Below are 55,793 nucleotides of genomic sequence, written 5' to 3'. Positions count from 1 at the left end.
TGGTGGTGCCGCACCCGCTGCTCACCGACGAGCACGACGCGCTCGCCGCCGGCCCGGTGGTGGTCGGCTGGGACGCCTCCGCCGGCGCCGAGGCGGCGCTCGACTCCACCCGGCGCCTCTTCCCCGAACGGGACGTCGTCCTGGTCGCCGTCGACGGCGACGAGGGGGAGACGCCCACCCCGGAGACGGCCGGCGGTTCGGTCACCGTCGTGCGGGTCAGCGCCGGACGCGGCGCCCAGGGACGCGCGGTGGCCGAGGCGCTCTCCGCCGTCGCCACCGAGCACAAGGCGAGCGCGGTGGTGGTCGGCTCGCGCGGACGGACGGCGATGCGCAAGATCCTGCTCGGCAGCGTCGCCATGGCCACCCTGCACCGTGCCCACCGGCCGGTGATGGTGGTGCCGCAGAGCCCGGTCCGCGAAGCGGAGTAACCCGGCGGCGCACGGGTGCCTCCCCGGCCGAGGGAGGCACCCGCTTCGTCACCGCTGCCCGCGGCGCGCCGGTCGGGCCCGCGATGGTTGAGGCAGCCGTCCCCGGAGGCGGGCGCTGGCACCCGTCGATGCGCGGCAACTATTCTCGGGTCACAAGCCAGTCGCCGTCTGACGGAGTGGTCGATGCGGAAGGGCCTGGTCGCGGACCGGCATGCGCAGGGGGACGGCCGCAGAGCCAACCTCGGCGCGCTGCTCCGGCGCGTCCACCTGACCGGCCCGGTCACCCGCGTCGAGCTGGCCGAGTGGATGGGCGTCAACCGCAGCACGGTCATGGCGCTCACCGCGGAACTGGCGTCGGCCGGTCTGGTCCGGGAGGTGGCGGCCGGCGGCAGCGGACGGGCGGGGCGACCCTCGCTTGTGGTCCGCCCGGCCTCGGACACCTTCTACGTGCTCGCCTTCGACATCGCCGTGGACCGGCTCGTGGCCGCCCGCGTCGGGCTCGGCGGCGTGGTGTCGGCCCGCCTGGAGGCGGAACGGCCACGGGCCGGGGCCGACCTCGACTCCGTCGTCTCGGTGCTCGCCGACTTCGGGCGGGCCCTGCACCACGCCGCGCCGGCCGGGTCGGTGTGCGTGGGCGTGGGCGCCTCGTACTGCGGCATGATCCGGCCGGGTGACGGGATGGTCCGCTTCGGACCGGACATGGGCTGGGTCGACCAGGCGTTCGGTGCCGAGCTGGCCCGGCGGCTCGACCTGGGCCTGCCGGTCCTGGTCGGCAACGAGGCGCACCTGGGCGCGCTGGCGGAGCACCAGCGGGGCGCCGGAGTCGGCGTGCAGAACGTCGTCTACCTGCACGGTGACGTGGGCGTCGGCGGCGGGATCATCGTCGGCGGTGAGCTGCTCGACGGCGACGGCGGGTACGCCTCCGAGGTCGGGCACATGCTCGTGAACCCGTACCAGGGGCGGCCCTGCGGCTGCGGCTCGCGCGGGTGCCTGGAGGCCGAGGTCGGCGAGCGGGCACTGCTCGACGCCGCCGGCCGCCCGGCGGGGGAGAAGGGGCGCGAGGCGGTACGGGCCGTGGTGGCCGCCGCCGCGCGGGGCGAGCCGGCGGCCCGGGACGCGGTGCGGCACATCGGTGACTGGCTGGGCATCGGCGTGGCGAACGTGATCAATCTGTTCAACCCCGGCGTGGTGATCTTCGGGGGCACGCTCAGCGAGGTCTTTCCGGTCTGCGCCGACCACGTCCGCAGCCGGATCGCCGCCAACGTGCTGCCCATCTCCCGCGACAAGGCCCGCCTGCGGGTGTCCGCGCTCGGCTACGACGCCACCTTGATCGGCGCCGCCGAACGGGGCTTCACCCCGTTGTTCGCCGACCCACTCGGCACCCTCACCCGCGCCTCGGTGCTTCGCTGATCTTGGAGTTGTGGCGCCTGGGATGTCGCTTTGGTGAGCCTTGTGAGGCGCCACAACTCCAAGATCGACGGCGGCACTCCGCGCGGGGCGGGTCAGGGGGTCAGGCGGTGGGTCAGCCAAGGGAGGAGAGCCTCGCCCTGTTGGCGCTGGAACGCTCGTACCGTGGGGATGCCGGGGGGTGGGGGCTGGCGGGCGCCGTCCAGGAAGAACCCCGTGAGGCCGGCCAGCACACCCGTCAGGTCGGTCGGGTCGACATTCGCGGTCAGCGGTCGGGCGGCGAGCAGCGCGTCCGGGTCGTGTCCGCCGTACACCTGGACGTTGACGACGGTGAACAGGGTGTCCAGCCAGGCCGGCCCGCGACAGGCCCACGGCCAGTCGACCACGGTGACCGATCCGTCCGGGCCGAGCAGCAGGTTGTCCGCGCGGACGTCGACGTGGCAGAGCGTGTCACCGGCGAGCGCGGCCAGGCCCCGGTCGGCGGCGGCGCACAGCTCGGGCAGGTGGGACCGGGCCCACGGGTCGAGGTCGGCCGGCGGGTCGGCGGCGAGGCGCCGCCAGCCGCCGAAGTCGTACGCGAGGTGTTCGGCGGCGGTGGTGGTTCCGGCGGCGGCGGGCGCCGGGGTGAGCGTCGCCGCCATCGTCTCCAGCGTGGACAGCACGGCGGCCAGCTCACCGGTACGCCACGGCGTGGCCGGGTGCCGGCCCTCGACGTCGGTGAAGACGAGCGCGATCCAGTGGCCGTCGTCGTAGCTGCCGAGCAGCCGGGGCGCGGGCGCGTCCGGGGGCAGGGCGGCGGCGATCCGGGCCTCGGCGCGGTGCAGGTGGGGACTGCGGTCGTTCTGCGCCGGGCTGACCGCCTTGACGAAGGCCCGGCCACCACCTGCGGTACGGACGCGGTCGGCGGTGCCGGGGGAGAAGCCGCCCGGCTGCGAGTGCGCCGCCACCACCCGGTCGCCGAGGACGCCCTCGACGCCGTCGCGTACGTCCCCGGGCAGTTCGTGCCAGTGCAGCCGAGTCTTCGTCACCGTTCCACGGTGCGTGCCGCCCGCCGTCCGGGGCAACCGGGTTACTCGTTGCGCGTGTAGTGCAGGACGACCACGCCGGCGTCGAACGGGCGCGCCGAGGTGAGCGTGAGCCGGCGCGGATCGAAGCCGCTGTCGACGAGCTTGATGCCGCTGCCGACGACCACCGGGTTGAGCTTGACCACCAGCTCGTCGATCTCGTCGAGGAGCTGACCGGCGAGCTGCCCGCCGCCGCAGAGCCAGATGTCGCGCCCGGGTTGTGTCTTCAGCTCACGGACGAAGGCCACCGGGTCACCGGCGACGACGTTCACGTCCGGGTAGTCGGCAGGGGGCAGGGAGCGGCTGAACACGTACTGCTCCAGGTGGGCGTACGGGCTTGTCACGCCGATCTTCAGGCCGGGCTCGTAGCTGCCCCGGCCCATCAGCACGGTGTCGAAGCGGCCGGCGGGCGGGGAGTCGATGCCGAGCTGGGCGTGGGCGAACGTGGGCAGCGTCTGGGGCCACTCGGCCACCAGGTGGGGCGCCAGGTCGGGCGTCAGCGGGAGGAAGTCGAACGACCCGTCGGGCGCGGCGATGAAGCCGTCGAGGGTGCTGGCGACGAAATACACGAGCTTGCGCAAACCGGCTCCGATGTCCGAGGTGATCCACGACGGCTGTCGTGGTTCAGTGGCGAATCTACAACACCTGTCGTGGTTGTTGCTACTGTGTTCGCGTGGCCAGGAACCCGGAACGCCGTACCCTGCTCGCCGACGCCGGTCTGCGGGTGCTCGCCGACGCCGGCGCGCGCGGGCTGACCCACCGGGCGGTCGACGCCGAGGCGGGCGTGCCCACCGGCACCACCTCGAACTACTTCCCGTCCCGCGCGGCGCTGCTGGCCGGCCTGGCCGAACGGATCTTCGACCGGATCGCGCCCGACCCGGCCGTGCTGGCCGACCTCGGCCGCCGTGCGCCGTCGCTCGCGCTGATGACCGACTACCTGCGCGACATCGTCGCGCGCACCACCCGCGAGCCGGGCCTCACCCGGGCGCTGTTCGAACTGCGGCTGGAGGCCGCCCGCCGCCCCGAGTTGCGGTCCGCGCTCGGCGGCGTGCTGCGCCGGGGGTACGCCGACGACGTCGCCCACCACCTCGCCGCCGGACTACCGGGCGGGGCGTACGAGGTGGCGCTGCTGCACTACGCCGTCGACGGGCTCCTGCTCGACCTGCTCACCACCTCGATCGACGCCGGGTTCGACACCGATCAGGTGGTCTCCGACCTCGTCTCCCGTCTGGTCGGCGACGCCACCCGTTGAGTCTCCTCGCCGTGCGTTAACCCGGGGCGGCCAGCGGGAACGCTGGCGCGGACGCCCCTGGGAAGGAGCAACGGATGAGGGAACGCACCGGACTGACCATCGGCGTGCTCGGCTCCTACGGCGGTCGCAACCTCGGCGACGAGGCGATCCTCACGGGTCTCCTGGACGATCTGCGCCGACACGAGCCGAACGCCCGGATCATCGTCTTCTCCCGCAACCCCGCGCACACCGCGCTGGCCCACCCCGAGGTCGAGGCGGTGCCGTGGGAGGGCGTCAGCCGCGTCGACTCGTCCCCGGTGCTCAACCAGCTCGACCTGCTCATCCTCGGCGGCGGCGGGATCCTCTACGACAAGGAGGCCCGGCGCTACCTGCGGGTGGTCCGGGTCGCCCAGGAACGCGGGCTGCCGCTGCTCACGTACGCGGTGGGTGTCGGCCCGCTCAGCGACACGCTCGACAGCGGCATGGTGCGCGAGACGCTCGCGCAGGCGGTCGAGGTGACCGTCCGGGACCAGGAGTCGCGGATGGTGCTGGAGGAGGCCGGTCTGATCAATCCCATCACCGTCACCGCCGACCCGGCGTTCCTGCTGGAACCGGAGGAGTTCCCCGAGCAGTGGCTGCGTGAGGAGGGCGTGCCGGCCAACTCCCGGCTGGTCGGGCTGAGCGTGCGCGAGCCGGGCCGGGCGGCCGAACGGCTCGACGTGGACGGCTACCACCGCCTGCTCGCCCAGATCGGTGACTTCCTGGTGCACCGGATCGACGCGCACGTGCTGTTCGTGCCGATGGAACGCGACGACATCCGGCACTCGCACGGCGTGCTGTCGCACATGACCGCCGCCGACCGGGGCCGGATCCTGCACGGCGACTACCGTCCGGCGCAGATCCTCGGGTTGATGCGCCACTTCGACCTCGCGGTCGGCATGCGCCTGCACTTCCTGATCTTCGCGGCCATGATGGGCACGCCGTTCCTGCCGCTGCCGTACGCCGGAAAGGTCTTCGACCTGGCCCAGCGGCTCGGCGTGCCGGCGCTGCGCGGCGTGGAACGGGAGGTCGAGGGCCCGCTGCTGGCCGAGGTGGACCGGCTGTGGGACGAGCGGGCGGCGCGGGCCGACGAGACCGCGCGCCGGGTGGCGGAGGTCTGCGAGCAGGCGCGGGGCACCTCGCAGGTGACCCGCAGCGTGCTGGACAGCATCCGGGCCCGGTCCCTGACCCCGGCGGTGTGAGCCGGGTCGTCAGACCGCCGGGCCACGCCAGGCGTAGACCCACTCCCGGCCCGGCTGGTCGTCCGACTCCAGCTCGTAGATCTGTGCCTCCGCGAGCCCGTTGGACCCGAGGTGGTGGTGGGTCAGCGGGGGACGGCCGTTGCTGTCCAGCTCGACGGTGACGGTCTCGCCGTCGGCCGCGCCGCCCACCAGGGGGATCTGCACCGTGGAAGCCATGCGCCCATCCTGCCCCGGCCGGCCCGCCCGCGCAGGGGATCACGCGGGGCAGCGAACCGGGCACCGTGCGTACTAGGGTCCGGGGATGGCGCACCCGACGATCGATCCGACTCTCGGTCCGGTCCTCGCCCGTACGGGCGGCGAACGGGCGATCCTCGACGCGTTCCTCGACTTCCACCGGAGCACCGTGCTGCGCAAGGTTCGCGGCCTGACCGACGCCGACGCCAGCCGGCGTCTGGTGCCCTCGCTGACCACCCTGGCCGGGCTGCTCAAGCACCTGACGGTGGTCGAGGGGAACTGGTTCCGCCGCCTGTTCGCCCCGGAGCCGGGCGACGTCTACCTCACCTCCCAGGCCGACGCCGACGCCAGCTTCGCGCTGCGCCCCGGCGACACGGTCGAGACGCTCGCCGCCGCGTACGAGGCGGCCTGCGACGAATCCCGGCGGGTCGCCGCGCGGTTCGACCTCGACCACGTGGTGCCGCACCCGCAACTCGGCGAGGTGTCGCTGCGCTGGGTGCTGGTGCACCTGATCGAGGAGACCGCCCGGCATGCCGGGCACGCGGACATCCTGCGCGAGCTGACCGACGGCGAGACCGGCGCGATCTGACGCCTCAGGCCCGGGGCAGCAGCCCGTCCGGATACTCCATCCCGTCGTGCGTACAGGCCGCGGCGGCCACCCGGGCGGCGTACCGGGCCGCGTCGAGCACGTCCGCGCCGCGCAGCCGGGCGGCGATCACCCCGGCCGCGAACGCGTCCCCGGCGCCGTTGGTGTCCACCACCGGCCCCGGCGGGGTGGCGGCTGGCACGTGCGCCGGCGGCGCGCCGGGGGTGTGCAGCGTCGCGCCGGCCGCGCCGCCGGTGACCAGCACCGTGCGCGGCGCCAGCTCGGCCGCCTCCTTCGCGGCCCGCTCGCCGAGCCGGGTGTCGCTGACGAAGACCAGGTCCGCGATCCGGGCGAACGGACGGTGGTAGTCGTTGTCGCCGTCCCAGTCGTGCAGGTCGGTGGAGACCGACGTGGCGGCGCGCAGCACCGGCAGCGAGTCCCGGGCCCAATCCATGATCGACAGGTGGACGTGGGTCGCCTCGGCCACGAGCGCGGCCAGCTCCGCGTCGGCGAACGGCGCCGGCCCCGACCACGGGCGCGGGTCGTGCAGCGACATCCGCCGCCCGGCCGGGTCGACCAGGTTCACCGAGCGGCGGGTGCCGGCCGGCGCGTCCGCGAGCGTGGTCCGCACCGAGGTACGCGCCAGCGCCGCCCGCACCACGTCACCTGCCGGGTCGGCGCCCAGCACGTCGACGAGCGCCACTCGCAGGCCGAGCGCGTGCGCGGCCAGCGCCACCCCGGCGCCGGTGTTGCCGATCCGCATGTCGATCGGCGGCACCAGCAGCGAGTCGGCGACGGGCGGCGGCAGCGCGGGCACCTGGACGCGGACGTCCACACCGAGCCCGCCGAGCACGAGAAGGTCGACCATGGCGCCGACGATAGCGACGCCCGGCGGCCTATCCTGACTCCCCGGGCGCCGTCTTCCGGCCCCGGCGTCGGCGAGGGGGAGCAGTGCTGGTCATCCACGGGCTGTGGCTGCCCGGTAGCGGGCTCGCCCTGTGGGCCGAGGACAGCACGCGCCCGGCGCGCGGGCCCCGCCGGCCCGGCCGCGTCCCGCGCGAGCGCCCGCACCCGTTCGCCGCCGACCACGCCACGCTCGCCGCCGCGCTCGACGGCATGCCGGGCGAGCCGGTCTCCGTCCTGCTGGACCTGCCGACCCGCGCCGGCTCGCCGGTGGACTCGCCGGAACTGATCCGGGCCACCGTCGGGGAACCGGTCCGCGGCCCGGTCACCCGCGCCGGATGGCGGGTCCCGGCCCTGGGGTACGCCCCGGACGCCGCGTACGAGCTGCTGCGCGCGCCGACGCCGGGCTCGGTCGGGGCGAGCCTGCGTCACCTGTGCGAGCTGGCCGACTTCGCCACCGACCTGGTCGCACGCGGCCGGCTGCTGCCCGTCGCGCTCGACGCGTACCCCGGTGGTGGTGGACCCGACGGCGGGCCGGCCGCGACCGGCCGGCGTGCCTCGGCGCGGCGGTCACCGGCGGCCTCCGGCGCGAGGGCCGGGCGGCGGTTGCGGGCCGTCGGGGCGGACGACGTGGCGACCGGGTGGGCGCTCTGGCGGCCGCTGCTCACCGGCACCGACGCGGGCTGGGCGCGCGACCTGGCGACGGCGTTGCCACCGGCGGCCCGCGCCGCCCGGGAATGGCGGCCCGAGCCGTGGGGCCCGGCAGCGGCGTCGGTCGGTGCGGGCGAAGGCCCTGGCGGGGCCGCCGCCCCGGCGTCGGCGGATGTGCGGACGGACGCCGCCGGGCCCATGCCGGGCGGGCGCTCGCCGAGCGGGTCCGTCCGGGACAGCAGCCGGGCGGGCGAACCGGCGGGCGGCGCGTGGGCCGGGCGATCCGGCGACATCGGAGCCGGTGAGCTGGTCGCCGAGGCGCTGGACGCGCTGGCCGACGCCGCCGCCCGGGTGGCGCTGGCCGACACCCGGCTGCACCGGGGAATGCGCCCGGTCGGCGCGGTGCCGCGCTGGCTGGCCGCGCTGACCGGCCCGGAGCGCGCGTTCCCCGCCGAGCCGGACGCGCTGGCGACGCTGCGCGACGAACTGGACGCCTGGCAGCGCGACGCCGCGGGCGGCGCGGTACGGGCCACGTTCCGCCTGGTCGAGCCGGACGTCGACCCGGTCGCCGAGCTGGTCGAGGACGCCGTCTGGCGGGTCGAGTTCGGCCTGCACCCGGCCGACGAGCCGGGGCTCGTGGTGGACGCCGCGCACATCTGGCAGCGGCCCGCGCCGGCGCTGGCCGCCCGGGGCGTGGAGCCGCAGGAGACGCTCCTGGCCGAGCTGGGCCGGGCCAGCCGGCTGTGGCCCGAGGTGGACGCCGCGTTGCGTACCGCCGCGCCGGAAGGCATGGAACTGGACGCCGACGGCGCGCACCGGTTCCTGCGCGAGGGCGCGCCGGTGCTGCACGCGGCCGGGTTCGGGGTGCTGCTGCCGTCGTGGTGGCGACGTTCCTCGTCGCGGCTCGGCGCGCGGCTGCGGGCGCGCAGCCGGAGCGCGCCGGGAGCGGTGGCCACCAGCGCCGGGAAGCTGGGGCTGGACGCACTCGTCGACTACCGCTGGGAGCTGGCGCTCGGCGACCAGCCGCTGACCGCCGAGGAACTGGCGTCGCTGGCCGACCTGAAGTCGCCGCTGGTCCGGCTGCGCGGCCGGTGGGTCGAGCTGGACCCGCAGCGGCTGGAGGCCGGGCTGAAGCTGCTGCGCTCCTCCGGCGAGCTGACGGTGGCCGACCTGCTGCGGATGGGACTGTCCGGTGACGACAGTGCCGGTGAGCTGCCGGTGCTGGACGTGGTCGCCGACGGCGCGATCGGCGAACTGCTCGCCGGTGAGGCGGAACGGCGGCTCACCCCGGCCGACCCGCCGCCGGGTTTCACCGGGACGCTGCGGCCGTACCAGCGGCGCGGGCTGGCCTGGCTGGCGTTCCTCCAGTCGCTCGGGCTCGGCGGCATCCTCGCCGACGACATGGGGCTGGGCAAGACCGTCCAACTGCTCGCGCTGCTCGCCGGTGACCCGCCGGAGGCCGGGCCCACGCTGCTGGTCTGCCCGATGTCGCTCGTCGGCAACTGGCAGCGGGAGGCGGCGAAGTTCGCGCCCGGCCTGCGCGTACACGTGCACCACGGCGCCGAGCGCGCCCGGGGCGAGGGCTTCGCCACCGCGGTGGGCGAGGCGGACCTGGTGCTCACCACGTACTCGGTGGCCGCCCGGGACGCGTTCGAGCTGGCCGGTGTCGACTGGCACCGGGTGGTGGTGGACGAGGCGCAGGCGATCAAGAACGCCGCCACCCGGCAGGCCGAGGCGGTCCGCTCACTGCCCGCGCGGCACCGGGTCGCGGTCACCGGTACGCCGGTGGAGAACCGGCTCGCCGACCTCTGGTCGATCATGCAGTTCGCGAATCCGGGGCTGCTCGGCCCGGCGGCGGCGTTCCGCAAGCGCTTCGCCGAACCGATCGAGCGGCACGGCGACGCCGAGGTCGCCGAGCGGCTGCGCCGGATCACCGGCCCGTTCGTGCTGCGCCGCCTCAAGACCGACCCGACGATCATCACCGACCTGCCGGAGAAGCTGGAGATGGAGGTGGTCTGCAACCTCACCGCCGAGCAGGCCGCGCTCTACCAGGCCGTGGTCGACGACATGATGGCGAAGATCGAGTCCAGCGACGGCATCGAACGACGCGGGCTGGTGCTTGCCACCATGACCCGCCTCAAGCAGGTCTGCAACCACCCCGCCCAGCTGCTGCACGACGGCTCCGCGCTGGACGGCCGCTCCGGCAAGCTGGAACGCCTCGACGAGATCGTCGACGAGGTGCTCGCCGCGGAGGAGAAGGCGCTGCTGTTCACCCAGTACGCCGAGTTCGGCGGCATGCTGCGCGGGCACCTGTCGGCGCGTACCGGCCGGGAGGTGCTGCTGCTGCACGGCGGCGTCGGCAAGGCCGACCGGGACGCCATGGTGACCCGCTTCCAGTCGCCGCAGGGGCCGCCGCTGTTCGTGCTGTCGCTCAAGGCCGGCGGCACCGGTCTCACGCTGACCGCCGCCAACCACGTGGTGCACGTGGACCGGTGGTGGAACCCGGCCGTCGAGGACCAGGCCACCGACCGGGCGTTCCGCATCGGACAGCGCCGCCGCGTGCAGGTACGCAAGTTCGTCTGCGCCGGCACCGTCGAGGAGAAGGTGGCCGCGATGATCGCGGACAAGCGCAGCCTGGCCCGGTCCGTGGTGGGCAGCGGCGAGCAGTGGATCACCGAGCTGTCCACCGACACGCTGCGGGACCTGTTCACGTTGGAGTCCGGGGCGGTGGTCGAGTGAGCCCCCGCTTTGACGACTACCGGCCGCCGCTGCGGGTCGAGGGTGGCCTGCGGGCGCGCAGCACCAGAGGCGCGATCGGGCAGTCCTGGTGGTCCCGGCGGTTCGTGGAGGTGCTGGAGTCGTTCGCGCTCGGCTCCCGGCTCACCCGCGGCCGGGCGTACGCGCGCCGGGGGCAGGTGCTCCGGCTGGACGTGTCGCCCGGCAAGGTCACCGCCGAGGTGCAGGGCTCCCGGCCGCGCCCCTACCCGGTGCGGATCGGGCTGGCCGCGTACCCGGAGAAGGTGTGGCGGCGGCTGGAGTCGGAGCTGGCCGGGCAGGCGTTCTTCAGCGCCCGGCTGCTCGCCGGCGACCTGCCGGCCGAACTGGAGGAGCTGTTCGCCGAGGCGGGCGCGCCGCTGTTCCCGGCCGAGATCGACGAGCTGGACCAGAGCTGCGGCTGCCCCGACTTCGCGGTGCCGTGCAAACACCTGGCGGCCACGTTCTACCTGCTCGCCGAGGCGTTCGACGCCGACCCGTTCCACCTGCTGCACTGGCGTGGCCGGTCCCGCGCCGAACTGCTCGACCGGCTGCGTACGCTGCGCGGCGCCGTGGCGGACGGCGGTGTGCTCGGCGCGGGCGCGGCATCGGTCCCGGGCGCCGGACCGGACCCGGCGGCGACGACGGGTGTGCCGGTCGTCGGCGCGGCGCGGGCCCTGGCCGGGGTGCCGGCGGTCGAGCCGGACGAGGATCTGGACCGGTTCTGGCTGGCGCCGGTGGCGCTGCCGGACCGGCCGCCCACGCTCGCCACCGGCCCGGAGCTGCTGCTGCGCCAGCTCGGGTCGCCCGGTGCCGCGATCGGCGGGCCGGGGCTGGCCGAGCGGCTGCGCCGGGCGTACCGGGAGTTCGGCAGCACCGAGGGCGCGTCGCCCACGGAGTTCGGTCGCGCCGAAGGCGCGCGTTAAGAAGGGGCCCTTCCTCTACCGGAGGCGTTAAGAAGGGGCCCTTCCTTACGCCTACAGCAATCGGCGGCGGAAACGCCACATCACGGCGGCGTTGGCGACCAGCACCACCGCGCAGATCGCCCCGGCCAGCCGTCCGACCAGTACTGTCATCGCCGGTAGCGAGGCCCACAGCACGATCGTCAGCAGCATCATGTACCGGCCCCGGCGTCCCTTTATCCGGCTGTCCAACCGGGCGAAGAACCGAGGGTCGCTCTCCCGCAGACGGCGGGTGATCTGTTCGAACCTGCGCTGATCCTCTTGGCTGAGCATGGCGGTGCCTTCCCCTCACGGCTTCAGCGGTTCGGCGGCATACCCGGATCGGAGGGCGGTCACGCGCCGCCGCTGCTGCTGTTTCGCCGGACCGGACAGGCGGAACGAGGTTCTCAGCGCAGGCTTATCCGTACCTTAAGTTTCGGTGAGGCGGTGAACGCCCCCGGCGGCCTCGCCGGGCTGCGAAACCTCGCGTTCGGGCGGTGCGTGACCGGATCGGCCCTGCTCCGGACGTCGCCGCGCACTCGCCGCCCCGCCGGGTCCTCCGCGGCGGGCCTGAGCACCGTCTTAAGTGCGCTCGCGGGCGCATCCGGCGTGCCTTGAGCGGCCGGGACGGCCTGGCTACTTTCCCGTAGGCAACTTCTCCGGCAACCGTCGCCGCCCCTGCGCCACCCGACCCCCCGGGTGGCAGGCGTGCCGGCACTCGAAGAAAACGGGATAGGTACATGGCCGACCTGAACGTGCCACCGCGTCGACCCCGGGACGACCGCGGCTGGGACGGATACCAGCACCCCCATCCGGACGGGTACCGCGACCCGCACGCCGCGCCGTACGCCGGCGCTCACCCCGCCCCCGCGCCGGGCCCGCAGTGGGTCGGACCGGACGGCTTCGCCCCCGCCGCCGGTGGCTACCCGCCGCAGGGCGGCTTCCCCCAGCAGGGCGGCTACGCCCAGCCTGCCGGCGGGTACGGCCCGCCGCCCGGCCCGGGACTGCCCACGCTGGACGACGACGGCGACGAGCCGCCGAACCGGGGTCGCCGCCGCGCGCTGGCCACCCTCGGTGGGGCCGCGGTCGTCGCCGGTGGCGCCGCCTTCGCGCTGTCTCCGCAGGTACGCGGACTGTTCACCGGTGACGCAGCGGCCGGTGACGCCACCGGCACCGTCACCACCGACGGCAACGCGGCGCGGCCGAGCGGCCAGCAGCCCAGCACCGTGCGGACCTACACCGAGCAGAACGAGAGCTACATGGGCTCCCGGGCGGGCGAGGCGCTCAAGCGCAACGCGCCCACCGGCGGCCGGCTCTACGGCAGCCCGGCCGCCGCCGCCGAGGCGACCAAGGTGACCGTGAAGACGGTGCTCGCCAAGGATCCGATCCGGCACCTCGCCACCCGCACCACGTTCGGCGCGACCCCGAAGATGCTCGCCGACATCAAGCGGCTCGGCATCGACGACTGGCTGCGCCAGCAGCTCGAACCGGAGAAGATCGCCCCGACCAAGGCGGAGCTGAAGCTGGCCGAGCTGCAGTCACTCAAGCTCAGCCCGACGCAGCTGCGCGACCAGCGCGAGCAGCTCAACGAGAAGGGCGTCGACCCGGCCCGGGAGACGGTGGACGCCACCATCGCCCGGCAGATCTGGTCGGACCGGCAGCTGTTCGAGGTGATGGTCGACTTCTGGAACGACTTCCTGCACGTCGCCGCCGACTTCGACGGCGGGGAGAACTACCGCAACGCGTTCGACCGGGACGTCATCCGCAAGCACGCGCTCGGCAGCTACCCGGAGATGCTCGTCGCCGCGAACAAGCACCCGGCGCTGCTGCTCTACCTGAACCAGGTCGACTCGCGCAAGGACGCGGTCAACGAGAACCTGGCCCGGGAGAACCTGGAGCTGTACTCCGTCGGCGTCGACGGTGGCTACACCGAGAAGGACGTACGCCAGGCCGCGCTGCTGCAGACCGGACGCGGTGTCGCCGACGGCAAGTACAAGTTCTTCGCCGAGCGGCACTACCTCGGCAAGGTGAAGATCCTCGGGTTCAGCCACGCCAACAACTCCGACGATCCGGTGGCCGCCGACAAGGTCATCGACTCGTACATCCGTTACATCGCGACGCACCCGTCGACCGCCCGGTACGTGGCGCAGAACCTCGCCACCCGATTCGTCTCCGACACCCCGCCGAAGTCCGTGGTGGACCGGCTCGCCAAGGCGTACACCACGAACAAGGGGCAGATCCGCCCGGTGCTGGCGACGCTGTTCAGCTCCTCGGAGTTCTGGGCCGCGGTCGGCCAGAAGGTACGCCGCCCGATGGAGTACCTGGTCGCCACGTACCGGGCGCTCGGCGTCTCGCCGGACGCGGCCCCCGGCTACTCCGGCGACAATCGGCGGACCCCGTTCGCGCAGGGCCTGCGGCAGATCCAGGACAAGATGCGCGAACTCGGCCAGTACCCGATGGGCAAGCCCACCCCGGACGGCTACGCCGACGTCTACCTGGCCTGGACCTCGGCCGGCACGATGATCGACGGCTGGAACGAGGCGGGCGACCTGATCGCGGGCTACCGCAAGCAGTTCACCTTCGCCAAGCCGGAGAAGCTGGTGGCGAAGCCGCCGGCCACCGCCGGGGCGTACGTGGACGCGCTGGCCCAGCGGCTGGTGCACCAGAAGCTCAGCGCCAAGGAGAAGAAGCTCGTGCTCGCCGTGGCCGGGGTCGCCGAGAGCGCCAAGGTCGACGCCACCTTCAACGGGGCCATCGCCGCTGTCGCGCGGACGATCCTCGCGTCCCCCCAGCACCACCTCCGGTGAGGCATTCGATGGAGATGACCGTGAACCCGTACCCCCTGCACCCCGAATGCCCCGACCTGCGGCGGCTGGCCGACAACCCGGCCGAGGCGCTGCTGCGCGCGGAGGCGGACATCGTCGCGGCCGAGAGCGCGGCCGAGGCCGACCGGTACCGCCGGCTGGAGGAGATCGAGGAGGCGCAGCAGGACGGCCGGGGCGTCACCCGCCGTACCTTCGTCGCGGGCGCCGCGGCCACCGCGACCGCGCTGGCGACGGCCCAGTTCGTCACCACGTCGGCGTCGTTCGCCGCGACGAAGACCGGCACGCTGATCCACGTCTTCCTCTACGGCGGGCTGGACGGGCTGAGCCTGGTCGCCCCGGCGAGCGACCCGGTGCTCACCAAGGCCCGCCCGGACCTGCTGCTCGGCGAGGACTCGCTGGCGCTGGCCCGCGGCTTCAAGCTGACCAGCGCGTTCGCGCCGCTGGAGAAGTGGCTCAAGGCCGGTCAGCTCGGCTTCGTGCCGGCCGCGTCCGACCCGCGGCTGTCCCGCAGCCACTTCCAGGCCGCCGACGCCTGCAACCTGGGCGGCCTGCCCGGCGAGACCGGCGGCCGGGGCTGGCTGGACAGCCTGGTCGACGCGCTCGGCAAGGGCACCGCGTTCCGCAGCGTCGGCATCGGCAGCACGCTGCCGCGCTCGCTCGTCGGCGTGAACGGCGCGATCTCCCTCAACAGCGTCGGCGACCTGCGGCTCAACGGCGACGACAAGTTCCGCGCGGCCACCGAGAAGGCGATCCGCGGCCTGTTCACCGGCATCAACCACCCGGTGGAGGAAGCGGTCATCGAGGGCATGGGCGCGCTCGCCACCGCCCAGAAGCTCGCTGCCAAGCCGTACGCCGCCGCCGAGGGCGTCGAGTACCGGGGCGTCGGCAACTCGTTCAAGCAGCTCGCCCAGCTCATCAAGGGCGGCGCGAACGTGCGGGTGGCCACCGTCGGCATGGGCGGCTACGACACCCACGAGAACCAGGGCACCCGCGAGGGCGGCCAGCTCTGGCGGCGGCTCAACGAGCTGGCCGCCGCGATGGCCGCGTTCTTCACCGACCTGGGCGACCAGGCGGCGGACGTGACGATCATGGTGTCCAGCGAGTTCGGCCGCCGGGTCGCCTCGAACGGCGGCGGCACCGACCACGGCCACGGCGGCGTGGTCACCGTGCTGTCCGGCCGCAAGCTGGCCAGCTCGCTGCTCGGCACCTGGAACGGGCTGGACAAGTTGGACAGCGGCGACGTGCCGGAGTACAACAACATGTTCAACGTCTACGGATCGGTCGCGCAGGGCCGCTTCGGCCTGACAAACGCCGAGGTGGACAAGATCTTCCCCCGGCAGAAGTTCACCCCGGTCAAGATCTACGCGTGACGTACCAGGAAACCCGCGCCGCCGGCCGTCGTACCGGGCACTCCGCCCCGTACGGCGGCCGTCCGGCTGCTCCCGTACCCCCGGCTCGTCCGCGCCGCGGACCCGGCGCCCGGCGGGCGCTCGCCGCGCTCTTCTGGCTCGGTCTGGTCGCCGCGGTGGTGCCGTGGTGGCTGGACACCCCGGCCGGGTCGCTCACCGACACCGCCGACCTGCTCACCGCGGGCGGCCGGATCACCGGCCTGATCGCCGGCTACCTGCTGCTGGTCCAGGTGCTGATGATGAGCCGGCTCGGCGTGCTGGAACGCGCGCTCGGCGGCGAGCGGATCTCCCGGCTGCACCGGGACCTCGGCGCGACGCTGCTGGTGGCGGTGCTCACGCACATGTCGCTGCTGGTGGTCGGCTACTCCCGGCAGGAGCGCAACTCGGTGCTCGCCGAGGTCGGTGTGCTGCTGACCGACTACGAGGACATGATCACCGCGTTCGCCGCGGCCGGCGTGCTGGTCACCGTCGCGGTCACCGCGGTACGCGCGGTGCGCCGCCGCCTGCCGTACGAGCTGTGGCACCTGCTGCACGCGGCCAGCTACCTCACGCTGCTGCTCGGCTACGCGCACCAGTTCAGCAACGGCGCGCAGCTGCACCAGCCGGGCCTGGTGCGTACCGGCTGGATCGCCGGATACGTGCTGGTGGTGGCCGCGCTGGTGTGGGGCCGGGTGCTCGCGCTGCTGGCGTTCAACCTGCGGCACCGGCTGCGCGTCGCCGACGTCGTGGCGGAGAGCCAGGACACCGTGTCGGTCTACCTGACCGGGCAGCGGCTCAACCAGATCGACCTGCTCGGCGGGCAGTTCTTCCGCTGGCGGTTCCTCAACCCCGGCTGCTGGTGGCAGTCGCACCCGTTCTCCGTCTCCGCCGCCGGCAACGACAGGTGGCTGCGGATCACGGTGAAGGTCGTCGGCGGCTACACCGCCGAGCTGCGCGACCTGACGCCGGGCACCCGGGTCTGGGCGCAGGGCCCCTCCGGCACGTTCACGGCCGCGCACCGCACCCGGGAGCGGACGCTGCTCATCGCCGGCGGCAGCGGCATCGCCCCGCTGCGGGCCATGCTGGAGGAGCTGCCGCCCGGCGCGGCGCTGATCTACCGCGCGAGCACCCCGGCCGACGTGCTGCTGCACCAGGAGCTGGACTGGCTCGCGCAGGCCCGGCAGACCTCCGTCTGGTACGTCGTCGGCCGCCGTGACGACCCCGGCCCCCGCCAGGTGATGAACCCGGAGGGGCTGCGCCGCCTGGTGCCCGACCTGACCCGGCGCGACGTCTACCTGTGCGGCCCGGGCGGCCTGGTCGACGAGGCGGTCGCCGCGCTGCGCGCGGCCGGCGTGCCCCGCCGCCAGATCCACCTGACCGCGTTCGAGCTGTAGGAAAGGCACCACCATGCGTCGCGCGCTCCTCGCGATCACCGGACTGGCCGCCGGCACCACCGCGCTCGTGGTGCTCAAGGGCGCGCCGGGCAGTGGGCAGACCCTGCCGGACGCGCCGGTGGCGTTGGCTCCGGTCGCCCCGGGCGGCTCGGCCGCGCCCGAGCCGCCGTCGCCCACCGCCGCCGAGTCCGGCAGCGCCACGCCGTCGTCGCGCGCCTCGGCGAAGCCCACCCCGAAGGCGTCCGCCGACCGCAGCCCGGCCAGCCGGGGCGGCACCCGTACCAGCACCGCACCCGCCGCGCCGCGGACCACCACCAGCGCGCCGAAGGTCACCACCCGCACGGTGACCGGGCCGTCGGTCACCTACGAGTACGGCTCACTGCAGGTGCGGATCACGCTCAGCGGCAGCCGGGTCGTCGACGCGACGGCGATCGGACTGCCGCTGGGCGGGCAGTCCGGGCAGCGCAGCGACGACGTGCAGGCCCGCTACAGCGGCACGTCCGGTGAGGTGGTGGCCCGGCAGAGCGCCAACCTGAGCACCGTCTCCGGGGCCACGTACACCAGCACCGCGTACAAGCAGTCGTTGCAGGCCGCGCTGGACAAGGCGTGACGGTTCGTTCCGGCCTGCGCCGGGTCGAGCACGTCATGGGTACGGCGATCAGCCTGGACCTGGCCGACGACCTGCCCCCGGGGGCCCTGCACGAGCTGGCCGAGGACACGTTCGGCTGGCTGCGCGAGGTGGACGCGCGGTTCAGCACGTACCGGGACGACAGCGAGGTGTGCCGGATCGACCGGGGCGAGTTGCGGCCCGCCGACGCCTCCGCCGACCTGCGCGCCGTGCTGGCGGCCTGCGCCGACCTGTGGACCGCCACCGACGGGTTCTTCGACGTGTACGCGACCGGGCGGCTCGACCCGTCCGGCTACGTCAAGGGCTGGGCGGCGCAGGTCGCCTCGGACCGGCTGGTCGCCGCCGGCGCGCCGAACCACTGCGTGAACGCGGGCGGCGACGTGCGGGTACGCGGCCACGACGCGGCCGGACAGCCGTGGCGGATCGGGGTGCGGCACCCGTGGGACGCGGCGGCGACGTGTCTGGTGCTGACCGGCACCGACCTGGCGGTCGCCACCTCCGGCGTGTACGAGCGCGGGCACCACGTGCTCGACCCGCGTCGAGGCGTACCGGCGAAGGGCTTGCGCTCGGTGACGGTGGCCGGCCCGGACCTGGGTGTGGCCGACGCGTACGCGACAGCGGCGGTGGCCATGGGCCCCCAGGGCCTAGCCTGGCTCGACCGCCTATCGTCCCCCTGGCAGCACGCCGTGGTCACCGAGGACGCCCACCTGCACCACTCCCGCACCCTCCCCACCATCCCCACCCCAGCGCGGTGATCAAGGAGTTTGTGTCCGTTTAGCCCGCGCTGGAGGACACAAACTCCTTGATCAACGGCATCGGCGGGGGTGAGGGGTGAGGGGGGTCAGCGGAGGGGGCGGTGGAGGATGGCGGGACGGGAACCCGTCGGGCGGGGGCGGCCGGGGCGGACGCCCAGGGGACGGGTGAAGGCCCACGGGTGCACACGGCGGCGGGGCCGCGCCGGCTCGGTGCCGCCGGTGTGGCGGGCCGCGTCGTCCCTGGACATCCTCAAACCCCCGCTCCGGCGCGCACGCGCCCTCGCCAGGTTCAACGATTCCGGTGCCGGGGAGGTCGCTGTCGGCCACCCGTCCGGGGCGGACGGGTGGGTCAGCGGCCGCGCCGGGGCAACGGGAGGTGGCCGGGGAACAGGTCCGCGCCGAGCGTCACACCGGCCGCGCGTAACGCGGCGATCAGCGCGTTCTGCACCAGGTACGAGTCGGGCAGTTGCCAGCGGGCCTGCTCCGGGGCGACCGCCCAGCGCACCGTCCCCTCGGGCAGCCGGGTCGGCGGGGCCGGGATCCACGAGCCGGGCCCGTGCCGCACCACGTGGAAGCAGTGCTCCAGTTCCGGGCGCAGCGGGTCGCCGGGGCGGACCAGGAACATCCAGCGGCCGGTCGGGGTGACCAGCGCCGGGCCGCGTACGCCGGGCCCGGCGGGATGGGTGGCGACCGCGTCCAGCACCTGCCGGCCCAGGTGGGCGGCGACCTCGAGGACGTCGAACGCACGGCCGGTGGGCAGCAGGACGCCGTGCGGGCGGCTGCGCCACCAGGTGGCCACCCGGGCCGGGTCGGTGCTGGCGGCGTGCTCCCAGTCCTCCAGGGCGGGGTGGCAGCCCACCGTGGGGCAGCCGGCCCGGCCGCAGACGAAGCGGCTGTTGGCCAGGCAGGCGCCGGGCGTGACCGGCCAGCCGTGCAGCGCGTACCGCACCGCGACGCGGCGCAGGCGGACCCGTTCCAGCGGGGACAGATGAGCGACGCGCGGCCGGACATTCCTCCACATGTCTGACATCCCCTCTCGTCCCGCGAAACCGTCCACATGCCACACGTCGAAAGCCGTCACTGCCGAAACTCACGCTCGTTGTGGTGACTAACGGTCGGTGCAACTTGCACGAAAACTACGAGAACTGGCTGGTCGGTGGACGCACAACCTGTGCGATCGGGGCAAGCCTGGGGGACGTGGGGGGACCGGCCGGCGCCGTGAGGGGGAGGGAGCAGGGATGGACGAACTACCCATAGGCCGGCGGGTGGCGTACTGGCGGAGCCGGCGCAAGATGTCCCAGCAGGTCTTCGCCGACCGGCTCGGCAAGTCCAAGAGCTGGGTGGACAAGGTGGAGCGTGGCGTCCGCCGGCTGGACAAGTTCTCCGTCCTCTACGAGATCGCCGACATCCTCCAGATCGACGTGCAACTGCTGCACGGCAAGGACCCGGAGCGGCGCACCGACGCGCTCAACTGCATCGACCAGGTCGAGGTGGAGGAGATCCGCACCGCCCTGGAGCGGTACGACTCGATGAGCGCCTACTTCGACGCGGCACCCTTCCCGCCGCCGCTGGCCGACATGCGCAAGGCCGTCAACCACGCCTGGCTGACCTACCAGTACGGCCGGTACGGCATGCTCACCCGCGCGCTGCCGAAGCTGCTGCGCGACGCCCAGGCGGCGGACGCCGGCTACGCCGCCGACGAGCAGGTACGCGAGGCCGCCCACCTGCTCGGGCAGGTCTACCAGATCGCCTCCTCGGTGCTGCGCAAGCTCGGCGAGTGCGACCTCGCCTGGCTGGCCGCCGACCGGTCGATGGCGGTGGCCCAGCGGGCCGACGACCCGCTGCTGGCCGGGATCGCCACCACGAGGGTCTGCAACGCGCTCGTCGCGATGGGCCGTCCCCGCCCCGCGCTGGAGCTCAACGTGCGCATCGCCGGCCGGCTCGCGCCCGGCGGCGACAACGACGTCCGGCCCGAACGGCTCTCCGTCTACGGCATGCTGCTGCTGCAGGGCGCGATGGCGGCCGCCCGGATCGGCGACTCGGCGACGGTGGACGACCTGCTCGCCGGCGCCGACGAGGCGGCCAAGCTGCTCGGCGGCGACCACAACCACTACTGGACCTCCTTCGGCCCGACCAACCTGGAGCTGCACCGCGCCGCCGCGGCCGTCGAGCTGGGTGACGGCGGCCGGGCGGTGGAGACGCACCTGCGGCTGTCCGAGCCCGCGTTCAACGCGCTGCTGCCGGAGCGGCGCGCGCACCACCTGCTCGACCTGGCCCGGGGCTACTCGCAGATCGGCGACGTGGCGAGCGCGGGGGACATGTTGCTGCGCGGCGACCGGCTCGCGCCGTCCGAGATCCGGTGCCGGCCGATAGCGCACGAATTGATGTCCGAGATTCTCCGTCGCACACGTGGTGCGCCGCCTCAGCCGATCGCGGAGTTGGCTGAGCACATGGGAGTCGGAGTATGAGCGGTCCGGAGACCGCGAGCGAGCACCGGCGGGTGCTCTACGTCATCGCCTGCGGTTCGCCGCTGGCCCGTCACGTCGGCCGGCTGGTCGACCTCGCCCAGCGGGAGGAGTGGACGGTCTGCGTGGTCACCACGCCCGACGGCGCGAAGTTCGTCGACCGGGCGGCCCTGGCCCGGCAGACCGGCCACCCGGTCCGTACGCACTACAAGAACCCGGGTGACCTGGACGTGCTGCCACCGGCGGACGCCATGCTGGTGTGCCCGGCGACGGTCAACACGATCAACAAGTGGGCGGTCGGCATCACCGACACCCTCGCGCTCGGCCTGCTGGTCGAGGCGCAGGGGATGGGGGTGCCGATCGCTGCCGTCCCGTACACGAACGAGGCGATGGCCGGGCACCCGGCGTTCCGGGCCAGCCTCGACCGGCTGGCCGGGTGGGGCGTCCGGGTGGTCTTCGGCGACCACGTCGTACGCCTGCATCCGCCCGGCACGGGGGAGCGGCGCGCGGACGCCTTCCCCTGGGACGCCGGCCTGGCCGCCCTGCGCGGCGCGGACCGGCCGGTCGCCCCGGTCGGCTGACGGTGTGAGCGTGGCTCCCGGCGCGCCCGGGAGCCACGCCCGACGGCGGTCGGCGTGTAGCGGCCCGGACGCCGGTAAGCTGGCCGCCCGTGAGCACAACCGTCGCCGACGTGGTGGCCGCCCTGGACCGCCGTTACCCGCCCGCCTGGGCCGAGGAGTGGGACCGGGTCGGCCTGGTGGTGGGTGAGCCCGACCACCCGGTACACCGGATCGCCTGCGTGGTGGACGTGGTCCCGGAGACCGTGGACGAGGCCCTCGAAGCCGGCGCGGACATGATCGTCGCGCATCACCCGCTGCTGCTGCGGGGCGTCTCCTCGGTGGCCGCCACCACGTACAAGGGCCGGATCGTGCACCGGTTGATCAAGGCGGACGTCGCGCTGTACGTGGCGCACACGAACGCCGACGTGGCCGATCCCGGCGTGTCCGACGCGCTCGCCGCCCGGTTCGGGCTGACCGGGCTGCGCCCGTTGCACGCGCCCCGCCCCGGCTCGCCCGCCGCCGGGCCCGGCCGGGGCATCGGCCGCATCGGCGAGCTGCCCAGCCCGATGACGCTCGCCGAGCTGACCCGGCTGGCCGCCGCCGTGCTCCCGTTCACCGCCTGGGGAGTTCGCGCCGCCGGGGATCCCGGGCGTATGGTTCGTACCCTCGCCGTCAGCGGCGGCTCGGGGGACGGCTTCCTCGCCGAGGCGACCGCGGCCGGGGTGGACGCGTTCCTCACCGCGGACCTGCGTCACCACCCGGCCGGGGAACACCTCGCCGCGGGCGGCCCGGCGCTGCTGGACGCCGCCCACTGGGCGACGGAGCGACCCTGGCTGGACGACCTGGCCGCCCACCTGGCCGGCGCGCTGGGCGTCGAGACCGTGGTGTCCGACCTGGACACCGACCCGTGGACCGTGCACGCCGCCGCGCCCCGGCCGGACGACAAGGAGCCCCGACGTGAAGGCTGACCCGAAGGTGCAGCGCCGCCTGCTCGACCTCCAGGCGATCGACACCGCGCTGGCGCAGCTCGCGCACCGCCGCCGCAGCCTGCCGGAACGCGCCGAGCTGGAGGCCCTGGCGCGTGAGCTGTCCGCGCTGGAGGACGAGCGGGTCCGCGCCCAGGTGGCGGTCGACGACCTGGACCGGGACATCGCCCGGATCGAGAAGGACGTCGACCAGGTGCGGGCGCGCAAGAGCAAGGACGAGGCCCGGCTGGCCTCGGGCAGCGGCCCGGCCCGCGAGCTGGAGGCCCTCCAGCACGAGCTGGTCTCGCTGAACCGCCGGCAGAGCGACCTGGAGGACGCCGAGCTGGAGCTGATGGAGCAGCGGGAGACCGCGCAGGGCGTGCTCGACGGCATCGAGAGCCGGCTCGCCGAGGCCCGCGAGCGCCGCGCCGCGACCGAGCAGCGCCGCGACGAGGCCCTGGCCGAGATCGCCAAGGAGGAGGAGTTCAAGCGCACCGCCCGGCAGCCGCTCGCCGGTGACCTCCCGGCGGACCTGGTCGGCCTCTACGACAAGATCCGTGAGGACACCGGGCTGGGCGCCGCGCTGCTGACCGGGGGCCGCTGCGGCGGCTGCCGGCTGGACCTGTCCGGCGCCGACCTGGCTCGCATCCGCAAGGCCGACCCGGACGACGTGGTCCGCTGCGAGGACTGCCGGCGGATCATGGTCCGGACCAACGAGTCGGGGCTGTAGCCGCCGTGGCGGTGCGCGCGGTAGTGATCGAGGCCGACGGCGGCTCCCGGGGCAACCCCGGCCCGGCCGGTTACGGCGCCGTGGTCCGGGACCCGGAGACCGGCGAGGTGCTGGCCGAGCGGTCCGAGTCGATCGGCACCGCCACGAACAACGTGGCCGAGTACCGGGGCCTGATCGCCGGGCTGGAGGCCGCCGCCGAACTGGGCGCGGCCGAGGTCGAGGCGCGGATGGACTCCAAGCTGGTGGTCGAGCAGATGTGCGGCCGCTGGCAGATCAAGCACCCCGGGCTGCGCCCGCTCGCCGCCCAGGCCGCCGGGCTGGTCGGCCGGTTCACCGCCGTACGCTTCACCTGGATCCCCCGGGAGCGCAACCGGCACGCCGACGCGCTCGCCAACGCGGCCATGGACGCCGCCGCGTCCGGCGCCGCGCCGGAGGCGAAGGCCGAGGCGCGGGAGGCGGCGCTCGTCCGGGCCACCGGCACCGACCCGGCCACCACGCCCGCCTCCTGGGAGCCGCGCCCGACCGAGGAGGCCACCCGGCTGATCCTGGTCCGGCACGGCGAGACCGAGCGCACCGTGCGCAAGCACTACTCCGGCCGGGGCGACGTGCCGCTGACCGAGCGGGGCCGGGCCCAGGCCCGGGCCACCGCCGCCCGGGTGGCCGCGCTGGCGCCGTCCGTCGCGGCGGTGGTCAGTTCCCCGCTGTCGAGGTGTACGGCCACCGCCGAGGCGATCGCCGCGCGGGTCGGCAACCCGCCGGTACGCACCGACGACGACCTGATCGAGTGCGACTTCGGCGTCTGGGAGGGGCACACGTTCGCCGAGGTACGCGAGCGCTGGGCGGCGGAACTGGACGCCTGGCTCGCCTCCACCCGGGTCGCCCCGCCGCAGGGCGAGTCGTTCGTGGCGGTCGCCGAGCGGACCGGGCGGGCCGTCGACCGGCTGCGGTCGGCGTACCCGGGGGAGACGGTGGTGGTGGTCTCCCACGTCTCGCCGATCAAGCTGGTGCTGCGCGACGCGCTCGCCGCCGGCGACGCGTTCCTGCACCGGCTCTACCTGGACACGGCGGGCATCTCGGTGCTGGACCTGTACCCGGACGGCGGCGTCGCGGTCCGCTCGGTGAACGACACCTCGCACCTCACGGACATCTGACGGCCGTTCGGCGCATGCCGGCGGCCGTTTGGCGCATCGACATCACCCGATCGGACGTGACCCCCGTCACAGGGTCGTAGCCTCCGGCCGTCACATGGCCCGCTACGAATGCCCGGAGGGGTGTCACATGTCCGAACCGGAACCGGAGGCGCTCGACACGGCGCGATCCAGGGCGAAGGACAAGAGTCCCTGGAACTGGTTGCTCTTCATCCCGATCGTGGTGCCGCTGATCCCGGCGCTGTTCAACGCCGACTCACCCCGGCTGTTCGGGTTCCCGCGGTTCTACTGGCTGCAACTGGCCTGGATCCTGCTGGGCGTCGGCACCACCACGCTGGTCTACCAGATGACCAAGAAGCGGGGTGACCACTGATGTGGCGGGACCACCTCACCGAGATCATCGTCTTCACGCTTCTGTTCCTGCTGGTCAGCGCCATGGGTTTCGTGGCGGCCCGGTGGCGCAGACCGACCGACATGGCCCACCTCGACGAATGGGGGCTGGGCGGGCGCAGCTTCGGCGGCTGGATCACCTGGTTCCTGGTCGGCGGTGACCTCTACACCGCGTACACGTTCGTCGCCGTCCCGGCGCTGATCTTCGGGGCCGGCGCGGCCGGCTTCTTCGCGGTGCCCTACACGATCGTCATCTACCCGCTGGTGTTCCTGGTGCTGTGCCGGCTCTGGTCGGTCTCACACCGGCACGGCTTCGTCACCCCCGCCGACTTCGTCCGCAACCGGTTCGGCTCGCCGATCCTGGCGCTGCTGGTCGCGATCACCGGCATCGTCGCCACCATGCCGTACATCGCGCTGCAACTGGTGGGCATCGAGGCGGTGCTCAAGACCATGGGCGTGACCGGGGACAGCGCGCTGGCCCGGCACCTGCCGATCATCATCGCGTTCGCGATCCTGGCCGCGTACACGTACCAGTCGGGGCTGCGCGCGCCGGCGCTGATCGCGTTCGTCAAGGACTCGCTGATCTACATCGTGATCCTGGTCGCGGTGATCTGGCTGCCGTACAAGCTCGGCGGCTGGGGCGCCATCTTCGACGCCGCCGACGCGAAGTTCCAGGCGTCACCAGCGCCCGGCGACGGCATCCTGCTCAACCAGAACAACCAGATCCAGTACGTGACGCTGGCGTTCGGCTCGGCGCTGGCGCTGTTCCTCTACCCGCACAGCATCACCGGTGTCCTGGCCAGCCGGAACCGCGACGTGATCAAGCGGAACATGTCCGCGCTGCCCGCGTACAGCCTGCTGCTGGGGTTGATCGCGCTACTCGGCTACATGGCCATCGCGGCGAACGTGAAGCCGCTGCCGGGCGCGAAGGAGGGCACCACCGACGGCAACACAGTCGTGCCGCTGCTGTTCGACCAGCAGTTCCCGGACTGGTTCGCCGGGGTGGCGTACGCCGCCATCGGCATCGGCGCGCTGGTCCCGGCGGCGATCATGTCGATCGCGGCGGCGAACCTGTTCACCCGCAACATCTACAAGGAGTACCTGAAGCGCGACGCCACCCCGGCGCAGGAGGCGAACGTCTCGAAGATCACCTCGCTGGTGGTGAAGGTCGGCGCGGTGGCCTGCATCGTCTTCCTCGACCCGCAGTTCTCCATCGACCTGCAGCTCATCGGCGGCGTGATCATCCTCCAGACGCTGCCGGCGGTGGCGCTGGGCCTCTACACCCGCTGGTTCCACAGGGGCGCGCTGATCGCCGGCTGGGCCGCCGGCATGGGCCTGGGCATGTGGATGCTCTACCAGATCGGCAACCCGGCGACCGGCAAGAAGCACTTCGCCGGGTCGGCGTTCCCGCTGGAGAAGTTCGGCTTCGACACGCCGAAGACCATCTACGTGGGCATCGTCGCGGTGCTGGTGAACCTGGTGGTGGCCGCGCTGCTCACGCTGGTGCTGCGCGCCGCGAAGGTGGCCGACGGCCCCGACCACACCACGCCGGACGACTACTTCGCCGACGAGGACGACCCGCGCGTGACGCCCTCCGCCGACGCAGCCCGCGAGCCCGTGGCATGAAAGGAAGGGCCCCTTATTAACGCCTCGTGCATTGAAAGGGGCCCTTCCTAACACCCTCAGCGGCGGCGGGTGCGCGCGTCGAGCGCCTCGTTGAGGCGGTGCAACATGTCCGCGAGCGTCTCCCGGTCCGCCTCGGGCCAGGCGGCGAGGATGTCGCCGTACAGCCGGGTGCGGGCCGCCCGGACGGCGGCCATCCGCTGGAGCCCGGCCGCCGTCGCGGAGATCACCGTGCCGCGCCCGTCGGCCGGGTCGGGGGTACGCGAGATCAGGCCGTCGCGCTGGAGCGCGGAGACCTGCCGGGTGACTGTGGAGCCGTCCAGGCTCAGCCGTGCGGCGAGCGCCGAGACGTTCTGCGGGCCGGCCGCGTCCAGGTGGCGCAGGATCACGTACGCGGCGCGGTCGAGCAGCCGGTGCTCCATCGTGCCGGTGCCCCGGCGGGTGGCCTCGCCGAGCCGCATCAGCAACGCGACCTCGGTTTCGATCCGGCCGAGGGTGACTTCGGTGCCGTGGACGTCCTCGCTCATAGCTGTATGATACAAGAAAATTACCTGTACGATACAGCTATCTGGGAGGTTGCGGAGTGGATCGCCGATCCGAGCCCAACCGCAGTGCCATCTACGCCACCACGCTCGTGGCGTTCCTCGCCATCGCCGGCATCGCCGTCGTCGACCCGATCCTGCCCGCCATCGGCGAGGCGATCGGCGTCACCGCCTGGCAGGTCGAGCTGCTCTTCACCGCGTACATCGCGGTCATGGCCGTCGGCATGATCCCGGCGACGCTGGCCAGCGGGCGGTTCGGTTTCAAACCGGTGCTCGTCACCGGCGTCTCCGTCGTCGGCCTCGCCGCGATCCTCGCCTCGTTCAGCAACGACATCGTGCAGCTCTCCGTGCTGCGGGGCGTCTGGGGCCTGGGCAACGCGATGTTCTTCGCCACCGCCATGGTGGTGCTGGTCAACCTCGCCAACGACAGGGAATGGGTGGTCGGCCTGTTCGAGACCGCCCTCGGGCTCGGCTTCGCCGTCGGCCCGCTCATCGGCGGCCTGCTCGGCGAGGTCAGCTGGCGGCTGCCGTTCTTCGTCTGCGGCGTGTTCATGGTGCTCGCGCTCGGCGTCGCCGCCCGCAAGCTGCGCGAACCGGCACGCAAGCAACAGCCGGTACGCCTCGGCCAGATCTTCGCCACCTACCGCAAACCCGCGTTCGTGACGCTGTGCGTGGTCACCGCCGCGTACAACTTCGTCTTCTTCGTCGTACTCGGCTACACGCCGCTGTTCCTGCGCCTCGACGTCATCCCGCTCGGCCTGGCGTTCACCGGCTGGGGCCTCGGCCTCGCCGCCGGCATCCTGCTCATCGGGCACCGGCTGGCCCACCGCATCGGCGCGGTGCAGACCGTCGGCGTCGCCCTGCTCGGCCTGCTGGCCTGCATGGTCGCGTTTGCCACCTCCACCGGCACCGCCATGTCGCTCGTCGTACTCGTCGTCGCCGGCCTGTTCATGGGCCTCGCCAACGCCAACCTGACCGACCTGGCACTCGGGCTCGGCTCCGCCGACCGGCGCGTCGCCACGGGGGCATTCAACCTGGTCCGCTGGGGCGCCGCCGCGCCCGCGCCGATCATCTCCGGCAAGCTTGCCGAACACGGCCTGGCGCTGCCGTTCTGGGTCGGCTTCGCGGTGCTCGCCGCCGGTGTGCTGGTCTACCTGGCGTTCGGTCACCTGATGGCGGCCGGCTACGGCGAACGGGTCATCTGGAACCGGGCCGCCCGCCGTGCCGAGCACGCCCCGGAGGAGCCGGTGGGGGAGGCGTACTGACGCTCCGGTCTTGCCCGGGCGGCGTCAGGTCAACGCGCGCCACAGCAGGTAGCACCCGATGGCCGTGCCGAACACCACGATCACCGTCTTCAACACCACCTGCGGAAGCCGGCGGGCCAGCCGCGCGCCCGCGTACCCGCCGAACAGCGTGGCCGGCGCAACCACCGCGACCGCCGCCCAGTTCACCGGGCCGAACAGGGCGAACACCACCAGCGTGGTCAACCCCACCACGGCCGAGAGCAGGTTCTTCACCGCCGACACCCGGGCCAGCGTCGCGTCCAGCACCAGCGCCAGCCCGGCCACCAGCATCACCCCGAGGGCCGCGCCGAAGTAGCCTCCGTACACAGTGCCGAGCGCGACCATGGTCTGCACCGTGACGGTACGGCGGCGCGCGCCCAGCCGTTCCGGATGGCCGACCAGCCGGCGCAGCGGACCCTGGAACGCGAGTACGGCGGTAGCGCCGAGCACCAGGAACGGCACCACCAGCTCGAACGCCCGAGCCGGGGTGGCCAGCAGCAGCGCGCACCCGGCGATCGTGCCGAGCACGGCGGTGGGCAGCAGCGACCACAACTGCCGCCCGCGCGGCAGGTCCATCCGGCTGCCGGCCACGCTCGCCACGTACCCGGGAAAGACCGACACCGAGTTGGAGACGTTCGCCGCCACCGGCGGCAGACCGGTGGCGATCATCGCCGGGAACGTGATCAGCGAGCCACCTCCGGCCACCGCGTTGACTGTGCCCGCGGCGAGACCGGCGGCGAGCAGGAGCGCGGCGTCGGAGAGATCCATGGTCCCCCGAGGCTAGTCGGTCGGGCGGGCGAACGCGTATCGCGCCGGTTCGGGGAGGTGGCTGTATCGAGAGCCGGTTGATGCCGCCACCTCCCCGAGGTGGTGGGCGGGAAATGGGCGCGGCGGGTGCGTCGTTAGGATGAGAGCGCGACGGACGAGTCGACCGGGCGGTCGCGTCGACGGGCTCCGGCCCGTCGCCGAGGAACGTCCGGACTCCACAGGGCAGGGTGGTTGCTAACGGCAACCCGGGGTGACCCGCGGGACAGTGCCACAGAAAACAGACCGCCGGCCCGTAACGGGACGGTAAGGGTGAAACGGTGGGGTAAGAGCCCACCAGCACCCCGGGTGACCGGGGTGGCTCGGTAAACCCCACCCGGAGCAAGGCCAAGAAAGGGCCGTCACCGCAAGATGACGACCCGCGCAGACGCTTGAGGGCTGCCCGCCCGATGTCTGCGGGTAGGCCGCTGGAGCCTGCCGGCAACGGCAGGCCGAGATGGATGGCCGCCGCCGGTGCGCCTACGGGCGTGCCGGGCACAGAATCCGGCGTACAGGTCGACTCGTCCGTCGCCCACCAGCTCAGAGCCGTGATCAAGGCTCTGAGCTGGTTCTATGTCTGGGCGTCGATGGTCGTCGTTGGTCAACTTCGGCCGGCGTTTGACGCCCTGACGGCGCCCTGACGCCCTGGAGACGCCCTGAGCTTCGGCTCAGTTGACCTCTTCTCGGGTCGGGCTGGCTGTGCCGCTGTGGGCCGTCTGAGGGGCGCCGCTCGATGGTTCCGGAGCGGGGCCGGCGGCTGTGGGGAGGGTCGTGCACATCCTGGCGGTGGAGCTGGTGCCGCGACCCGGTGATCCGGTGGCAAGCCAGTCCCGGGGTTGGACTGGCGCGGCAGGCGGAAGCCCTGACCCCGATGGCGGTCGAGGTGTCGGCTTCCGTACCCGCTCGCTGGCAATCCGGCTAGGCGAATCTGCCGGTGCCGCCCAAACGGATGTCCAGCTCTCGCAGGAGTGCGCCGAGCCGCCGGCTGGTCTCGGTGTCCATGTGCCGGATCGGCCTGCCTGCGGCCTGGTGCTCGCCCAGGTCGTACAACGCGATGCGAAGGTCTTCGGCGGTGGCGAGGTCGAGTCGCAGCTCGATCGGGTCGTCCATGCTGCGACCGTAGGGCTCTGCCGTCATCTGGCGTGAGGGCGGTGTCCCGGCGGCTGTCGGTGGCTTACCGCCCCGGCGCCGTAGGCGGCCGGGGCGGCTGGCCGCCGGCCGGGCTTGCCGCCCTGCACCGCGCGGAGCGCGGTGCCTTGATCTGGAAAAGAGGAAATCGGCAGTACTAGCCGGGAACTTTCGGTGTCATGAAAACGCGACGGGAAACCGCCAATCTAAGACGTCCTCGGCCTTGTCGGTCACCAAGATTAACTCCCCGGCGGTTGAGGCTCGCGTAATCGCTGCCTGCAGGGCCTCAGCGAGGGAAGGGTGTCGCTTGACTGCGGTTCTTCGGCCAGGGCCGTACTCGGGCCATCTCCTCCCATCCTTGACGATCTTCCTGATGAGAAGATGGTTCGAGTTGCTTCTGGATGCTATCCCACTAATGTTTCGTAGGTTGCGTGAAACCGCTACGTCTATGCATAGGCAGACCAGTTTAGCATTTCGGGATGTGCTTCTTAGGTGCAGCAACGGAATGGCGGGCGAACTTTGATGGGCGGCAGCATGACGCAACTCGCATAACAACTCGAAGACCGTTTTGAAGCTAGCGTTTCCCGGAGCGTACTTATCGACCTGCTGCCAGATGCGGGTTAGAGTACCCCAGACCTTATCGGTTGGCGTCCCGACCAAAGAAACGATGGCCTCGACATCCGATGCACGGATATTCGAACCGGCCCACATGAATGCCATGTGGTGTGGCATGAATGTCCCAGAATACAGCGAGGTGAGGGAATGCCCGATCTCTTGAAGGAGCAGGGAGCGGTGGGCGCTGTTCGAATACTCTGCATCCCTAATCCTTTTTGGTAGAACCTCCAGTACTCTGTTCTCGTACAGAGTCGTCCCGCCGGGCAGGCTGCCTGGCGGGATTCTGGCAGCTGCTAACGTTGCAGACCACTCCAGCATTCTCTCCTTCAGGAATGACTCGACCGCTACGAGTCCGTGAACCGCGATGCCTCGCATCAGGTGGTCGGAGACGGCAGCACTTACGGCCGGTGAGGTACTCAAGGCGGAAAGGGCGGTGTCGATGGACGACAGTCGGCTTAAGAGATTGTCTACGGCGCTCATGCTGCCTACCTGGGGGCAATCCCTTCCAGCATTTGTCTAATTGATTTAGAGAAGTGTTCGATAGCATATGTGCTGTTCGTTCGGGCCGTTCCCGGGAACCGATGCTCCTCGCCTACTCTTGCCATACCGTTAATGGCTAAATCTCTATGCTGAACTGCTTGTTCCAGAATGGAGTCCGGAAGTGAGTCACACGCGTGCATCTGTGCGTCATAAACCCAGGGCGTGCCGATGAAACGCCACCCCAGGCTTGGTCGATAAAGCTGAAAGGCGTGCTCTCCCCAGAGCGCTTCGCAAGCCCGGAGGGCTCGCAGGTAGCGCCTACTGAGGGCTCCTGCTTCGGAGGGGGAGGCGTGTCGGTTCTCGGCCATGAATCGGTCCATCGCGAGCAATAGGCTTTTCTCGTGCCACTCCTCTGATTTGAGGAGAGCGAAGAAGCGGAGCACATACTCTACGTCCGCCATGCCAGTGCGACTTCGGCTACCGCGGATGTTGCGTCCGATTTGAGTACGAAAGAAGCTATCCTCAGCGAGTTCCTTCAAGCTTTCATTCAAAATCCCGGGAAACTTAGCGTTTCGGATTTCCTGCTGCGTTAGCCGTTCGCCTCCGGTATTTAGTCGCACAAACAGTATATTTTTTGCCATTGAGTCGGAACGTTCGTCGATCGTGATGAAACGTATGTAGCTTCTAGTGAGAAAGCGCATTCGCGTAGAGTGCGGTAGTCCGTCGAACGTAAAATCGTCGAACTCGTATGCGTACTCTAGTCCGGTCAGCCGAAACTCGTTCTTGACGAATTTATTGATTGCTATGAGGCGCTGCCTACCGTCGATCACCGAACTTCTACCGTGAGGCTCTTCAGCTAGAAAGACTGCGGGGACAGGCAGTCCTGTGAGCAGTGATTCTATGAAGTGGCTCTGCTGGGATTTGCTCCAGACGTTTCCCCGTTGAAATGCCGGGTTCAAGTCAAGCGCCCCTGTATCTATCAGCTCTATGACCTGCCTGATTGACATGTCAAGGGATGCCGAGTAGATATCGCGGAAGAAATGCTCTTGCTCGAAGTTCACCCTTGCTCCGTCGATTTCAATGCGACTTGGTAAGTGTAGCGAATTCTTGCGCTAGTCGGTGCATATCCGATATTCCCGAATGATGCTCTCAACTTCTCCATCTATCCGTATCATGCGTTCGCGCTCAATGAGCCTCGCCCCGACTTTGGTTTTGAATAACTCTGCCAAAGTCGCATCCGCACATATTATCCGCTCTCTTGTCTCTGACTGCGTTCTCTGCTGCGGCTTCCAAAACTGGCCATGCAGTCTCGCGTAGGTTCCCCTCCCCTGCTCGGTAGCGACAATTCCATCGTTTCGCAACAGGGCGATGGCCTGACGAATCGTGCCTCGACTTGCTCGAAACTCGGCCCTGAGCGTGCTCTCGGAAGGCAAAAGTGACCCTGGCCGAATGACGCCACGTTCGATGCGTTGCCTTAGCTCGTCGGCTATGGCGCGGTAGCGGGGCTGTCCGTAGTGCGGGGTGGGCACCTGCTCACCGTACCTGGCACTTGTCTTACCAAGTGCCAACTGAGTGACTCGTTTCGACGTATGGACAACACGTCCACTTGTAGGTACGTTTCTCTGTGTGCGGCCAGGGTGACGGCTCGTATCAGGGGTGGTGGCGCGCCGACCCTGGTCGCACCTGATGCGCGGCGTCCTGTCGGACCGGTTGCGGTAGCCGCGCGTACAAGTTGGCTCGGCGATACCCGACCCGTCTGTGTCGGACGGTGCGCCGTGCCTTCATCCGGGCCGGTGGCCGGCTGCATTCCCCCGTGGCTGGTCACCGGTCCCCGCCTACCTGTGGAGGTGCGATGTCCGGCTCTCATCGTCGGCGTAGCTGGTTCTCGTCCTGGTGGTCCTGGAGGCGTCCGCCGGCTGTGGCCACCGACAGCGACGTCTCGCCGATGCGGCGCACGCCGACCAATGCCGTGCCGACGTACTGGTGGGATGCGGTACCGACTCGGGAGTTGCCTACGTTGCGCTACGCGCCGTTGATGACGCTGGCACAGTCCTACCGAGGCAATGGTGGGCGGTGGCCGCGATGAGGCGGGCGAACAAGCCGGCCGAGATCACGAGCCACCCGGGCTGGTGCGCGCCGGATCGCTGCGGCCATTTGGTGCCGCCTGTGATGGCTCACATGGCCCGGCGTCATCGAGGACCGATGATCCGGGTTGGTGACATCCGATCGAGCGGAGTCGTCGTCACCTACCTCATCGGTGCTGACGCCCTGGCGCCGTTGGTCGCTGTGCACTCGACGTGCCGTGCGGGGAACGGCTGGGCAGAGTTGTCGATGTCCCAGGTGGCCGAACTGGTCGAGCATCTGCGGGGTCTGTTGAAGCAGGTCGGCGGCGACCGGGGAGCCGGCGATGAGTGAGGGCCTGCCCATGATCGACAGCGCCCCGCCGTCGGTCCCGTCGGTCGTATGCCCGGGATGGTGCCGGGGCTGCGGACCGAACGACCCGATGCACTGCGGCTTCATCGCCACCATCGGCCGGGAGCGGACCGGCTGGGTCAGCCTTCAGCTCCTCATCGACCGGTTCGCGCGTCGGGACCTGGCCGTCAAGCTCGATGCGACCCGCTACGGCGCAACGCAAACCGTGCTCCTCTCGGCGGCGCAGCTCGACCGGCTGATTGACGAGCTGACGTGCGCCCGTGAGGTGATGCGGGCACCGGCCAGTCAGGACCGCCGGTCGGGGGAGCGGCGATGAACTCGGGCAGTCCTCGGGGCGTCGCCGTTCCCCGTACTCCCGGTCCACGTCGTGGGCAGCCGCCGCGAGCAGCGGTAACGGTCCCTCCGGTTCCTGGGCGGCCCGCGGGCGGGACCACCTGGCAGACGTTGGAACGTCTAGGGGGTACGGTGACCGGTGTGCATGGCCGGGACTGGCGCCCTCGCTACCTGCAACTCGCGGAGGAGTTGCGGGTAAAGATCATGGCTGGAGAGATGGCCCCGGGCACTCTCATGCCGAGCGAGACCGAGTTGGCCGAGTCGTCCGGCCTCTCCCGTACCAGCGTCCGCAATGCCATCCGGCAGCTCCGGGAATGGGGCCTGGTCCGGGCCGAGCAGGGGCGCGGGACCTACGTACGGGCGCCTCGGCAGCGGGTACGCCGTCGTAATAGCGAGCGGTACCAGTGGGAGAAGGACCGGGTCCTGCTCGACGAGGCCGAGCGGTTGAAGACCGGCGCCACCGAGCACGACACCGGACTGACCGTCGATGACCTGAAGTTCCACGCCGAGTACTCCCGGGTGGAGGCGGATGCGGAGATGGCGGCGGCCTTGCAGGTCGAACCGGGTACGCCGCTGCTGCGACGGGTCTACTGGACCTCTTCCCGCCACGAGAGCGCCCCGCTTACCGTGTCGTACTCCTACCTGCCCCACGACCTGGTGGCCGCGAACCCGGACCTGCTCGACGAGAGCAAGGAACCATGGCCCGGCGGCACGCAGCACCAGCTCTACACGCTCGGCATCGAGCTGGACCGGATCGACGACGAGATCCGAGCGCGTCCGCCTTCCCCGGACGAGGCCGAACTACTGGACATCGACCCAGGCGTCTCCGTGCTCACCGTGCGCAAGACCTCGGTCGACACCACGGGGCGGGTCGTCGAGGTCGCCGACGTGGTGATGCCGGGCGACCGGACCGAGCTTGTCTACTCCCACAAACTCCAACGGTGGAAAACTTGACGCAGCTCGTCTCGGTCATTACTCCGGTCCACGCGCCTAGCATCGAGCACCTCGCTAGCGCCTACGAGTCGTTGGCCAAGCAGGAAATGCCCGCCGGGTGGGACTGGCAATGGCTCGTTCAGGAGGACGGGCAGACCGGCGCCCTGGTCGACGTGCTGCCCGACGATCCCCGGATCAGTCTCGGCACCGGCCGCCCCGGTGGGCCTGGCGTCGCCCGTACCCTTGCCCTGTCTCGGGTCTCGGGTGACCTCATCAAGGTCCTGGACGCCGACGACCAGTTGACCCCCGGCGCGCTCGCCCGGGACATCGCCGCGTTCGACGCGCACCCGCAGATCGGCTGGACCACCTCGCGGGTACTCGACCTGCTGCCCGACGGATCGACCGCCGGATGGGACAAGGATCCAGCCGGCGGCGTCGTCGACCGCGGTGCGGTCCTGTCGTTCTGGCAAGCCAACGACTACCGCGCATCAGTGCACCCGGCGACTCTGTGCCTGCGGCGGGATCTCGTCTTCGCCCTGGGCGGCTGGATGGCCCTTCCCGCCTCCGAAGACACGGGCCTGCTGCTCGCTGCCAGCGCCGTCAGCGCCGGCTACTTCACCCGGGAGTACGGCCTGCTCTACCGCAAATGGCCCGGCCAGGTCACCAGCCAGGCCGCGCACCGGGAGCCGGCCGAATATCAGGCCCGAATGAGGATCATCGAGGCCAGAGCCAACGCCCTGGCCTCGATGCTGCCGAACGGTCTACCACTCACGCCTCTGGCGTAGCCTCATGCCCCGGCATGCCGTGGGTACGCCGCCGCTCCTTCATCTCCGCCTCGTAGATGTGCCGCCGACCGCCGGCTAGCTTCTCCCGCGCGTCCCGCTCGATCTCCTGAAACGCCGCATAGTAGCCATCATCGAACTCCTCCATGATCTGGAAGGTCCAACGGCCGGGTAGCAGGTTGCGCCCCAGCAACTCCTGCTCAACCCGGTCGGCAACTTCGCAGTGTCCGCCCTGCCGAAGAAGCGCCACGGCGCGGTCAAGAGTAAGGTCCGCCCCGCCAACCAACTGATGGGCAGAATAGAGGTGCCCTCTCACCCGGTGAACCGTCTCTAGAGCCTTGCTGAGCTCACCTAGAGCTTCAACGGACTCATCGTTGAGGCCTACGGGGCGGGAGTGCTCAGCATCTACAGCGTCATAGTTTTCAACCATGAAGAGGTATTACCCTCGCACTCCGCGGTCATGTCTTTTGAGGTCTAGAACACTCCGCCTTTTCCTCACTAGTAGGCGCTGCGGGAATTGACTACAGCTCCGAAGGTCTTCCACAAGATGATCAGATCAGCCGTCAACGACCAGTTCTCAATGTAGTAAAGATCTAGCCGGATTCCGTCCTCCCAACTCAAATCGGATTGTCCGCTCACCTGCCATAGCCCGGTCATCCCGGGCTTCACAAGCAAGCGCCTAGCGATGTCGCCGTCATAACGAGCCACCTCAGTCGGTAGGGGGGGCCTCGGTCCAACAAGACTCATATGGCCAAGTAGGACATTAACGAGTTGAGGCAACTCATCAAGCGACCACTTGCGCAACAGGCGGCCCATACGGGTAAGCCTCGGGTCATGCCGGAAGCTAAAAAGCAGCCCTTCCTCTTCATTCCTGGCCGCCAGCTCGGCCAGCACGGCATCGGCGTTCACAACCATCGTGCGGAATTTGAACAGGCCAAATTCCCTGCCGCCCCTTCCCACGCGAACCTGTCTGACGATGACCGGGCCGGGACTGTCAATCTTTACTGCGATAACGAGAGCGGCCAACAACGGCAGAAGCAATATCAGGGCGATCGCCGACACTGAACGGTCAAGCATAGACTTAATAAATTGGTGAATCCCCCGAAGCTCTGGCGTCTCGGCGTAGACCAGCGGCATGCCGGCAACTGGCCGTGTGTGCACGAGGGGCCCAGCAACATCCGTAAGGGCTGGAGCAAGCATTAGATCAATTCCCGAACCTTCGAGTTGCCAGCCCAGTCGACGGAGCCTCGTAGCTGTTAACTCACCCGACGCAGTAACTGCCACAGTGTCTGCTCCAACAGCGGCAGCCGCACCAGGAATGTTCCGGAATGAACCGATCACGGGCACACCAGCAAGGTTCTGCCTTCCTGGCGCTAGCAGGGCATCGGGCAGACAGGCGCCTACGACCTGAAGCCCGGCGTGCGGTTCCCTGTTGAACGTGTGCACCAAGCCCATCACCTGGGCTGTGTCTCCGACCACCAAGACCTTGCGCGACCATCCTGCGCCCAATCTACGTGCCCTCTGCAATTTCTTACGAGCTAGAAATCGGCTTACGACTAGACCAGTGGTTCCGATGACGAAAGAAAGGATGACGAAACCGCGAGAAATGCCAGGATCAACGAAGAAGGCGGCGAGTGCAATGCTGGCAAAAATTCTGCCGCCCGCACTGATCACCCTTCGGTACTCATCAGCGCCATACCCGATAACTCTGTCGTCATAGGCGCCGAGACTTCTTAATCCGAGCAGCCAAATCAGCAAAAGTAGCGGTGCGAAAAGCGCGTACGGGACCGTGGTCTTTGGAGGTACGGCAGAGCCAAACCTTGCTACATAGGCGAGCAGAATCGATAACGCCAATACGCCGGTATCCAAAACGACCAAAGCGCGGAGGTATAGTCGGAGAGCCTTTGCGTCTCGCTTCCAATGGCGCTCACCCACCAGCGCGGCAACCTCATGGCTCAAGGGGGCATGCCCTCCCCTTTTGTCGGTCAGCTGTCCTTTCATGTCATGCTGCTCCATCGGATACCTCACGCTCGCCCTCCCGGCCGACTGCAAAAGAGGCTGTTTGCAGAGCTTCGAGGCTGCACCTAGCTCCTTCCAGCTGTGCCGCAGGCCGGATCATTCGGAGAGCCTTTCCCGAGTTTCGAGCGCCCGCCGGATGGGCACAAACGCAAATAAGTACACGCCGCCGTCACCGGTTGCACACAGCTCATGGCTATCGGCGATCCAGCGGCACGAGAGTAACGCTCCGTCAACACGCATCGATGCCACAAGGCGGCCCTCCTTCGTGTTCCAAATGCGAAGAGTCTTATCTCTGCCCGTGGAAGCGAGCCACTCGCCGTCGAATGAGGACGCGCAAGAGGTAACGGGACCGTCGTGGCCCTTCCAAGCCCCCCTGTGACCCAAGCCCTGCGCGGTGTAGAGGTGTACCGATCCGTCTGCTCCGCCAACGTACAGCGTCTCACCGCTAGAGGCGAGATCACAGCATGTGCCGGTACCGCCCAGGTGGGGGACAGCATGCGCCGCTCTCCCAGACTCCACGTCCCACTGAATCAGTTTGCCGTCTTCGCCGATTGATATAATCGACTGGCTATCGCGAGATGCCACGCAGTCGTTGACTCGATCCGAGTGCCCCTCAAGAATGCGGAGGCATTCTCCGGTGTCGAGGCCCCAAATACGGAGCGTCTGATCGTCGCTGCCCGTCACGATCCACTCCTCGGATGGCGCAATGGCTGTGCATCGTATGTGGTCTTCGTGTCCGATCAAAATCATCGACTCCGCGTAGTGCTTCAAGTCCCATATTCTTACGGTCCCGTCGAAACTAGTGCTGGTGAGGAGACCGCGGAGCGGTGCGACGCCGCATGCCGTAACTTTGTCATCATGGACAAAGACTTTTACACAGCTCGCGGAGCTTGTGTCCCAAACTCGAAGGGTCCGGTCCCAGCTCGCTGAGATGATGGTCGTTTGGTTCTGCACGGCACAGTCTGTTGAAATGTCTGTATGAGACTCCGGCTGGTTGCCGCCTTCTTGGATGAGCGGTTCCCACAGTCTGGTCGATGCATCCCAACTGCAAGTCAACAGCCAATTGTCGTCTCCGCCCCAGGAGCAGCCCGTTACGCTCTCTGTGTGTCCCGCCAGTAGGGCTTTTTGTTGGCCCGACTGAATGTCCCAAATTCGGACCGTCCGATCGGCGCTTGCTGAGGCGAGCCAGCGAGCATCGAATGAGACCGCGCAGTCATTGACAGTGCCGCCATGCCCGGCAAAGGTCTTAATCGCTTCACCCGATCGCGGGTCCCATATCTTCACCAACCCGTCATCGCCGGCGGTGTAGATGATTGATCCAGATCTCGCAGCGCCACATGCGCGGATTCTTCCAGCATGCCCTCTGTTGGAAGCCGTCTGCTCTCCGGATCTCAGATTCCAAATTATCAGGGAACCGTCGAAGGTGCCAGTGACGAGGTGTTGGCCATCTGGCATAAAGGCACAAGCACTTACCACGCCTTCGGGATCAGGATATTTGCGGAAGCCCAACACCGCTCGCTGCTGGCCAGTCGCTGTGTCCCAGATACGAACTAATCCATCCTGGTCGGATGTTGCTATTAGATCACCGGCAAATGAAATCGTGCACGAGAGGATCGATGCTCTTTGCTTCGCAAAGACTTTTAGAATATTCCCGTCCAGATCCCAGATCCTTATCGTGCCATCGCCACTGCCGGTCGCGATCCACGACGAGTCGGGCGCAATCTCACAGCAGGTAATGGCTGAGGTGTGACCCACGAGCCGGCATCTCTCCTGCCCGCTCTTCGTATCCCAAACCACGCCCATGCAATCCAAGCCAACTGCTACGGCCCAGTCCCCACCGGCACTGACCGAGCATCCTGAGAAGGGTTGATCAGTGCTAGTAAAGGCTCTCCGGAGCGCTGGTTGGAGATCAGGAAGAGACCACCGAGGAACAATCCTGGGCCGATGTTCAAGGGATTGGTCGCCGCCTGCCACAATCGGCTTCAGGTCGTCATCGGTCTGCAGTCGGCTTATCAGCACGTCCATGAGAGAGTATTCGGGGTCGATCGGCTTGAGCAAGTGAGAGTACCGCGCGATTGCCCGTCGCAAAGAATCTGCGAGTGGCGTTTGGCACCGCTCCAAGTCGGTCTCGATGCCGGTGACCCCATTGCGCAGGATTCGGGCGGTAATCCATCTGAGGTCAGCTGTAAGTGCGGACAGCTCTCTGAGTTCCTGAGCTTCGGCGAGGTGAAATGTTAAGGTCGCCCAGGCGTATTCGCCTTGGCGCATCTCCCACCAATGGGTCACGGTGCCGTGTGTGGTAACCGATCTTCCTAGTGCTGGTCGCGCCAAGGATTGAAGGTATAGCCTGTTGCAGGCGATGATCGAATTTTGGCCAAGGAGGCGTCGGAGATAATCCCGCAAGACTCCATGCAGGCTTAGAGCCTTTCTCTCCCGATCGTATCTGGCTATGAGGGAAAGGTCGTAGAGGTCAATGCAAAGTCGTTCGGAATCATCTTCCGTCATGCCGCTTTCGGCCCAAAGAAGTGATACGGCCGCCAACGGCACGGCAGTCGCTTCTGGAAAGATCGATAGCTCTAGGCAGCGCATACGTGATGATTTCGACAAGATTTGCAGGCTCGCGTCGATCGTGCGCGCTACTGTTCGGTTCCTAGTTTGCTCAAGCGTCGGATCGAAAGTCGCTGGACCAGCGCGTCGGAGCTGGCCTATCAGGCGAGCAGTTGTTTCTCGAAGATCTGCTCCTTCACTGTCCGCCCGCCGTAGTGCGCCGTTCAAGATTGATAAGAGGAGAGGCCACCGTCCAGTTAGGCCTAGTAGTGAGTCAGCGTCCTGTTGTGCCATGGATCGGAGCCGGGATGCAACGAGGCCACGCGCCTCCGACACACTCATCTCACCAACTCGGATGATCGTTGACTCTAAGGTGAGTATTTGCGTCAACCGGGTCGTGACGAGCCGTACGGTCCTTCGTCCGCCAGACAGGAAAGGCTTTAGCTGGTCTTCGCGCCAGATGTCGTCAAGCACCAAGAGTGTTGAGGGTCGGTTGTCGAGGAGTTGGCCCAAATAAAACCCTGCCTGTTCTGGCTCGACAAACGTGGGACGGCTCCCAGAGATCTGTTCGCATAGATCGTTCAGCGTGGCGGCAAGTTGAGGCCCGGATCGCGACTCCCCGATGGTTACCCATAGAAGTCCGCCAGGAAATATGGGACCTAGCTTTTCTGGAGCGCATGTCTGGATGGCTAGGAAAGTTTTTCCGTAGCCACCTGGCCCTGCAAGCGCTAAGACGTGCTCTGAATCCTTTAGTGATGCTGCTAAAAGGGCGGACTCGAGTTCCCGCATAAGGTTGGTTCGCTCTATGGCGGGCGAGTCGAGCCTTGGCCGCATCCACAGAGTTCCTTCGTCTAGGTTGCTCTCTCTTCTCGTCATGACCCGAATGCCCGCCGAAGGTCGATTCTCGCCAGCACCGGAACTGCGCGTGGAAGTGTCTAGGTACGCCCATCCGGCGCCGAGGATGAATATTCCTGCGGTCAAGTACCATCGCCACTTTCCCAAATCGAAGCCGCTCGTCGCGAGGTTGGTGATCGCGCTCACTGCTATGCTTAGGATGACGATTGTGGCTGGACGCCATCTGCCTGTGAGGTTGTTAAGGCTCACTGTTGGTTCGTCCACTCGGCGCAGTCACGCCATAAGCTCTCTCTCGGTGGGAGACGCGTCCGGTGCCCTCGATGTTCTTTCCGGTCAGCCGCTCGCGGATAGTGCCTGATGCTGAGGACGGCCAAAACTTCCTCTTCAAGCCCTGTCCGACCTTTCCCATTTGAGGCGTATACCCTTTTGTGAGTCGACGGCATTCAAGTGGGACATTGTGCCAAGCCCTCGAGAGTTGGTTGCGTCGACACGCCGCCCTTGAAGGTGCGGCATGTGAAACCGGCTCGGGCCAGCCGACGAGGGGATGTTGACTTGTCTGCCAAGTGCTGTCTACCTTGGAATCTCAACTTGGCAGACATGCCAACGACCTGGAGGTTGAGCGATGGCTCTGCGTGGCGGTACGAGGTTCGCCGTGCGTTGTGAGGACGTGTTCCCGGCGGGGTGCGCCCTGGTCCCCGAGTCCCTGGGTGAGGTCGAGGACTACGACGAGAAGACCGGCCGGCGTAGCCCGGCGAAGGACAAGCTGACTGGCCAGCGGGTGTGGCAGGTCCGCGTGATGGACCTGGACCCGGAGCTTGGCAAGCGCTCGCGGGAGACGACGGTCAAGATTTCCGCCGACTACCAGCCGGTCCCGCCGACGGGCGCCCCGTTTGAGGCGGTGGAGTTCGACGGTATGACGGTGACGCCGTACGTGGCGAACAACGGCCGGATGGCGTACTCGCTGCGGGCTACCGCGATGCGTGCCCCGGCGGGCATGACCAAGAAGGCGGCGGCGTAGCCGCATCAGGTGGGGGCGGGGCTGTCAGGTCTTGGCGGACGGCAGCCCCGCCCTCTGTCTCTTTCCCCTGCTCTGTCGAGAGAGGTAGTGACGTGTCCAAGGGTATGCGTCCGGCCGGCCGTGGCTGGCCTCGGTGTGGTGTGTGTCAGTCCCGGTTCGATCCGGCCACGGGTGCGGACGGCCGGTGTGAGGGCTGCGTGGGGCAGCTCGTGCTTCCGTTTCCTGCGGTGCGGGATGCGTCGGGTCGGTTCGTGTCGCTGCGGGCTGCCAAGTGATCGGGCGGCCTCGGGGTGAGGTGGTGACGACCTCGGCCGGTGACCTGCTGGTGTTTCGTCCGAGGCGGTTCGAGCTGCCGGTGTGGGCGTTGGTGCTCGGCCTGGCGCTGCGCTGGTCGGGGCGCCTGCTGTGGTGGTGCCTGCGTCATCCGGTGGCTACCGGCTCGGTGGTCCTGGCGCTCTGGCTGTACGTCGAGTTCGACTGGCCGGGCCTGGTGGTGCCGCTGGTGCTGGGGGCGGCGATGTCGGCGGTGTGGCGCTGGCGGGATGAGTCGTCCTGGTGGGCATGGCTGGCGGGTCCGCTGCTCGGATCGGTCCGGCAGGTGTTCGTCTACCGGCGGGTGTGGCGTGAGGCCGTGACGTTGTGCGGGCTCGCCGAGACGTTCGACCGCCGGCACGTGCTCCCTGAGCTGCTGCGGGTTCGCTCGGATCAGGCCCTCGACGTGCTGATGGTCCGGATGGTGCGGGGGCAGACGCCGGAGCAGTTCCAGCGGGTGAGCGCGAACCTGGCGTACGCCTTCGGCCGGCGGCATGCCCGGGTCTACGCGGAACGTCCCGGTGACCCGCCGACGCGTGCCGGTCGATGGGGCTGGGTGCTGCGGCTGGTGGATCGGGTGCGGTTCCGGGACCGGCCGACGGTGGTCTACGTGGCGTTGGTGCGTACCGATGCGTTGCGCACGCTGGTGCCGCCGTTCCCGGTGCCGGCGGTGCCGGACTTCACCGCGCTGCCGTTGGCCCGGCGGGAGGACCTGCGTCCCTGGTCGCTGCATCTGCTCGCTACTCACGTCCTGGTGGGCGGCGCCACCCGGTCGGGGAAGGGCTCGGTGCTGTGGTCGCTGGTGCGGGTCCTCGGTGGTGGTGTCGCTTCCGGGCTTGTGCGGCTGTGGGTGGTCGATCCCAAGGGCGGGATGGAGTTCGCGCTCGGCCGTCCGATGTTCGCCCGGTTCGCCTGCAAGTCGTTCGAGGCGATGGCGGACCTGCTCGACGAGGCCGTGACCGTGCTGCGGGAGCGGCAGACCCGGTTGGCGGGAACGGTTCGGGTGCACACGCCGACCGAGGCTGACCCTCTGGTCGTGGTCGTCGTCGACGAGATAGCGGCGCTGACCGCGTATTTGCAGGACGTCGAGCTGCGTAAGCGCATCGCGTCGTCGCTGGGGCTGCTGCTGTCGCAGGGGGCCGGCGTCGGTGTGCTGGTGGTGGCCGCGTTGCAGGACCCGCGCAAGGAGGTGCTGCCGTTCCGTGACCTCTTCCCGACCCGCATCGCGCTGGGCCTGACCGAGGCGTCACAGGTCGACATGGTCCTCGGCGACGGTGCCCGCAACCGGGGCGCGCTCGCGGATCAGATGCCCCGGTGGGCGAAGGGCGTCGGGTACGTGATCCTCGACGGCACCCCCGACCCGATGCGGGTCCGGTTCTCGTACGTCAGCGACGACGACATCCGCGACATGGCCCAGCGGTTCCCGGCGCCGGCTGACGCCTCGGACATCCTCGCCCAGGTCGGCCGGGAAACCGCCACCGAACCGGCACGCCTTCCGTTGCCGCGTAAGCCCTTCGGGCCGCTGCTGCCCGACGCGCTGCGCAACCTCCTCGACTCCGACGGCGGAGGTGAGCCGCGGTGACCACCCCTGCGAACGGTCGCCGGTTCTACCGTCTGCGCACCCCCGAACCGGTCACCGCCGTGTCCGTCCGAGTCGACCCGCAACGGCCCGACCCGTACCCGGTCTATCTCGCGGTCGGCGCGGGCCGGCGACGGATGTCCCTGACCTCCGACGAGGCGTGGGCGCTGTGGCGCTGCCTCTCCGAAGCCGTCGCCACGCTCGGCGCCCCTCCCGACTACATCCGCACCGACATTCGACCGGCCCGGAGGTAACCGCGATGACCCCCCTCACCCGCATCGTCAACCGGCTCCGTCGTCCGCTGCGCATCCGCCTGGTTGGCCCGGCCGACCAGACCGCCGCCGCCCTGCACGGCCTGGCGCACATGGTCAACCGCCGACCCGACATGGCCGACCGGCGTATCCGCATCTACCTGACCATCCGCGAGAAGCCGTCGCAGGAGTGGCGATGACCGAGCGCGCCGAATCCGCCGTACGCCTGGTGATCCTGCTCGCCATCGGCGGCATGGCCGGCGCCGCCGCCTTCACCCACGTCCATGACCTGTCCGTCGCCCACGGCCAACCGGACTGGATCGGCTGGGCCAACGCCGTAGCGGTCGAGCTGATGACGATCTACCTCGGCCTGGAACTGCGCGCCCGCCGTCGCGCCGGTCGACCCGTCGGCCTGGTGGGCTCGCTGCTGGTGGCGTTCGCGTTGCTGTCCCTCGCCGCCCAGGTCGCGGAAGCCGAATCGTCGGTGTGGGGCTGGGTCGTCGCGGCGGTGCCGTCGCTGGCCTTCCTCGCCCTGGTCAAAGTCGTCCTGTCCAACGCCCCGGTCACGCCGCCGACTGTCGAGCCGGACCAGCCCGGCGCCTACCGGTACGAAGAGCCGGCGGAAGCCACCGACGTCGAACCGGTCCGCCCGACCGTCCCCGCGTCGCCCGTCGTGCCGGCGGTGCTGCCTCCGCGCGCTGTCCAGCCCAACCGGCCGCACGTCGTCGGGATCATCCGATGACCGCTCCAACCCTGCCCGGCCTCGCGCCGGCCGCCCCGACCCCGGCTGCTGCTCCTCGGCCGGGGTCGCGGGCGGCCCGCATGGCGCTCCCTCGCTCGGTCGACGTACTCAAGGAGATCGCCGCCGAGTACGGCGTGTGCGTGCGCCCCCTCGCGATGCGCCGCACGGATCTCGACACCGGCCTGACCGAGGTCATCGACCTGCCCTGCGGCGCGACCCGGGAAGACAAGTGCGCGCCGTGCGCCAAGAAGAACCGCCGGCTGCGGCAGGCCCAGATCCGGGAGGGCTGGCACCGCGACGACGAACCGCTACCGCCCCCGGAACCGGCGACCGAGGAACAGAAGGCGCTCGTCCTGATGCGCGGGCACCTGGAGTTCTCCCGCGACGAGGCATCCCGGGCGTGCCGGTGGGACCAGGTCGAAGACCTCGACGAGGCGATCCGCGAAGTGGAAGAGGCCATCACGGCCGAAGGACTCCGGGGACGGGTCGCCCCTCCGCACGCAACCGGCGACGACGACCAGGGCGACGACGACAACGGCCCGCGCCGCAAGCGCTCCACCCGGCGGCGGCAGGACGCCCCGGAACTGCCTCGGCGCAAGGTCGAGGCGCGCACGGTCGGCAGGACGTACATCGCCTCGGACGGGGCCACCTACCGGCCGTCGATGTGGCTGACGCTCACCCTCGACTCCTACGGTCCGGTCCGTCCCGACGGCACCCCGCTCAACCCTGACCGGTACGACTACCGCCGCGCCGCGTGGGATGCGGTGCACTTCCCTCGGCTGCTGGATCGGTTCTGGCAGAACCTGCGGCGGTGCGAGGGCTGGAACGTCCAGTACGCCGGCTGCGTCGAGCCGCAACGCCGACTCGCCCCACACGCGCACTTCGCCATCCGGGGCACCATTCCCCGGGACATCCTGCGCACCGTCGCGGCGGCGACCTATCACCAGGTGTGGTGGCCGGCGGTCGACGTCCAGCGTTACACGGTCGAGCGGCCTCCGGTGTGGGACGAGGACGCCTGCGCGTGGGTCGACCCGGACACCCGCCAGCCGCTGAGCACCTGGACGGAAGCCCTCGACGCCATCGACGAGAACCCCGACGCGGAACCGGTGCACGTGGTGCGCTTCGGCGCCCAGGTCGACGCTCGCGGCGTCATGCCCGGCACCGCCGACGCCGAACGGACCATCCGGTACGTCACGAAGTACATCACCAAGCACACCGGCGACTGCCACAAGGCGACCACCGACCGGCAGCGGGCGCACCTGGACCGGCTGTGGCGGGAACTGCGCGTGATCCCGTGCACGGACCGTTGCGCGAACTGGCTGCTGTACGGCGTTCAGCCGAAGAAGGCGCACGCGAAGCTCAAGCCGGGCCGCTGCAAGGGCAAGGTCCACCAGCGGGACACCCTCGGCATCGGCGGCCGGCGCATCCTCATCTCCCGCGACTGGTCCGGCAAGACGCTCTCCGATCACAAGCACGACGTGCGGGCCTGGGTGCGGGCGCTGCTCGGGGTCACCGTCGGCCTCGATGGCGTCGACGACCAGGGCGCCACCGTCGAACCGGTCCGGCACGCGTGGGAACTGGCCCGCCCCGATGATCCCGACGTGCCGGCGATGGCTCACCGGCTGCTGCGGTCGATCAGCGAACGCGCCCGCTGGCGCTCCGAATTGCTCGCCGCCAAGGACCGCGCGGCCCAGCTCCCCGACGACAGCTCGACGACGGCAGCGGAAGACAAGACGGGGGAGGGGCTGTGATGGCCAAGGACGAGCTGTGGACGGTCCGGGACGTGTCGGCGTACCTCCGGGTTCCGCAGGAGACGCTGTACCGCTGGCGCAAGGTCAAGTACGGTCCGCCGGCGGCCCGGGTCGGCCGACACCTGCGCTACGAGCCGGAAGCGGTCCGGGCCTGGGTACGCGAGCAGGCGGCGGCCTGATGGGGCACGTCGAGGATCGCTGGTACAAGACGCTGCGTCACGAGGGCGGGCGGAAGGAGCGGGTCAAGACGCAACTGTTCGGCAAGGGCCTGCGCTACCGGGTGCGGTACATCGGGCCGGACGGCAAGGAGCGTAAGAAGTCCTTCCCGGACCGGGCCAAGCGCGAGGCTGAGGCGTTCATGGTCTCGACCGAGACGGACAAGCTCCGGGGCTTCTACGTCGATCCGCTCGCCGGCCGGATGACCTTCGCCGAGTACGCCGAAACGTGGCTCCGCACGCGCTCCTTCGACGAGTCGACGCGGGAGGTCACCGAGCATCGGGTACGCAAGTACCTGCTGCCGTTCTTCGGCTCTCGGCAACTGGCGGCTATCAAGCCGGGTCACATCCGGGAGTGGGACGCTGCGTTGGTCGGCAAGCTCGCCCCGGCGACCCGGGCCGTGATCTTCGCGCACCTGCGGACCATCCTCGGCGCGGCTGTGGACGACGAGCGGATCGCGAAGAACCCGTGTTCGGCAAAGTCGGTCACCCCGCCGCGACCGGTGCAGCGCCGGATAGTTCCGCTGCGCTACGACCAGGTTTCGGCAATCCGCGGTGGCCTCGCCCAGCGGTACCGGGCGATGGTCGACCTGGGCGCCGGCTGCGGTCTGCGGCAGGGCGAAATCCTGGGGCTCGGCGTCGACGACATCGACCTTGACGCCGGATGGGTGCACGTCTCGCGTCAGGTCAAGCTCGTCCGGTCCCGGCTCGTCTTCGGCCTGCCCAAGAACGACCGGGACCGCCGGATACCGCTGCCCGACTCCGTCGCCCTGGTGCTGCGCCAGCACATCGACGACTTCCCGCCGGTGTTGCTCACCCTGCCGTGGGAGAACCCGGCCGACGATGAGCGGGTGACGGTGCCGCTGCTGTTCACCACCACCCGGCGCGGCGCGATCAACCGACACACCTTTGACGACAAGAGTTGGCGCCCCGCCGTACGGGCGGCCGGCATCACGCCGACCCGGGCCACCGGCATGCACGCGCTGCGCCACTTCTACGCCTCGTCGCTGCTCGACGCGGGGGAGAGCATCAAGGCCCTGGCGTCGTACCTCGGCCACGCCGACCCGGGCTTCACGCTCCGGGTCTACACGCACCTGATGCCGGCCAGCGAGGAGCGCACTCGTAGGGCGATAGATGATCTCTTCCGACCCGCTGGAGGTCTCGGCTAGGCGAACCCATCGCGACTACTGGGAACTCTCGGCTCTCTGTGATTCCGAAGCTCCTGGGAATGAGGTGATCTGAGACTCAACCTTCCGTCGCGTTTCATCAATGTCTCGCACTTTCCTGTAATTCCGGTAAGCGGTATACAGTACTCTGAACATGATTATGCAGCCGACGAACCACAAGGCCTCCGCAGCAGCGTAAGCCCAGTCCGTCGCGACGAGTTGGTCCTCCGTGAGGCGATCCGAGGCTCTCCACGTGGCCCAGATGCTGTTGCCGCTAGCCCCAATTGCTGAAGTAAGGGCTCCAACCAAGTTTTCGATTAGGAAGACCAAGACGAGTCGAGTTATCAGATAAGTGTGGAAGGTGCTTCTGTCGGCGTTCCACTCCTCAATCTTCGCGAGATTGGCTTTCAGTTCCACCACTCGGCGTGCCTTGGCTGCGCTGCTGCGCTTGGCGGCATACTGCTTTACAAGTTCTGTGCCAAAGGGGGATAAGATGGACAGTGGGATCGATATGAGGGCACCAACGAGCACATACCGTAGCTCTTCGTTCACGCCTCGATGGTTTATTGAGGTAGACGCAAGCAACATCACCTACTTGGCGATCATGTCGTGGCGTTCGTCTATATCTGCGGATGTGTTGGTGCATGGCCCTTGCCATGCCCGCCGACTGGGGCTATCGGCTCAGCGTCAGCGGAAAATTCCGTGCTCGCTGTAGTGGCGTTGGAAAGTCTCGACGCCCTGACGACGCCCTGGGCGGGTGTAAGAGGAACGAAATGCCTGCTCAGAGCGCGTGCTAACTGCAAAATCCGGCGTACAGGTCGACTCGTCCGTCGCCCACCAGTTCGCAGCTTCGATTAAGGCTGCGACCTCGGCGTTATGTCGGGTATCGATCGGCGTTGGTGATTGTCGTTGGTCCCGCGATGTCAGCCTGTCCGTCGTTGTCGGGCTTGATCGGCGTCTGCGGATGGCCTTGGCCCTACGGGCGGCTCTACAGCCGGGCGACCTGCTGGTGTGAAGAGACCTAGGCTGACGTCCATGTCGCGGAGCATGCAGTGATCGACCTGGACGAGCACAATCACCAGTCGGCGGAGTCGGGTACCACCGTCCACGACCGTCTCGTGGTCAGACAGAAGATGACCCTGCGGCTCGTCGCCGCTTTCGTGGTCGGCGTTGTGCTTGGCGGCTTCGGTGTCAGCCAACTGCGGGACTCGCGTGATCAGCGGGAGCGGAACGCCGTGGTCGCATTCGTGGCCTTCCCTCAATCGGCCGACTCTGGAAGCGCGGCCTCCGCGGGACCCGTCCGACTGTCCGGGTATTTGGCGTTGGCCAACGCCGGCCCCGGGCCGATCACCGTTCGTCGGGTTCACGCAAAGAGGCCGGGCGTCGTGATACACAGCATCGGATCGCCCCGGTTGTTACCGCCTGGCAGCACCGGTCAGCTCGCGGTCGAGCTGTGGTTCGATTGCTCGGTCGCACGCCTCCAGCGAGAGCCGCTGCCGCTAGGGTTATCGGTCGAGACCGAAGACAAGCAAGGCAGAGAGGTCAGCCACCCCGTCGCTCTCGTAGGAAGCGACTGGGAGCGCGAGGCTCTGAGCAAGTGTTCACGCAGAGGCACGATGGGCTGACGCGTAACGAACCAAGGCCAAGCGCTGAAGCGGATCTCTGCGCGGCTGCCCCTCGTGCCCGCTGCGCACTCCGCTACTGCCCCTCACCGCCCCTGAAGTTCTCGCCTACAGTGCCGGCTGTGGATCTCGCTGACTGCGTGGGGCGTGTGCTCGAACTGCGGACGCTCGACCTCGCAACGCAACCTCCACCCAGTCCCGGGCCCGCTGCTCTACCCGTGGTGGGATACGACTTCCTGGCTCTGTATCTGAGTGTCACCGAAGAGTTCGACGACAACGTGCAGGTTCTTGAGGTCCTGGAGCGCTTCGAACAGGACTGCGCCTCTCTCGAAGAGGCGTTGAGCCGGCTGTGGGGACCAGCCGAGAGCGTGGACCTACGGCCGTACATGGATCTCATGGTGCGGGGAGAGACCGTTCCGGAACTTCCCGGGTTCCTTCTCGGCGTCATGTCGGATGTGGCTGTGTGGCGCTTTGCCGATCGGAGCATCTGTGTCGGCGTCGGGGTGTCGGACACCCACGGCCCGATGGTCCTGGTAGCCGCAGCGGGCGAGCTGTAGCGGGAGCGTGCTTCGGGGCGTTTGTGCTGGTAGTAGTTCCGGTTCCGCCCATCGGGATCCGTGCTCAGCGGGGACATTCGTCGCGTGGGGGATCTCTTCTGAGCAGCGCGAGCGAGATCGCGATCACGGCGAGGCCCAGGCCTGCCAGCACGGTCGGCGCCTGCAGGAGAAGATCCTCCGTCGCGTACCCGTCAGGCGTGGCAGCCCTGGTCGGATCCGTCCGGTCGACGCGTACATCGAGTACGTCCCCGACGTGGAACTCACTCTCGTCGAGTTCGCTGGAGAACCGCTTCCGGTGCCGTATGCCGTCGAACGTGTAGTCCACAGTCAGCCTCGTGGCGGCGAACGATCGGCTGATCTTGAACCGTTCGACGTGAACCACCTGGCCGGTCGTCTCGGCGCCGGCGAGTACCCGCTCGTCGATCGCCGTGCTCAGCCGATCGTGGAGCAGCATCCCGCCGCCGACCAGAAGGGTGCCCAGGACAACCGCCAGGACCAACTTGAGTTCCCGTCGGCCGAACGGGCTCGCCATTGCCGGTCCTCCCAGCATCCTCGGGATGAGTGCGTTGTAGCACGTCCTCGCTCGTCGCCAACCGCCATGGCCGCCAGTGCTGCAACCCGTGCCACTCTGCGATGATCAGGTGTGACCTCCTACGTGTCCCACACCACCGTGGACTGTGCCGACGCCTATGCCCTGTCCCGCTGGTGGGCATCGGTTCTGGACTACCGCGAGGACCCGGTCGACCCGAACGAGCCGGGCCATGAGGAGTGCATGATCTACTCGCGGGACGGGCGGCACCGCCTGCTGTTCATCGAGGTGCCGGACGCGAAGCAGGTCAAGAACCGCATCCACCTCGACCTGCGCCCGGTCGAGGGGACGCGCGACGAGGAACTGGCCCGGCTCACCGGGCTGGGTGCGGCAGTGGTGGCCGACCGGCGCAACTCCGACGGCACCGGCTGGGTGGTGCTCGCCGACCCGGAGGGCAACGAGTTCTGCATCCTCCGCAGCGACGCCGAGGTGGCCGCCACCCGCCCGTGACAGCGATCGAGCCCAGGTGCTCGACCTGGCTCCCACCGATCTTGGAGTTGTGGCGCCCACAACGCCCCGTTTCGCGAAGTTCGGCAGGCACCACAACTCCAAGATCGACGGGGAGAGCGAGAGGTGGGGGGACGGGGAGGGCGGGGAGAGCGGGCAAGGGCGGGGGGAAAGTTGGCGGGTTGCTTGTGGCACGCTGCGGTGGTGATCGAGCTTGCGGACATCCAGGCGGCCGCCGACCGGATCGCCGACGTCGTGGTGCACACGCCGACCCTGCCCAGCCCGGGACTGACCGAGCTGCTCGGCGTACCTGTGACCGCCAAGCTGGAGCTGCTGCAACGTACCGGATCGTTCAAGGCCCGGGGCGCGGCGGCCAAGCTGCTCGCGCTCGACGACGCCGAACGGGCGGCCGGGGTGGTGGCGGTCAGCGGCGGCAACCACGGCATCGCGGTCGCGGTGATGGCCGGCGCCCTCGGGGTGGCGGCGACAGTGGTGATGCCGCGCAACGCGCCCGCCCGCGCGGTCGAGGTTGCCCGCGGGGCCGGGGCGGACGTGCGGCTGACCGAGGACATGGCCGGCGCGTTCGCGCTGATGAACCGGCTGCGGGACGAGGGTGTGACGCTGCTGCACCCGTTCGACGACCCGATCGTGCTGGCCGGGCAGGGCACTGTCGGGCTGGAGTTGGCCGAGGATGCCGGTGAGCTGACCGACGTGCTGGTCAGCATCGGCGGCGGCGCGCTGATCTCGGGCGTGGCGGCGGCGCTGCGGGCGCGCCGGCCGGGGGTACGCGTCTGGGGCGTGGAGACCGAGGGCGCGCAGGCGATGTCGCAGGCCCTGGCGAAGGGCGGCCCGGTCGAGGTGCCGTTGTCGTCGATCGTCACCACGCTCAGCGCGCCGACCGTCTCCCAGCTCACCTACGACCACGTGACCGCGCTGGTCAGCGACGTCCTCGTGGTCTCCGACGCCGAGGCGGTGCGGGGCACGCTGGAGTTGGCCGAGCACGCCAAGGTGTGGGCCGAGCCGGCCGCCGGTTGTCTGCTTCCTGCCGCCCGCCGGGTGGTCGAGCGGGTGGGCGGTGACTCCCGGCTGGGCCTGGTGGTCTGCGGCGGCAACGCCACGGTGGCCGACGTGACCACGTGGGCCGGCCGCTTCGGCGTCTGACCCGCCGGGCATGGGACCACCGAGCACGGGACCGCCGCGCCGGAGCGGGCGACCGCCGCGCACAAGCTACCGAACCTGGGGTACGCCGGCCGGCTCGGTTCGGACGGGTGGGACCGAGCGGCCGGCGTACGTCAGGACGTGGTCGGACTGACCCCGTCGAGCAGCTCGGCGAGCTTGGCCGCGGTGGTCGGGGCGTGCAGGTGCAGGCGCGCCACGTTGATGCTGTCCGTACCGACCACGGCGAGCAGGGCCTGGCCGTTGATCGCGTACACGCTGAGGTAGCCGCCCGCGTTGCGGACCGTGGACTGCTGGAAGTCGCCCTGTCCGAGCCGGAGCCCGACCTGGCGGCCGAGCCCGTACGTGGTGGCGGCGAGCGCGGCCAGGTCGTCCGGGTCGGCGCCGTTCTGCAGGTTGTGCGTGACGAGCAGGCCGTCGACGCCGCCGAGGACGCACCCGTGCACGCCGGGGATCTGCAACCGCAGCGCGGACAGTTCCTGGGCGATGGCCGGGTACGGCAGGGTCGGGTTGCCGGCCAGCGAGGGCGGAAGCGCGCGTGGTGGCGGCAGGGTGCCGGTCTGGGGGCGCGTACGGCGGGGGAGGTCGTCCACCCGGCTCACAGTTCCAGGCTCTCCTCGATCGTGCGCAGTTGGTGCCGCGCCATCGCGAGGTTGGCCCGGCTCTTGCTGACCATCAGGTAGAGGAACAGGCCCTTGCCGGTGCGGTTGCTCAGCGGGCGGATCAGGTGGTACTGGCTGCCGAGCGTGATCAGGATGTCCTCGATCTCGTCGTCGAGCTTGAGCATCTCGATGGTGCGCAGCTTGGCGCGTACGACGTCGGTGTTGCCGGCGGCGGCGACGGTCAGGTCGATCTCGCCGGTGCCACCGGCGACGCCGAGGGTCATGCCACTGGTGTAGTCGACGAGCGCGGCGCCGATCGCGCCGTCGATGTTCATCGCGTTCTTCAGCGCGATGTCAAGGTTGCCCACGATTTCTCTCCCCAACTCGGGCCGCTGTCCGCTGGAAGCGCGACAGCGGATTCGTCCGTCGAGGCTCGCATATGGAGGCGCGAGGTGCACATGGACCACCGGTGATCCACCTGAGCGGGCCCTCCGGACGGGCCACCGGTCCCGCGTGAGGGACCACGCCGTCCATCGCCGATCGCCGTCCGTCCCGGCACGACGGTGCATCCATGCTATGTAGAGTTCCGATAGAGTGCCGCTGTGCGACTGACCATCCCGGTGGCGAAGGTGCTCTCGGCGCTGCTCGCCGAGCCCGAGGCGCCGCGCTACGGCCTCGACCTGATGCGGCTCACCGGCCTGCCCAGCGGGACGCTCTACCCGGTGCTGCACCGCCTCCAGGCCGCCGGCTGGCTCACCGCCGACTGGGAGGCCGTCGACCCGGTCGCCGCCGGCCGCCCGGCCCGCCGCTACTACCGCCTCACCGGGGAGGGCATCCGCTCGGCCCGGCTGGCGCTGGCCGAGCTGCGTGCCCTCGTACCCGCCGAACGTGCCGGCGCGGACCCGGCGTGGTGACCCGGCGGGTGGCGCGTACCGCCGGGGTGTTGCTGTTCGCGCCGCCGGCCTGCCTCGCGGTCCTCGTGGCCGCGGCGATGGCCCTGGCGCACGGGTGGCTGGAGATGCGCGCCGCCGCGCAACTGCCGGCCTGGTCGGCGCTCACCGCGCTGCTCGGCGTGGCGCTCGCGCTCGTCGTCGCCCGGGCCGCGCGCCGGACCGTACGCGTGGGGGCGCTGCCCACCGCGCTCGGCGTGGTGCTGCCGATCGCCGCGACGGTGACCGCCACGTCGGCGCTGCTCGCCGCCCGGGGCGAGAGCCGGGTGGGGGAGAAGGTGCCCGGGGTGCTGCTCTGGCTGGCGCTGCTGGTCGCGGCGCTGTGGGTCGCCGGGGCGCTGGCACGCCGGGGCCGGGTCCGGGCCGCGTGGCTGGCCGGGCTGCTCGGCGCGCTGGTGGCGGCCGACGCGGCGGTGGTGCTCGCGGTGGTCACCTCGATCCCGGCCGGCGCGCCCGTGGCGGACGGCCTGCCGCCGGACTCGGTGGACCGGATCTCCGCGCCGCTGTGGCTGTTCACCTGCTGGACCGACTCGTCGTTCGGGCTGCCCCGGCCGACCGGCTGGGAACGGTTCCTCATCACCGACCGGGTGCTCGTCGAGCCGATGTTCTACCTGGCGTGCACGCCCTACGTCCTGGCGTACGCGATCGCGGCGGCCCGGCCGGCGGCGGCCGCCGCCGGCCGTCCCGGCTCTCGCCTGAAGGGTCAGGAGTTCCAGCTCAGCGCCCGGCCCGCCCGCTCGTAGTGCCGTGCCAGCTCGGCGTCGATCCGCGCGGCCCGCTCCTCGGTGAGCGTCACGGCCGTACCAGCAGCCCGCCGCCGTCGGAGCCGCCCCGGGGCCGGAACAGGTCGGCGGCGTTGCCCAGCATGGTCAGCGCCGGCTGGGTGACCGGCCCGCGCCGTACGTCGCCGTTGACGAAATGGCCCAGCTCGTGCCCCAACAGCGCCACCCGCGCGGGCCCGTCCAGGGCGCCCCACAACGGCAGCCCGAGGCCGAGCACGCGCCGCCGGCGCAGCCCGACCGCTGTCGCGTACGCGTTGATGCCGCCGTCGACGCCGATCACGTGCGGCATCGGCGCGCCCACCGCGGACGCCACCTCGCGGACCAGGGCGTGCAGCTCCGGCGCCTCCTGCGCGGTGAGCACGTCCAGGTCGCCGTCGACCCGGCCGAAGCGCGGGCGCAGCGCCACCGCCAGCGCGATCAGCGCCACGCCGCCGACCACGGCGAGGTTCGGGAAGGGGTACGCGAACAGCAGCCACACGCCGGCCACCGCGAGCCCGGCCACACCGAGCAGGAGCAGCACCGAGATGCCGGTGACGAGGAGGCCGGCGAACCCCGGCCCGGTCGACTTCAGCGACCGGGCGACCAGGGTGGCGTACTGCTGACGGGTGAGCCGCGCGGCGAGCCGGTGGGTCCGCCGGTCGACAGGCGACCAGCCGAACTCGGGCGCCTGCCGGCGCGCGTCGTAGGTGTCGAGGTTCCAGTCGCATCCGGGGCACCACGGCAACGCCCCGTCCAGCGACACCGGCGTCGTGCCGCAGCGCGGACAGGCCCCCGTGCCCGTCGTCATGGTGATCACGAGCGCCGATCCTGTCCGGTTCGCACCACTGGCGGTACCCGCCGTTCGGACGAGGACGGGCTTGCGCGGTTCCCCACCGCAACCGTCCCGACCAGGTCTAATGTGGAGAAGCGTGACTATTTGGGCCGTTCCGGTGGCGGACGGGCGGTTACCAGTGCACAGTGATCGCATGA

The 55,793-nt window shown here is 69.9% G+C and carries 59 protein-coding genes, 1 other RNA gene and 1 pseudogene (2 of these 61 cut by a window edge); 40 read left to right on the top strand and 21 right to left on the bottom strand.

The features are described from left to right. Together DQE82_RS11100 and DQE82_RS11095 are read left to right on the top strand one after the other, a co-directional pair. Nucleotides 1–428, top strand: partial view of a universal stress protein gene (locus DQE82_RS11100; RefSeq protein WP_370446792.1) — the 3' portion only. The gene continues 424 nt to the left of window position 1, outside the view; only the last 428 of its 852 coding nucleotides appear in the window; the start codon falls outside the window, past its left edge; the stop codon is at nt 426–428. 183 nt (nt 429–611) lie between these two features. Then, the gene (locus DQE82_RS11095) at nt 612–1,838 is read left to right on the top strand and encodes an ROK family transcriptional regulator (protein ID WP_113972601.1); all 1,227 of its coding nucleotides are present in this window, start codon (nt 612–614) and stop codon (nt 1,836–1,838) included. 92 nt (nt 1,839–1,930) lie between these two features. Here the strand turns inward: DQE82_RS11095 and DQE82_RS11090 are convergent, their stop codons facing one another. Both DQE82_RS11090 and DQE82_RS11085 read right to left on the bottom strand, forming a co-directional pair. Continuing rightward, entirely contained in the window at nt 1,931–2,863 is a 933-nt protein-coding gene (locus DQE82_RS11090) for a phosphotransferase (protein ID WP_113972600.1), read from the bottom strand. Nucleotides 2,864–2,904: 41 nt separating this feature from the next. Then, the gene (locus DQE82_RS11085) at nt 2,905–3,480 is read right to left on the bottom strand and encodes a dihydrofolate reductase family protein (protein WP_113972599.1); all 576 of its coding nucleotides are present in this window, start codon (nt 3,478–3,480) and stop codon (nt 2,905–2,907) included. A 92-nt stretch (nt 3,481–3,572) separates the two neighbouring features. On the opposite strand from DQE82_RS11085, the gene DQE82_RS11080 reads away from it, so the two are divergent. Then, on the top strand, nt 3,573–4,151 hold the full coding sequence (locus DQE82_RS11080) for a TetR/AcrR family transcriptional regulator (protein ID WP_113972598.1): 579 nt from the start codon (nt 3,573–3,575) through the stop codon (nt 4,149–4,151). 74 nt (nt 4,152–4,225) lie between these two features. Continuing rightward, nucleotides 4,226–5,371, top strand: a complete 1,146-nt coding sequence (locus DQE82_RS11075; RefSeq protein WP_064448255.1) for a polysaccharide pyruvyl transferase family protein — start codon at nt 4,226–4,228, stop codon at nt 5,369–5,371. 9 nt (nt 5,372–5,380) lie between these two features. On the opposite strand, the gene DQE82_RS11070 is transcribed toward DQE82_RS11075, so the two are convergent. After that, a complete protein-coding gene (locus tag DQE82_RS11070) occupies nt 5,381–5,587 on the bottom strand; it encodes a hypothetical protein (RefSeq protein WP_113972597.1) in 207 nt (68 codons plus the stop codon). Nucleotides 5,588–5,672: 85 nt separating this feature from the next. Between DQE82_RS11070 and DQE82_RS11065 the strand changes: the two genes are divergently transcribed. Beyond that, the gene (locus DQE82_RS11065) at nt 5,673–6,194 is read left to right on the top strand and encodes a DinB family protein (protein WP_104113050.1); all 522 of its coding nucleotides are present in this window, start codon (nt 5,673–5,675) and stop codon (nt 6,192–6,194) included. A gap of 4 nt (nt 6,195–6,198) precedes the next feature. On the opposite strand, the gene DQE82_RS11060 is transcribed toward DQE82_RS11065, so the two are convergent. Further along, nucleotides 6,199–7,059 carry a carbohydrate kinase family protein gene (locus tag DQE82_RS11060; protein ID WP_113972596.1) on the bottom strand — a complete coding sequence of 287 codons (861 nt, stop codon included), beginning with the start codon at nt 7,057–7,059 and terminating at the stop codon, nt 6,199–6,201. An 83-nt stretch (nt 7,060–7,142) separates the two neighbouring features. Here DQE82_RS11060 and DQE82_RS11055 point away from each other — a divergent pair, with 83 nt between their 5' ends. Continuing rightward, a complete protein-coding gene (locus DQE82_RS11055; protein ID WP_113972595.1) occupies nt 7,143–10,484 on the top strand; it encodes a DEAD/DEAH box helicase in 3,342 nt (1,113 codons plus the stop codon). Beyond that, a complete protein-coding gene (locus tag DQE82_RS11050; protein ID WP_113972594.1) occupies nt 10,481–11,425 on the top strand; it encodes an SWIM zinc finger family protein in 945 nt (314 codons plus the stop codon). Before DQE82_RS11055 ends, DQE82_RS11050 begins: the two co-directional genes overlap by 4 nt. Before the next feature lie 51 nt (nt 11,426–11,476). On the opposite strand, the gene DQE82_RS11045 is transcribed toward DQE82_RS11050, so the two are convergent. Further along, complete coding sequence (locus tag DQE82_RS11045; RefSeq protein ID WP_043329246.1) at nt 11,477–11,734, bottom strand: DUF3040 domain-containing protein; 258 nt, start codon at nt 11,732–11,734, stop codon at nt 11,477–11,479. 446 nt (nt 11,735–12,180) lie between these two features. Here DQE82_RS11045 and DQE82_RS11040 point away from each other — a divergent pair, with 446 nt between their 5' ends. Genes DQE82_RS11040 through DQE82_RS11020 form a run of 5 tightly spaced genes read left to right on the top strand, consistent with a single transcriptional unit; the run spans nt 12,181 to nt 18,430 of the window. Continuing rightward, nucleotides 12,181–14,247, top strand: a complete 2,067-nt coding sequence (locus DQE82_RS11040; protein ID WP_064448260.1) for a DUF1800 domain-containing protein — start codon at nt 12,181–12,183, stop codon at nt 14,245–14,247. Nucleotides 14,248–14,261: 14 nt separating this feature from the next. Further along, the gene (locus tag DQE82_RS11035) at nt 14,262–15,635 is read left to right on the top strand and encodes a DUF1501 domain-containing protein (protein WP_223201459.1); all 1,374 of its coding nucleotides are present in this window, start codon (nt 14,262–14,264) and stop codon (nt 15,633–15,635) included. Next, a complete protein-coding gene (locus DQE82_RS11030) occupies nt 15,632–17,047 on the top strand; it encodes a ferric reductase-like transmembrane domain-containing protein (RefSeq protein ID WP_113972593.1) in 1,416 nt (471 codons plus the stop codon). The genes DQE82_RS11035 and DQE82_RS11030 overlap by 4 nt, the downstream gene beginning before the upstream one ends. Nucleotides 17,048–17,060: 13 nt before the next feature. Then, nucleotides 17,061–17,657 (top strand): FMN-binding protein, encoded by a 597-nt coding sequence (locus tag DQE82_RS11025; RefSeq protein ID WP_113972592.1) that lies wholly within the window; start codon nt 17,061–17,063, stop codon nt 17,655–17,657. 35 nt (nt 17,658–17,692) lie between these two features. Continuing rightward, on the top strand, nt 17,693–18,430 hold the full coding sequence (locus DQE82_RS11020; RefSeq protein WP_113972736.1) for an FAD:protein FMN transferase: 738 nt from the start codon (nt 17,693–17,695) through the stop codon (nt 18,428–18,430). 349 nt (nt 18,431–18,779) lie between these two features. Here the strand turns inward: DQE82_RS11020 and DQE82_RS11015 are convergent, their stop codons facing one another. Continuing rightward, on the bottom strand, nt 18,780–19,451 hold the full coding sequence (locus DQE82_RS11015) for a bifunctional DNA primase/polymerase (RefSeq protein WP_036344045.1): 672 nt from the start codon (nt 19,449–19,451) through the stop codon (nt 18,780–18,782). 217 nt (nt 19,452–19,668) lie between these two features. Here DQE82_RS11015 and DQE82_RS11010 point away from each other — a divergent pair, with 217 nt between their 5' ends. From DQE82_RS11010 to mctP, 7 genes are all read left to right on the top strand, one after another. Next, nucleotides 19,669–20,898 (top strand): helix-turn-helix domain-containing protein, encoded by a 1,230-nt coding sequence (locus tag DQE82_RS11010; RefSeq protein WP_069088946.1) that lies wholly within the window; start codon nt 19,669–19,671, stop codon nt 20,896–20,898. Continuing rightward, the gene (locus DQE82_RS11005) at nt 20,895–21,476 is read left to right on the top strand and encodes a flavoprotein (RefSeq protein ID WP_030504216.1); all 582 of its coding nucleotides are present in this window, start codon (nt 20,895–20,897) and stop codon (nt 21,474–21,476) included. Before DQE82_RS11010 ends, DQE82_RS11005 begins: the two co-directional genes overlap by 4 nt. 110 nt (nt 21,477–21,586) lie before the next feature. Next, the gene (locus DQE82_RS11000) at nt 21,587–22,423 is read left to right on the top strand and encodes a Nif3-like dinuclear metal center hexameric protein (RefSeq protein ID WP_113972735.1); all 837 of its coding nucleotides are present in this window, start codon (nt 21,587–21,589) and stop codon (nt 22,421–22,423) included. Next, entirely contained in the window at nt 22,413–23,150 is a 738-nt protein-coding gene (locus DQE82_RS10995) for a zinc ribbon domain-containing protein (RefSeq protein WP_064448265.1), read from the top strand. Before DQE82_RS11000 ends, DQE82_RS10995 begins: the two co-directional genes overlap by 11 nt. Nucleotides 23,151–23,155: 5 nt before the next feature. Then, nucleotides 23,156–24,301: a bifunctional RNase H/acid phosphatase gene (locus tag DQE82_RS10990; RefSeq protein WP_113972591.1), complete on the top strand. Its 1,146-nt coding sequence runs from the start codon at nt 23,156–23,158 to the stop codon at nt 24,299–24,301. Between the two features lie 127 nt (nt 24,302–24,428). Continuing rightward, nucleotides 24,429–24,671: a DUF3311 domain-containing protein gene (locus DQE82_RS10985; protein WP_043329258.1), complete on the top strand. Its 243-nt coding sequence runs from the start codon at nt 24,429–24,431 to the stop codon at nt 24,669–24,671. Next, the gene (gene mctP / locus DQE82_RS10980) at nt 24,671–26,314 is read left to right on the top strand and encodes a monocarboxylate uptake permease MctP (protein ID WP_069088949.1); all 1,644 of its coding nucleotides are present in this window, start codon (nt 24,671–24,673) and stop codon (nt 26,312–26,314) included. Before DQE82_RS10985 ends, mctP begins: the two co-directional genes overlap by 1 nt. 56 nt (nt 26,315–26,370) lie before the next feature. Here mctP and DQE82_RS10975 read toward each other — a convergent pair whose 3' ends face one another. Next, on the bottom strand, nt 26,371–26,838 hold the full coding sequence (locus DQE82_RS10975; protein WP_064448268.1) for a MarR family winged helix-turn-helix transcriptional regulator: 468 nt from the start codon (nt 26,836–26,838) through the stop codon (nt 26,371–26,373). Nucleotides 26,839–26,894: 56 nt separating this feature from the next. Here DQE82_RS10975 and DQE82_RS10970 point away from each other — a divergent pair, with 56 nt between their 5' ends. Next, on the top strand, nt 26,895–28,118 hold the full coding sequence (locus DQE82_RS10970) for an MFS transporter (protein WP_069088950.1): 1,224 nt from the start codon (nt 26,895–26,897) through the stop codon (nt 28,116–28,118). A gap of 24 nt (nt 28,119–28,142) precedes the next feature. Here the strand turns inward: DQE82_RS10970 and DQE82_RS10965 are convergent, their stop codons facing one another. Next, a complete protein-coding gene (locus DQE82_RS10965) occupies nt 28,143–28,904 on the bottom strand; it encodes a sulfite exporter TauE/SafE family protein (protein ID WP_064448270.1) in 762 nt (253 codons plus the stop codon). 155 nt (nt 28,905–29,059) lie between these two features. Here DQE82_RS10965 and rnpB point away from each other — a divergent pair. Further along, an RNA gene (rnpB, locus tag DQE82_RS10960) (RNase P RNA component class A) lies at nt 29,060–29,468 on the top strand. Nucleotides 29,469–29,858: 390 nt separating this feature from the next. Here rnpB and DQE82_RS10955 read toward each other — a convergent pair. The 4 genes from DQE82_RS10955 to DQE82_RS10945 form a co-directional block, all read right to left on the bottom strand. Next, complete coding sequence (locus DQE82_RS10955) at nt 29,859–30,050, bottom strand: hypothetical protein (protein WP_147265134.1); 192 nt, start codon at nt 30,048–30,050, stop codon at nt 29,859–29,861. Between the two features lie 195 nt (nt 30,051–30,245). Continuing rightward, nucleotides 30,246–31,163 (bottom strand): hypothetical protein, encoded by a 918-nt coding sequence (locus DQE82_RS30525; RefSeq protein WP_147265133.1) that lies wholly within the window; start codon nt 31,161–31,163, stop codon nt 30,246–30,248. Between the two features lie 5 nt (nt 31,164–31,168). Continuing rightward, nucleotides 31,169–32,224 carry a DUF262 domain-containing protein gene (locus DQE82_RS10950; RefSeq protein WP_113972589.1) on the bottom strand — a complete coding sequence of 352 codons (1,056 nt, stop codon included), beginning with the start codon at nt 32,222–32,224 and terminating at the stop codon, nt 31,169–31,171. Nucleotides 32,225–32,275: 51 nt separating this feature from the next. Continuing rightward, on the bottom strand, nt 32,276–32,692 hold the full coding sequence (locus DQE82_RS10945; RefSeq protein WP_158559974.1) for a GntR family transcriptional regulator: 417 nt from the start codon (nt 32,690–32,692) through the stop codon (nt 32,276–32,278). Nucleotides 32,693–33,236: 544 nt separating this feature from the next. Between DQE82_RS10945 and DQE82_RS31100 the strand changes: the two genes are divergently transcribed. The 4 genes from DQE82_RS31100 (at nt 33,237) to DQE82_RS10925 (ending at nt 35,647) form a co-directional block, all read left to right on the top strand. Continuing rightward, nucleotides 33,237–33,578, top strand: a complete 342-nt coding sequence (locus DQE82_RS31100) for a hypothetical protein (RefSeq protein ID WP_233514641.1) — start codon at nt 33,237–33,239, stop codon at nt 33,576–33,578. Then, nucleotides 33,571–33,912 (top strand): precorrin-4 C11-methyltransferase, encoded by a 342-nt coding sequence (locus DQE82_RS10935; RefSeq protein ID WP_233514640.1) that lies wholly within the window; start codon nt 33,571–33,573, stop codon nt 33,910–33,912. The genes DQE82_RS31100 and DQE82_RS10935 overlap by 8 nt, the downstream gene beginning before the upstream one ends. A 149-nt stretch (nt 33,913–34,061) precedes the next feature. Beyond that, on the top strand, nt 34,062–34,883 hold the full coding sequence (locus DQE82_RS10930) for a GntR family transcriptional regulator (RefSeq protein ID WP_113972585.1): 822 nt from the start codon (nt 34,062–34,064) through the stop codon (nt 34,881–34,883). Next, nucleotides 34,871–35,647 (top strand): glycosyltransferase, encoded by a 777-nt coding sequence (locus tag DQE82_RS10925; protein WP_233514639.1) that lies wholly within the window; start codon nt 34,871–34,873, stop codon nt 35,645–35,647. Before DQE82_RS10930 ends, DQE82_RS10925 begins: the two co-directional genes overlap by 13 nt. On the opposite strand, the gene DQE82_RS10920 is transcribed toward DQE82_RS10925, so the two are convergent. The 4 genes and pseudogenes from DQE82_RS10920 to DQE82_RS31445 all read right to left on the bottom strand — a co-directional run. After that, a complete protein-coding gene (locus DQE82_RS10920; protein WP_113972583.1) occupies nt 35,631–36,074 on the bottom strand; it encodes a hypothetical protein in 444 nt (147 codons plus the stop codon). The two genes, DQE82_RS10925 and DQE82_RS10920, sit on opposite strands and share 17 nt — an antisense overlap. Before the next feature lie 68 nt (nt 36,075–36,142). Further along, entirely contained in the window at nt 36,143–37,660 is a 1,518-nt protein-coding gene (locus DQE82_RS10915; RefSeq protein WP_233514638.1) for a sugar transferase, read from the bottom strand. 99 nt (nt 37,661–37,759) lie between these two features. After that, nucleotides 37,760–39,949, bottom strand: a complete 2,190-nt coding sequence (locus DQE82_RS31095; RefSeq protein WP_233514637.1) for a hypothetical protein — start codon at nt 39,947–39,949, stop codon at nt 37,760–37,762. A 651-nt stretch (nt 39,950–40,600) separates the two neighbouring features. Continuing rightward, nucleotides 40,601–40,999: pseudogene (locus tag DQE82_RS31445) on the bottom strand (NB-ARC domain-containing protein); the annotation flags it as partial. A 688-nt stretch (nt 41,000–41,687) separates the two neighbouring features. On the opposite strand from DQE82_RS31445, the gene DQE82_RS10875 reads away from it, so the two are divergent. The 8 genes from DQE82_RS10875 to DQE82_RS10840 all read left to right on the top strand — a co-directional run bounded on the left by DQE82_RS10875 (nt 41,688) and on the right by DQE82_RS10840 (nt 48,102). Then, on the top strand, nt 41,688–42,083 hold the full coding sequence (locus DQE82_RS10875; protein WP_113972582.1) for a transcriptional regulator: 396 nt from the start codon (nt 41,688–41,690) through the stop codon (nt 42,081–42,083). Between the two features lie 295 nt (nt 42,084–42,378). After that, on the top strand, nt 42,379–43,977 hold the full coding sequence (locus tag DQE82_RS10870) for an FtsK/SpoIIIE domain-containing protein (protein ID WP_113972581.1): 1,599 nt from the start codon (nt 42,379–42,381) through the stop codon (nt 43,975–43,977). Further along, a complete protein-coding gene (locus tag DQE82_RS10865; protein WP_113972580.1) occupies nt 43,974–44,228 on the top strand; it encodes a hypothetical protein in 255 nt (84 codons plus the stop codon). The genes DQE82_RS10870 and DQE82_RS10865 overlap by 4 nt, the downstream gene beginning before the upstream one ends. A 5-nt stretch (nt 44,229–44,233) precedes the next feature. Continuing rightward, nucleotides 44,234–44,425 (top strand): hypothetical protein, encoded by a 192-nt coding sequence (locus DQE82_RS10860; protein ID WP_113972579.1) that lies wholly within the window; start codon nt 44,234–44,236, stop codon nt 44,423–44,425. Further along, entirely contained in the window at nt 44,422–44,967 is a 546-nt protein-coding gene (locus DQE82_RS10855; protein ID WP_113972578.1) for a DUF2637 domain-containing protein, read from the top strand. Before DQE82_RS10860 ends, DQE82_RS10855 begins: the two co-directional genes overlap by 4 nt. Beyond that, nucleotides 44,964–46,718 (top strand): replication initiator, encoded by a 1,755-nt coding sequence (locus tag DQE82_RS10850; protein WP_113972577.1) that lies wholly within the window; start codon nt 44,964–44,966, stop codon nt 46,716–46,718. The genes DQE82_RS10855 and DQE82_RS10850 overlap by 4 nt, the downstream gene beginning before the upstream one ends. Then, nucleotides 46,715–46,897 (top strand): helix-turn-helix domain-containing protein, encoded by a 183-nt coding sequence (locus tag DQE82_RS10845; protein WP_069088959.1) that lies wholly within the window; start codon nt 46,715–46,717, stop codon nt 46,895–46,897. Before DQE82_RS10850 ends, DQE82_RS10845 begins: the two co-directional genes overlap by 4 nt. After that, on the top strand, nt 46,897–48,102 hold the full coding sequence (locus tag DQE82_RS10840) for a tyrosine-type recombinase/integrase (protein WP_113972576.1): 1,206 nt from the start codon (nt 46,897–46,899) through the stop codon (nt 48,100–48,102). The genes DQE82_RS10845 and DQE82_RS10840 overlap by 1 nt, the downstream gene beginning before the upstream one ends. A gap of 15 nt (nt 48,103–48,117) precedes the next feature. Here the strand turns inward: DQE82_RS10840 and DQE82_RS30515 are convergent, their stop codons facing one another. Continuing rightward, nucleotides 48,118–48,651, bottom strand: coding sequence for a hypothetical protein (locus tag DQE82_RS30515; RefSeq protein ID WP_147265131.1), 534 nt, complete (start codon nt 48,649–48,651; stop codon nt 48,118–48,120). Nucleotides 48,652–49,151: 500 nt separating this feature from the next. Here DQE82_RS30515 and DQE82_RS10835 point away from each other — a divergent pair, with 500 nt between their 5' ends. Further along, complete coding sequence (locus DQE82_RS10835) at nt 49,152–49,724, top strand: hypothetical protein (protein ID WP_113972575.1); 573 nt, start codon at nt 49,152–49,154, stop codon at nt 49,722–49,724. Nucleotides 49,725–49,843: 119 nt separating this feature from the next. Next, nucleotides 49,844–50,278 (top strand): hypothetical protein, encoded by a 435-nt coding sequence (locus tag DQE82_RS10830; RefSeq protein WP_140946371.1) that lies wholly within the window; start codon nt 49,844–49,846, stop codon nt 50,276–50,278. Nucleotides 50,279–50,342: 64 nt separating this feature from the next. Here the strand turns inward: DQE82_RS10830 and DQE82_RS10825 are convergent, their stop codons facing one another. Beyond that, a complete protein-coding gene (locus DQE82_RS10825; RefSeq protein ID WP_113972574.1) occupies nt 50,343–50,810 on the bottom strand; it encodes a DUF3592 domain-containing protein in 468 nt (155 codons plus the stop codon). A gap of 111 nt (nt 50,811–50,921) precedes the next feature. Here DQE82_RS10825 and DQE82_RS10820 point away from each other — a divergent pair, with 111 nt between their 5' ends. Together DQE82_RS10820 and DQE82_RS10815 are read left to right on the top strand one after the other, a co-directional pair. Continuing rightward, nucleotides 50,922–51,317, top strand: coding sequence for a VOC family protein (locus tag DQE82_RS10820; RefSeq protein WP_113972573.1), 396 nt, complete (start codon nt 50,922–50,924; stop codon nt 51,315–51,317). A 201-nt stretch (nt 51,318–51,518) separates the two neighbouring features. Continuing rightward, nucleotides 51,519–52,475 (top strand): threonine/serine dehydratase, encoded by a 957-nt coding sequence (locus DQE82_RS10815; RefSeq protein ID WP_113972732.1) that lies wholly within the window; start codon nt 51,519–51,521, stop codon nt 52,473–52,475. Between the two features lie 131 nt (nt 52,476–52,606). On the opposite strand, the gene DQE82_RS10810 is transcribed toward DQE82_RS10815, so the two are convergent. Beyond that, on the bottom strand, nt 52,607–53,092 hold the full coding sequence (locus DQE82_RS10810; RefSeq protein WP_043329275.1) for a roadblock/LC7 domain-containing protein: 486 nt from the start codon (nt 53,090–53,092) through the stop codon (nt 52,607–52,609). Then, nucleotides 53,089–53,460, bottom strand: a complete 372-nt coding sequence (locus DQE82_RS10805) for a hypothetical protein (RefSeq protein WP_013287772.1) — start codon at nt 53,458–53,460, stop codon at nt 53,089–53,091. The genes DQE82_RS10810 and DQE82_RS10805 overlap by 4 nt, the downstream gene beginning before the upstream one ends. A 234-nt stretch (nt 53,461–53,694) precedes the next feature. On the opposite strand from DQE82_RS10805, the gene DQE82_RS10800 reads away from it, so the two are divergent. Next, entirely contained in the window at nt 53,695–54,006 is a 312-nt protein-coding gene (locus tag DQE82_RS10800) for a PadR family transcriptional regulator (RefSeq protein WP_043329277.1), read from the top strand. Further along, nucleotides 54,000–54,785, top strand: coding sequence for a hypothetical protein (locus DQE82_RS10795; RefSeq protein ID WP_233514635.1), 786 nt, complete (start codon nt 54,000–54,002; stop codon nt 54,783–54,785). The genes DQE82_RS10800 and DQE82_RS10795 overlap by 7 nt, the downstream gene beginning before the upstream one ends. A gap of 49 nt (nt 54,786–54,834) precedes the next feature. Here DQE82_RS10795 and DQE82_RS10790 read toward each other — a convergent pair whose 3' ends face one another. After that, a complete protein-coding gene (locus tag DQE82_RS10790) occupies nt 54,835–55,611 on the bottom strand; it encodes a M48 family metallopeptidase (RefSeq protein WP_113972731.1) in 777 nt (258 codons plus the stop codon). Nucleotides 55,612–55,789: 178 nt separating this feature from the next. Between DQE82_RS10790 and DQE82_RS10785 the strand changes: the two genes are divergently transcribed. Beyond that, nucleotides 55,790–55,793, top strand: partial view of a hypothetical protein gene (locus tag DQE82_RS10785; RefSeq protein ID WP_018787041.1) — the 5' portion only. The gene runs 200 nt beyond the window's last position; the window shows 4 of its 204 coding nt (coding positions 1–4); its start codon is at nt 55,790–55,792; its stop codon lies beyond the right edge, outside the window.

The organism is Micromonospora sp. LHW51205 (assembly GCF_003315815.1).
Classification (GTDB): Bacteria; Actinomycetota; Actinomycetes; order Mycobacteriales; family Micromonosporaceae; genus Micromonospora; species Micromonospora chalcea.
This window is presented reverse-complemented; position numbering and strand designations above follow the sequence as displayed.

Coding starts and splice junctions, on each gene's coding strand:
- DQE82_RS11095 (WP_113972601.1), top strand. CDS start 612: ATGCGGAAGGGCCTGGTCGCGGACCGGCATGCGCAGGGGGACGGCCGC.
- DQE82_RS11075 (WP_064448255.1), top strand. CDS start 4,226: ATGAGGGAACGCACCGGACTGACCATCGGCGTGCTCGGCTCCTACGGC.
- DQE82_RS11070 (WP_113972597.1), bottom strand. CDS start 5,587: ATGGCTTCCACGGTGCAGATCCCCCTGGTGGGCGGCGCGGCCGACGGC.
- DQE82_RS11065 (WP_104113050.1), top strand. CDS start 5,673: ATGGCGCACCCGACGATCGATCCGACTCTCGGTCCGGTCCTCGCCCGT.
- DQE82_RS11060 (WP_113972596.1), bottom strand. CDS start 7,059: ATGGTCGACCTTCTCGTGCTCGGCGGGCTCGGTGTGGACGTCCGCGTC.
- DQE82_RS11045 (WP_043329246.1), bottom strand. CDS start 11,734: ATGCTCAGCCAAGAGGATCAGCGCAGGTTCGAACAGATCACCCGCCGT.
- DQE82_RS11040 (WP_064448260.1), top strand. CDS start 12,181: ATGGCCGACCTGAACGTGCCACCGCGTCGACCCCGGGACGACCGCGGC.
- DQE82_RS11035 (WP_223201459.1), top strand. CDS start 14,262: ATGACCGTGAACCCGTACCCCCTGCACCCCGAATGCCCCGACCTGCGG.
- DQE82_RS11025 (WP_113972592.1), top strand. CDS start 17,061: ATGCGTCGCGCGCTCCTCGCGATCACCGGACTGGCCGCCGGCACCACC.
- DQE82_RS11020 (WP_113972736.1), top strand. CDS start 17,693: ATGGGTACGGCGATCAGCCTGGACCTGGCCGACGACCTGCCCCCGGGG.
- DQE82_RS11015 (WP_036344045.1), bottom strand. CDS start 19,451: ATGTGGAGGAATGTCCGGCCGCGCGTCGCTCATCTGTCCCCGCTGGAA.
- DQE82_RS11010 (WP_069088946.1), top strand. CDS start 19,669: ATGGACGAACTACCCATAGGCCGGCGGGTGGCGTACTGGCGGAGCCGG.
- DQE82_RS11005 (WP_030504216.1), top strand. CDS start 20,895: ATGAGCGGTCCGGAGACCGCGAGCGAGCACCGGCGGGTGCTCTACGTC.
- DQE82_RS10985 (WP_043329258.1), top strand. CDS start 24,429: ATGTCCGAACCGGAACCGGAGGCGCTCGACACGGCGCGATCCAGGGCG.
- mctP (WP_069088949.1), top strand. CDS start 24,671: ATGTGGCGGGACCACCTCACCGAGATCATCGTCTTCACGCTTCTGTTC.
- DQE82_RS10975 (WP_064448268.1), bottom strand. CDS start 26,838: ATGAGCGAGGACGTCCACGGCACCGAAGTCACCCTCGGCCGGATCGAA.
- DQE82_RS10965 (WP_064448270.1), bottom strand. CDS start 28,904: ATGGATCTCTCCGACGCCGCGCTCCTGCTCGCCGCCGGTCTCGCCGCG.
- DQE82_RS10955 (WP_147265134.1), bottom strand. CDS start 30,050: ATGGACGACCCGATCGAGCTGCGACTCGACCTCGCCACCGCCGAAGAC.
- DQE82_RS30525 (WP_147265133.1), bottom strand. CDS start 31,163: ATGAGCGCCGTAGACAATCTCTTAAGCCGACTGTCGTCCATCGACACC.
- DQE82_RS10935 (WP_233514640.1), top strand. CDS start 33,571: ATGAGTGAGGGCCTGCCCATGATCGACAGCGCCCCGCCGTCGGTCCCG.
- DQE82_RS10920 (WP_113972583.1), bottom strand. CDS start 36,074: ATGGTTGAAAACTATGACGCTGTAGATGCTGAGCACTCCCGCCCCGTA.
- DQE82_RS10915 (WP_233514638.1), bottom strand. CDS start 37,660: ATGGAGCAGCATGACATGAAAGGACAGCTGACCGACAAAAGGGGAGGG.
- DQE82_RS10875 (WP_113972582.1), top strand. CDS start 41,688: ATGGCTCTGCGTGGCGGTACGAGGTTCGCCGTGCGTTGTGAGGACGTG.
- DQE82_RS10860 (WP_113972579.1), top strand. CDS start 44,234: ATGACCCCCCTCACCCGCATCGTCAACCGGCTCCGTCGTCCGCTGCGC.
- DQE82_RS10855 (WP_113972578.1), top strand. CDS start 44,422: ATGACCGAGCGCGCCGAATCCGCCGTACGCCTGGTGATCCTGCTCGCC.
- DQE82_RS10850 (WP_113972577.1), top strand. CDS start 44,964: ATGACCGCTCCAACCCTGCCCGGCCTCGCGCCGGCCGCCCCGACCCCG.
- DQE82_RS10840 (WP_113972576.1), top strand. CDS start 46,897: ATGGGGCACGTCGAGGATCGCTGGTACAAGACGCTGCGTCACGAGGGC.
- DQE82_RS10825 (WP_113972574.1), bottom strand. CDS start 50,810: ATGGCGAGCCCGTTCGGCCGACGGGAACTCAAGTTGGTCCTGGCGGTT.
- DQE82_RS10790 (WP_113972731.1), bottom strand. CDS start 55,611: ATGACGACGGGCACGGGGGCCTGTCCGCGCTGCGGCACGACGCCGGTG.